The following is a 57,671-nucleotide window of genomic DNA, read 5'->3' on the forward strand; positions in this document are numbered from 1 at the left end:
AGCGGACGGCCGATCAGCATCGTCGGAGCCCCCGCCACTCGGGTCAGGAACACCGTCGCCGAGTGAGGTCCGCTCAGCTTCATCCGACGGCGCAGCTCCTCCGGCTCCACCGCCGAGCCGCGCTTCTTGACGGTCAGCACGCCGATCTCCCGCTCCCGCAGCAGCGCCTTCAGCCTCTTCATGTTGAAGGGCAGCCGATCGGTGATCTCGTACCCGGCGACGTACGGGGAGGAGTACGGCTCGTCGCTCGTGACGTACGCGATCGTCTCGTCCACCAGCCGCCCGCCGCACCGCTCGACGATGTCGGCGACCAGGTGCGCCCGGATCACCGCACCGTCCGGCTCGTACAGATAGCGCCCGACCGGGCCCACGGGCGGGGCGGGCAGGGGGGCCGGGGCGGTCAGGGCCGCCCCGGACGGCAGCAGCGTGGCCCGGAACGCGCCGGGCGCGACGCCCTCCCCGTACCAGAGCACGGCCTCCTTCACGTCCCCGCCGTCCGAGATCCACTCGGCCTCCGCCTCCGGGCCGATGGCCTCGTGCGGGATGCCCGGGGCGATCTTCAGCGCCGCCCGCGGGGCCTTCAGCGCGGCGGCCACCGCCCAGGACAGCGGCGGTGAGTACGCCTCCGGATCGAAGACGCGGCCCCGTCCGCCCCGGCGGGCCGGGTCCACGAACACCGCGTCGTAGGGGGCGGTGTCGATCTCCGTGACATCGGCGCACCGCACCTCGATCAGCTCCTCCAGGCCGAGTGCCGCGGCGTTGGCGCGGGCCACCTCGGCGGTCAACGGGTCGCGGTCCACGGCCAGGACGGAGATCCCGGCGCGGGCCAGGGCGATCGCGTCGCCGCCGATGCCGCAGCAGAGGTCGGCCACGCTCCGCACGCCGAGCCCGGCGAACCGGGCGGCGCGGTGGGCGGCGACCGAGGTGCGGGTGGCCTGTTCGACCCCGTTGGGCGTGAAGAACATCCGGTAGGCGTCCTCGGCCCCGAACTTGGCCACCGCCCGCTGCCGCAGCCGGGCCTGGCCCAGGGCCGCCGACACCAGCTCCGCCGGGTGCGTGCGGCGCAGCCGGGTCGCGGCGGCCAGTTCCTCGGCGGGGTCGTGGTCGCGCAGTTCGGCCAGCAGGTGCTCGCCCTCGGGGGTGCGCAGCGCCGCGAAGGCGGCGCGGGCGGGGTCGTCGTCCGGGGCGGAGGGGATCGTCGCGTTCACCCGGTCCATTGTGGCCGCTGCGCAGGGCGCCGTTTCCCGCGCGGCCGGGGGCCGCTGTGGGCCGGCCGGGGGACGGCGGCGGTCCGCTCGCGGTGTCGGGACCGGATGCGGGCGGGCGGCTGGCAGGATGCGGCGCCATGCAGCTAGTACGACAAAAAGAAAAATCAGCCATGAAGTGGCACAGGTCGGGCACCGTCGTGCTGGCGGCCCTGCTGGCCGCCGCCGTCGCCTCCGGGTGCGCGGCGGAGACGGGCGGCGGTGGCGCGGGAGCCTCCGGCGGACCCGCGAAGCCCGCCGCCGGCCAGCCGGGCGAGGCCGCGCCGAAGGCCGGGCCCGCCCGCGCCCTGGACACGTACGCCGAGGCGCTCGGGAAGAAGCAGGCGGCGCGGGCCGTCGCCGCGCGGAAGTGGGGGCTGGCCAAGACGCCGCTCGCGGCCCCGGAGCCGCCGGAGGCGAAGCCGCGCATCACCACCCGCAAGGGCTTCGAGGTCCGGGACGACGCCGGGCTGCCGCCCGTCTTCACCACCGTCCCGACCAAGGAGAAGATCGTCTTCCTGACGATGGACGACGGGGCGGAGAAGGACCCCGAGCTGCTGCGGATGATGACCGAACTGGACATCCCGTACAGCGCGTTCCTCAGCGACTACGTCACCAACGACGACTACGGCTACTTCAAGAAGATGCAGCGGCGCGGGGTGACCATCAGCAACCACACCCTCAACCACCGCTATCTGCCCGGACTCTCCCACGCCGAGCAGAAGCGGGAGATCTGCGGCCAGCAGGAGAAGATCCTCAAGCACTACGGGAAGCGGCCCACCCTCTTCCGCCCGCCCTACGGCAACTACAACCGCGACACCCTCGTCGTCGCCAAGTCCTGCGGGATCACCGCCGTGCCCCTGTGGTCCTCCGAAGCCTTCCCCGACCGCATGGAATGGCGCGAGTGGGACCGGGACCTGCACCCCGGAGACATCGTCCTCACCCACTTCCGGGGCGAGGAGGACTGGAAGGGCTCGATGCCCGACATGATCCGCCGGGTCATGAAGACCATCACCGACAAGGGGTACGCGGTGGCGAAGCTGGAGGACTACGTCTGACCCGCTCGCCCCCCGCACCCGGCCGCGAACGCGCGCTCAGCCCCCGCTGCGCGCGCATTCGCCGCTGTCGCCCCCGCTGCGGCAGGGCGGGGAGTCCCCCGCGGGGGACGGGGTGGCGGAGGGGGCGGGGGCGCGATCCGTCCACGGGTCCGGGCGCTCCTGCACCGCCGCGGCGAGCGCGGCGGCGCACAGGGCCACCGCCACGAGCACCTGCGCCCCGCCCGCCCAGCGCCACCGATTGCGCAGCAGGGCCACGGCGAGACCGGCGGGGATCACGGCCAGGGCGGCGAGGACGAGGGTCGGGCCCCAGGAGTCGACGAAACCGCGGGAGGGCCCGTGCGGCGGCGACAGGGTCGTCACCGCGACCACGAGGAGCGGCAGGGCGCCGAGCGTCAACTCGGCCAGCACCAGCACCAGGCCCAGCAGAGGGTCCGCGCAGCCCCCCGGAGCCGACGGCCGCGATGCGGTCCTCTCGTCCGGTCGTCCGGGCGGGCGGCTCTCGGGGCGCGTCATCTCCGTACCGTCCTACGGAACACGGGGCTCCACCCCGGCGTTGTCCGGACGGTGATCCGATGGAGCCCCGATCGAGACGGCGCGAGGGTGGTGAATTGGCACTCCGCTTGACCGAGTGCTAATCGCGGTCATAGTCTCGGGTCTGGCACTCCCCCCTGGAGAGTGCCAGCACCACCTTGCGCGACAGGGCAGGTCCGGCACCCGCGACGACGGATCGGTCTGGTCGCCGCCCACAGACTGTTAAACCCCGTGAGATCTCCGAAGGGGGAGACCGGATCGTGTCGACCACCAGCTCCAAGGTTGCGATCAAGCCGCTCGAGGACCGCATTGTGGTCCAGCCGCTCGACGCCGAGCAGACCACGGCTTCCGGCCTGGTCATTCCGGACACCGCGAAGGAGAAGCCCCAGGAGGGCGTCGTCCTCGCCGTGGGCCCGGGCCGCTTCGAGAACGGCGAGCGGCTTCCGCTCGACGTCAAGACCGGCGATGTCGTCCTGTACAGCAAGTACGGCGGCACCGAGGTGAAGTACAACGGCGAGGAGTACCTCGTCCTCTCGGCCCGCGACGTCCTCGCGATCGTCGAGAAGTAATTCACCCACGTTTGCCTGTGTTCTGCGCCCCTGGCCCCCTGCGTAACAACTAGCCGGGCGGCGAGGGGCGCAGTTCATTTTGAGAGGGATACAGCCCATGGCGAAGATTCTGAAGTTCGACGAGGACGCCCGTCGCGCCCTTGAGCGCGGCGTCAACAAGCTTGCCGACACGGTCAAGGTGACGATCGGCCCCAAGGGCCGCAACGTCGTCATCGACAAGAAGTTCGGCGCTCCCACCATCACCAACGACGGTGTCACCATCGCGCGCGAGGTCGAGCTCGACGACCCGTACGAGAACCTCGGTGCCCAGCTCGTCAAGGAGGTGGCGACCAAGACCAACGACGTAGCGGGCGACGGCACCACCACCGCGACCGTCCTGGCCCAGGCGCTCGTCCGCGAGGGCCTGCGCAACGTCGCCGCCGGCGCCTCCCCGGCCGCCCTGAAGAAGGGCATCGACGCCGCGGTCAAGGCCGTGTCCGAGGAGCTCCTCGCGACCGCCCGCCCGATCGACGACAAGGCCGATATCGCCGCCGTCGCCGCTCTCTCCGCCCAGGACCCGCAGGTCGGCGAGCTCATCGCGGACGCGATGGACAAGGTCGGCAAGGACGGTGTCATCACCGTCGAGGAGTCCAACACCTTCGGTCTGGACCTGGAGTTCACCGAGGGCATGGCCTTCGACAAGGGCTACCTCTCCCCGTACATGGTGACCGACCAGGAGCGTATGGAGGCCGTCCTCGACGACCCGTACATCCTGATCCACCAGGGCAAGATCGGCTCCATCCAGGAGCTGCTCCCGCTCCTGGAGAAGGTCATCCAGGCCGGCGCCTCCAAGCCGCTCCTGATCATCGCCGAGGACGTCGAGGGCGAGGCGCTCTCCACCCTCGTCGTCAACAAGATCCGTGGCACCTTCAACGCCGTCGCGGTGAAGGCCCCGGGCTTCGGCGACCGCCGCAAGGCCATGCTCGGTGACATCGCCACCCTCACCGGTGCGACCGTCATCGCCGAGGAGGTCGGCCTCAAGCTCGACGGCGCCGGTCTCGACGTGCTGGGCACCGCCCGCCGCGTCACCGTCTCCAAGGACGACACGACCATCGTCGACGGCGGGGGCAACTCCGAGGACGTCAAGGGCCGCGTCAACCAGATCAAGGCCGAGATCGAGTCCACGGACTCCGACTGGGACCGCGAGAAGCTCCAGGAGCGCCTCGCGAAGCTGGCCGGCGGCGTGTGCGTGATCCGGGTCGGCGCCGCCACCGAGGTGGAGCTCAAGGAGAAGAAGCACCGTCTCGAGGACGCCATCTCGGCGACCCGCGCCGCGGTCGAGGAAGGCATCGTCTCCGGCGGTGGCTCCGCCATCGTCCACGCCGTGAAGGTCCTGGACGGCAACCTCGGCAAGACCGGCGACGAGGCCACCGGTGTCTCGGTCGTCCGCCGCGCCGCCGTCGAGCCGCTGCGCTGGATCGCCGAGAACGCCGGCCTGGAGGGCTACGTCATCACCTCCAAGGTCTCCGAGCTCGACAAGGGCCAGGGCTTCAACGCCGCCACCGGCGAGTACGGCGACCTGGTCAAGGCCGGCGTCATCGACCCGGTCAAGGTCACCCGCTCCGCCCTGGAGAACGCCGCGTCCATCGCGTCGCTGCTGCTCACGACCGAGACCCTGGTCGTCGAGAAGCCGGCCGAGGAAGAGGCCGACGCCGGTCACGGCGGCCACGGCCACTCCCACTAGTACGGCCCACGCCGTCCGGTCCACCACGCGGTGAACCGGACGGCACGCCCGAGGCCCGGCACCCCCGTCGCGGGGGCGCCGGGCCTCGGTGCGTCGCGACCTGGACCTAGGCCATGCGCGCCAGGTCCTCCGGCGTCACCGGGTCCGCGAACGGCAGCCCGCTCGCGTACCGCGCCACCTCGTCCAGCGCGAAGTCCGCCATACGGTGGATCTCGTCGCCCAGCGACCCCGCCACATGCGGCGTCAGCAGCACGTTCGGCAGGTCGTACAGCGGCGAGTCGGCGGGCGGCACCTCCGGCTCCGTCACGTCCAGCACCGCGTTCAGCCGCCCCGACACCAGCTCGGGCAGCAGCGCCCCGCCGTCGATCAGCGACCCCCGCGAGGTGTTGATCAGCGTCGCCCCGTCCTCCATGGCGGCCAGTTGGGCGGCCCCGATCATGTGCCGGGTGGCGGGCAGCTGGGGCGCGTGGACGGAGACGATCCGGCTCCGCGAGCACAGCTCGTCCAGGCCCGCCTTCTCCGCGCCCAGCCGCGCCGCCGTCCCCGCGTCCACGTACGGGTCGTAGAGGAGCACGTCCAGATCGAACGGGCGCAGCAGCTCGATCACCCGGCGGCCGATCCGCGAGGCTCCCACGATGCCCACGCACCGCCGGTAGTTGCCGTGCCCCGCCAGCTCGGCGCGCCAGTCGTGCGGGGCGCGCAGCTCGCGGTAGCGGCGGGCGGCGGGCAGCACGTTCTTGCCCGCGAGGAGGATCGCGGCCAGCGTGTACTCCGCGACCGGCAGCGCGTTCGCCCCGGCCGCCGAGGTGACCCGCAGCCCCCGCTCCCAGCAGGCCCGCGTGATGTGGTGCTTGACGCTCCCGGCCGCGTGCACGACGGCGCGCAGCCGGGGGGCGGCGGCGAGGACGTCGGCGGTGAGCGGGGGCGCTCCCCAGCAGGTGATGAGCAGCTCCGCCCCGGCCAGCGCCCGGGCGACGTCGGGGTCCGGGTCGGTCAGCCGGTGGGCGACCAGGCCGGGGTCGGTCTCCACGAGCGCGGTGAGCCGCGCCCGCTGCCGGGCGCCGAACAGCTGCTCCGCGATACCGGGGCCCATGGCCAGGAGAGCGGTGGGGGCGGTCATGCGACGCTCCTCGATGTCATGTGACACTCCCTGCGGTGATCACGGTGCTCCCACGGGGCGTCATTTGACGCTCCCCGCGGTCAGACCGGCCTTCCAGTGCCGTTGGAGGGTGACGAAGGCGATGATCAGCGGGGTGACGGCGAGGAGGGAGCCGGTGACGACCATCGGGTAGAACGTCGGGTCGGCGTTGGCGTTGCTGTGCCAGTTGTAGAGGCCCAGGCTCAGCGGGTAGAGGTCCTTGTCCGACAGCATGACGAGCGGCAGGAAGAAGTTGTTCCAGATCGCGGTGAACTGGAACAGGAAGACCGTCACGAAGCCGGGCATCACCATGCGCAGCCCGACCGACCAGAAGGTCCGCAGCTCGCCGGCCCCGTCGATACGGGCCGCTTCCAGGACCTCGTCGGGGATGTAGCCCGCGCTGAAGATCCGGGACAGGTACACGCCGAACGGGTTGACCAGCGCCGGGATCAGCACCGCCCAGTAGGTGTTGACGGTGCCGGTCTCGACCGCGAGCAGGTACAGCGGCAGCGACAGGGCGGTGGAGGGCAGCAGCACACCCAGCAGCACCAGGGCGAACAGCTTCTCCTTGCCGCGGAAGCGGTACTTGTCGAAGGCGTACCCGGCGGCGACGCTGATCAGCGAACAGCCGAGCGCTCCGACGCCCGCGTACAGCAGGGAGTTGCCGTACCAGCGGAAGTAGACGCCGTCCTGGTAGGACGTCAGCTCGGAGAGGTTGTGCCCCAGGTCGAATCCCTCGAACGAGAAGACGTCCCCGCCCAGCAGGTTCCCGGCGTCCTTGGTGGCCGCGGTCAGCAGCCAGACCAGCGGGAACAGGGTGTAGACGGCGGCGATCAGCAGGACGGCGTTGACCGCGGACTTCGACAGCCATCGGCTGGAGGTCATGAGCGTGCCTCCTTCCGGCGGTTGGTGAGGCGCGTGACGACGAAGGAGAGGGCGGCGGCGACCAGGGCGATCAGGACGGACGCGGCGGCGGCGAGACCGTAGTCGTTGCGCTCGAAGGCGGCGCTGTAGGCGTACATGTTCGGGGTCCAGGTGCTGGTCACCGCCGAGCCCGAGCCGCGGCTGAGGATCAGGGGTTCGGTGAACAGCTGGAGCGAGCCGATGATCGTGAAGAGCAGGACCATCACCAGCGACGAGCGGATGAGGGGGAGTTTGATGGAGAAGGCGATCCGCCAGGCCCCCGCCCCGTCGACGGTCGCCGCCTCCAGCAGCGAGCGGTCCACGGCCTGGAGGGCCGCGTAGAAGATCACCACGTTGTAGCCCAGCCACTGCCACAGGGCGATGTTGACGATGGAGGGCAGCGTGCCCTCGGAGGAGAAGAAGTCGAAGCCGATGCCGCCGGCCTCCATGGCGGCGACGACCGGGCTGAGCTGCGGGGTGTAGAGGTAGATCCAGATCAGCGCGGCGATCAGGCCGGGGATGGCGTGCGGCAGGAACAGCGCCAGCTGGAAGAAGCGGCGGGCCCGTGCCAGCGCGGAGTCCAGCAGCAGCGCCAGCACGATCGCGCCGCCGCCCATCAGCGGGATGTAGAACACGCAGTAGCCGAGCAGCACCCAGAAGCCGTCGCGGAACGCCTGGTCGCCCAGGGCCGTCGCGTAGTTGCCGAGCCCGTCGAAGACGGTACGGGGACCGTCGAAGCCGAGGCCGGACTGCTTCTCGGTGAAGAGGCTGAGCCAGAGCGCGTAGCCGACCGGGACGATCATCGCCACGGTGAACAGGGCGAAGAAGGGGGTCAGGAGGGCGCCCGCGGCCAGGCGCGTACGGGCCCGGGTGCTCAGCGCCGTCGAGCGGCGTGGAGTGCGGGCGGTCTTCCGGGGCGTTCCGGTGCGCGGCCCCGGAACCCCGGGGCGGCGTTCGGTGTCCTGGGCGCTCATGAACCCTCCTCCACCCGCAGGCCGCGCTTGCGCAGATCGGCGACGGTCGCCTCGTGGGCCCGCCTGATCGCGCGCGGCAGCGTCGAGCCGCCGCCGACGACGTCGCCCAGCTCGTCGCCGAGCGCGGAGTTCGTCGCGCCGGGGCTCGGGCCCCACACCCAGTCGGGGCCGATGGACCGGCCGGCCTCCTCGAACAGCCCGTACAGGTCCTGGCCGCCGTAGAAGCCCGTGTCGAACGCCTTCTTCGCGATGGGCACCATGGCGGGGGCGGCGGGCAGGGCGCTCGACGTGCTCGCCCCGATCCGGGCGTTGATCGCGTCCTCGTGCGTCGACATCCACAGCGCGAACTCGACGGCCGCCGCTGTCTTGGTGCTGCCCTTGCTCACCGCGAACGTGGAGCCGCCGATCATCCCGCTGGCCGGCCGGTCCGCCTCGGGGCTCGGCAGCGGCAACGCCGCCCACTTGCCCTTCTGCTCGGGCACGATGCCCGCCAGCACGCCCGCGCCCCAGGACGCCCCGAGGTAGCCGACGGTGGTGCCCCGCTTGAGCGAGCTGGTCCACTCGGGGCTGAACGAGGAGGCGGTGGAGACCAGCCGGTCGTCGATCATGCCCTGCCAGTAGTCGGCGGTGCGCTCCGAAGCGGGGTCGGTGGTGTCGATCCGCCAGGCGTCCGTCCCGGCCCGGAACCACTGCGCGCCCGCCTGCCACGCCATGGCCTGGAAGAACGTCGGGTCGTCGGGGAAGAAGGTGGCGATCCTGGTCCGCGGGGAGGCCTTCTTCACCCGCTCCGCCGCGTCCCGGAAGCCGTCCCAGGTGGTGGGCGGTTCGATGGAGTGCTCGGTGAAGAAGTCCTTGCGGTAGTAGAAGACCTGGGGCGCGGCGTCGAAGGGGACGGCCCAGTTCTTCCCGCCGAGCGTCGTCATCTCGATCGTCTGCGGCAGGAACTTCTTCCTGACGTCCTCGGTCAGGTAGGAGCTGATGTCCTGGAGCGATCCCTGGCTGACGAACGCGGACAGCTGCGGGTACTCGATGGAGAGCAGATCGGGGGCGATGCCCGCCTTCACCGCGTTGGCGATCTTGGGGTAGCCGCCGAGACCGCCGGAGGGTATCTCCTCGAACTCCACCCGGATCGTGTCGTGGGTCGCGTTGAACGCGTCCACGACCTCCTGGGACCCCTTCGTCCACGCCCAGAAGGACACGGTCACCGGGTCGTCGGCGGTACCTCGGGCGCGGGAGTCGTCGGCGCCGCCGCACGCCGTGAGAACGGCGAGGGCGGTGGCGGCGCCGACCAGCGCGTGGACGGGACGGGACCATCTGCGGCTCACGGAATGGCTCCTGTACGAGCTGTGCGGCCGGAACTTCCGGCCGTGCCGCGATATTTCGACCCCTCATGAGCGAAGTCAAGAGCGAAAGATTGAATGATCGAATAATGATCGAAAGAGGAGGGTGGAAAACCGGCCCAACGCCCGGAAAGCGGACGCCTGGTCATGCTCCGGTGACCGGCTCGGGCGCGGGCCGCCCGCAGGAGCCGCGCACCCGAAGCGTCGGCAGCAGCGCCACATGGCGCCGCGGCGCCCGCCCGTCCCCGCCGCCCGGGTACCGGGACCCGGACAACCGCTCCACCAGCAGCTCCGCCGCCGCGCGCCCCACCTCCCGCTTGGGCGGCGCCACCGCGCTCAGCGGGGTGTCGGCGAGCGCGGCCACCTCGTCGTCGTACGTGATCAGCGCCAGGTCCTCGGGGACCCGCACCCCCAGCTCGGCCAGCCGGCGCACCAGCCGGATGGCCTCCTCGTCGTTGTGGACCAGCACCGCGCTCGCCCGCCCCTCGCGCACCGCGGACCGCACCGCCAGCGCCGACCGCTCGAAAAGGGCCGGATCACGGTCGGCGGAGACCGAGGCGACCGGCGGCTCCGTCCCGGCGAGGCCCAGCGCGGCCAGCGCCCGCGCGTACCCGGCACGCACCGCCTCGGCCGTCGGGCTGTCCGAGCGGGCGACCAGCATCGGCGCCCCGTGCCCCAGACGCACCAGGTGCCGCACGGCGAGCAGCACCCCGTGCGCATGGTCGGAGCCCACCCGGTCCAGCCCCTCCAGCGGGCTGCCGGGCGCCCCCTCCCGCTCCACCAGCACCTTCTCGCCGGGCAGCCCGGCTATCCACGCGCCGTACCGCCGGGGATGGTCCGGCTCCGTCCAGCTCGGCGCCAGCAGCAGCCCCTGCGCCCCGGCGGCCAGCAGCCCCGCCGCGTGCGCCGCGTCGTCCTCGGCGCGGTAGTCCGTGACCCGCAGGATCAGCCGCGCGCCGAGCCGGGCCGCCGCCTCGTGCGCGCCCCGGATGACCTCGGCGAAGTAGTAGGCGGCGGCCGGGGCCAGCATCCCGATCACGGGGCCGCCGCCCACCGGCGTACCGGCCGGGCCCCGGTCGGCGGGCCAGGACACCGAACCGTGCGCCCGCTCCAGCAGCCCCCGGGAGGCCAGCACCTCGACATCGCGCCGGGCGGTGACGGTGGCGACACCGAGCCGGTCCGCCAGGTCGGAGACCCGTACGGTGCCGCGCTCGCGCACCAGGTTCAGCAGCCGGTCATGACGTTCAGCAGCACCTTCGCGCACGGAGACAGCCCCCTGGAGCAGAATGATCGAACCCTGAGCAATGGGCGATCATTCGATCACAGGGCGGGCGGAGGCGGGAGCCCCGGAGCCCGTCCCGCAGCGCCCGCACCGGCTACTGGGGACCGTACTTGCGCCCCGTCCGCGACGTGACCCCGCCGAGCAGCCCGCGCGGGGCGACCTTCACCAGCCCCATCAGCGCCTTGTAGCGGGGGTCCGGGATCGACACCGTCTTCCCCCGGGCCAGATCCGTCAGCGCCGACGCCACCAGCTTGTCCGCGTCGAGCCACATCCAGTTCGGGATGTTGTCCGTGCCCATCCCGGCCCGCTCGTGGAACTCCGTCCGCACGAACCCCGGGCAGAGCACCATCAGCCGCACCCCCGACCCGGCCAGGTCCCGCGCCGCGCCCTGGGTGAACTGCACGACCCACGCCTTGGACGCCCCGTACGTACCGCGCGGCACGAACGCCGCGACCGACGCCACGTTGACGACCCCGCCCCGGCCCCGCTCCCGCATCCCGGCCACCGCCGCCGAGGTCAGCCGCAGCACCGCCTCGCAGTGCACCTTCAGCATCGTCAGCTCGTCGGCCATGGACACCTCCAGGAAGCGCCCCTTGTTGCCGAACCCGGCGTTGTTGACCAGCAGATCGACCGGGTGCGTGCGGTCCGCGAGCCGCTTCTCAACCGCTTCGATCCCCGCCTCCGTGGACAGGTCGGCGCTCAGCACCTCGGCCTCGATGCCGTGCCGGTCGTGCAGTTCGGTGGCCTGCTCGCGCAGCCGCGCGGTGTCCCGTGCCACCAGCACCAGGTTGTGCCCCTGGGCCGCGAGCCGCCGCGCGAACGCGGCCCCGATGCCCGCCGTCGCGCCCGTGATCAGTGCAGTCGTCATACGCCGCACGTTAGTGCCCCGCGTGTTCCGGCGGCGCACCCGCCCGCCGCCCCGGGCCGCCCTGCCGCGCGACGTACTCCCGGGCCCTGCGCAGCGCCTCGGGGTGCAGCGCCTCCCCGGCGGCCAGCAGCGCGGGCAGCAGGGTGCGTTCGGTCGTCACCGCCCGGAACTGCAGGGCGGCGGTGACCTCGTGGTCCGGCCGGTGCACGATCTCGATGGGGTCCCCGGAGCGGACGGCGCCCGGTTCGATCACCCGCAGATACGCGCCGGTGGCCGCCCGCTGGGTGAACCGCCGGACCCACCCCCGCTCCCCGAGGTGGTGGGCGAAGGTCCGGCACGGGATGCGGCCCGAGGTCACCTCCAGCACCAGGTCCGCGCCCACCCGCCAGCGCTCGCCGATCCGCGCGCCGCTGACGTCGAGGCCGAGGGTGGTGAAGTTCTCGCCGAACACCCCGTTGGGCAGCTTCCGGCCGTCCAGCTCCCGCTCCCAGGCGTCCAGCTCCTCCCGGGCGAAGGCGTACACCGCCTGGTCGCTGCCGCCGTGGTGGCGCAGATCGCAGACCGCGTCCCCGGCCACTCCGCTGCCGCCGCTGCCCCTGGGCCCGGGGTCGAGGACCTCGACCGGGCCCTCCACCGGTCGCTTGTCGATCCCGGTGACGCCCCCCGGGCCGTCGGTCCGGTCGGAGGGGCGAGGTTGCCCGATGTTCACGGTCAGCAGCTTCATGGGGTCACGCTAGCGGCGATCGACCCCAAAGGTCTCCCTGATAAATTCGCCCGCCCCCCAAGAACCTCTTATGCTGTCCGGGTGATCGAAGCTCGCCACCTCCGTGTCCTGCGCGCCGTGTCCGCCACCGGCTCGTTCTCCGCCGCAGCCCGCGAACTCGGCTGCACCCAGCCCGCCGTCAGCCAGCAGATGAAGGCCCTGGAGTCCTCCGCCGGCACCACGCTGCTGATCCGCACCGGACGCGAGATGCGCCTCACCCAGGCCGGAGAGGCGCTGGTGCGGCACGCCTCCGGCATCCTCGCGGGGCTGACCGCCGCCGAGGAGGAGGTCGCCGCCATCGCCGGACTCCGGGCCGGCCGGGTCCGGCTGGTCTCCTTCCCCAGCGGCAGCTCCACGCTGGTCCCCGGGGCACTGGCCGCCCTGCGCGCCGAGCACCCCGGCACCCGGGTCTCGCTCGTCGAGGCCGAGCCGCCGCGCTCGGTGGACCTGCTGCGCGAGGGCGACTGCGACATCGCCCTGGCGTTCCGTTACGGGAGTACCGGCGGCGAGTGGGACGACCTGGTGGTCCGGCCGCTGCTCACCGACCGGCTGATCGGCCTCGTGCCGGAGGGCCACCGGCTGGCGGAGGCGTCGAGCGTGTCCATCGGCGAGCTGGCCGACGAGGCGTGGATCGCGGGCTGCCCGCGCTGCCGGCGGCAGCTGGTCGAGGTGTGCGAGGAGTCCGGCTTCACCCCGCGCATCGACTTCGCCACGGACGACTACCCGGCGGTGATGGGTCTGGTCGGGGCCGGGCTCGGGGTGGCGGTACTGCCGGAGCTGGCCGTCGAGTCGGTACGCCCCAAGGGGGCCAGGGCCGTGCCGGTCGAGCCCGCGATCGAGCGGGAGATCGTCGCGCTGACCCTGCCGGACCTCGCCCGGGTCCCGGCGGTGGCGGCCACCCTGGACCAGCTGGCGCGCACGGCCGCCCGCTGAGGGGCCGCGGCGTCGCCCCGGGGCGGACGGTCCCGGGCCGCACGGAGCGGCGGCGCCCGCCGGGCCCGTGCGGCGGCCACGGGCGGTGAGGGGTCCGGCACCGCTGCGCCCGGCCGCGGGCCGGATGGCTGAAGATGCCGAAGAAACGTTTCTGCGTCCGGTTGCTGCATACGGGTGTCAGGTGGCGCCGGGGCCCTGTCCCGAGGCGGGCGCCGCGGTGATCAACCGGGTTCTGGCCCGGCCCATCAGTTCTTCGCGCTCGTCCTCCGTCAGGCCGCCCCACACTCCGTAGGGCTCCCGCACGGCCAGGGCGTGGGCCGCGCACTCGGCACGGACCGGGCAGCGCATGCAGACCTCCTTGGCGGAGGTCTCGCGGGCGCTCCGGGCCGCGCCGCGCTCGCCCTCGGGATGGAAGAACAGGGAGCTGTCCACGCCTCGGCAGGCGGCGAGCAGCTGCCAGTCCCACAGATCTGCGTTGGGTCCGGGAAGGCGGGAGAAATCTGCCATTGCTTGTCCCCTCGGAGCTGTGCTGCGTCGGAAGCGGCGTCCTCGACCGTCTGTGATCGACGGCCTCGGGTGATCGGACCGTCTGTGATCGGTGTGACCGAAGTCTCGACCGTACATCTACGGTGCTAGTAGATGTAAATATGACTGATTGCGAATCTAGCCACAGACACCCTTAAAAGGGAAGAAATGGTGCCGAATAGGGCATGCCAGGGAGTGAAGATTCGGTTGACGGGTGAATCACCCGCGCCGTTCTCCTCCGTGTACGGGCCTTCACGTAGAGTGCCGAACCCGGCCGCCCGACCCGTAACTCTTTCGAGTGACCGTCGTTAAGAGAGCGGATGCGGTTGACGGATATCCGGCTCGGGCACATGTCCGAGGGGGTCAACCGCACAGGTGACGACTTGTATCAGCCTGGAGGCTCAAGGTGACGCGCATCAGCTGCGGAGGACGGTCATGACATCCGTCCTCGTCTGCGACGACTCCCCGCTTGCCCGAGAAGCGCTCCGTCGCGCGGTGGCCACCGTGCCCGGCGTCGAGCGCGTGACGACCGCGGCCAACGGCGAGGAAGTCCTCCGCCGCTGGGGTGCCGATCGTTCGGATCTGATTCTGATGGACGTACGCATGCCCGGTCTGGGGGGTGTGGAGACCGTCCGTCGACTGCTCTCCGCCGACCCCGGCGCCCGGATCATCATGCTGACCGTCGCCGAGGACCTGGACGGGGTCGCGCTCGCGGTCGCCGCCGGGGCCCGCGGCTATCTGCACAAGGACGCCTCGCGCGCCGAGCTGCGGGCCACCGTCACCCAGGCGCTGGCCGACCCGACCTGGCGGCTCGCCCCGCGTCGGCTGCGGTCCGCCGAGATGGGGGCGGCCCCCACGCTCACCGCGCGGGAGATCCAGGTCCTCGAAGGCATGAGCCACGGCCGCTCCAACGCGGAGATCGGCCGGGAGCTGTTCCTCTCCGAGGACACGGTCAAGACCCACGCCCGGCGCCTGTTCAAGAAGCTCGGGGCCTCGGACCGCGCCCACGCGGTGGCCCTCGGATTCCGCTGGGGCCTGGTGCGCTGACGACGGCCCGGGCCGCGCCCCGTCCGCAGACGGCGGACGGGGTCACGGAGCGGGACACCGGCTCCACGCCCCGTATCCGCGCACCCCCGGCGGTGACATGTGACGCTTCCCGGCCGATGACGCATCCTTGAGTCGTGGAGTTCCTCAGGAACGATTCGGTCGAGCGGAAGGGGAGGGCGCAGGACATGACATCCGGCGCACCCGCTCATAACGCTTCGGTGCACAACTCGGGACGCGGTGGAGCGGACCGGGCGGCCTCAGGGCACCATGGTCCGATGCGCGACGACGAAACCACGGTGATCGGTGCCCTCGTGCACCGGGCCGTCGAGGGCGACGCGCAGGCCACCCATGATCTGCTGGCCCATGTCCACCCCCTCGCCCTGCGCTACTGCCGCTCCCGGCTGAACCGCCTTCCCGGTGACGCTCGCCACTTCGTGGAGGACCTGGCGCAGGAGGTCTGCGTCGCGGTGCTGATGGCGCTGCCGCGCTACAAGGACACCGGCAGGCCCTTCGAGGCCTTCGTCTTCGCCATCGCCGGACACAAGGTCGCCGACCTCCAGCGCGCCGCGATGCGCCACCCGGGATCGACCGCCGTCCCCTCCGACGAGATGCCGGAGCGGCCCGACGACTCCCTCGGCCCGGAGGAGCGCGCCCTGCTCAGCAGCGACGCCGCCTGGGCCAAGAAGCTCCTCGCCAACCTCCCGGAGAACCAGCGCGAGCTGCTGGTCCTGCGCGTCGCGGTCGGGCTGACCGCGGAGGAGACCGGTCAGATGCTCGGGATGTCCCCGGGCGCGGTCCGGGTCGCCCAGCACCGCGCCCTCAGCCGGCTCCGGGCGCTCGCCGAGCAGTAGACGCCCTCACCCGGTCCCGCCGGAGAGGCGCTGTAGGAAACTACAGATCAGCCAAGTGATCTTGATCGTGGAATGAGACGCCCGCAGAGCCCGTTAGCATGGACATCCGCACCGATCAAGGCCATTTGGGGAAGGTGTCATGACTGCAAACGTCGACGGAGTGCCCGAGAAATTCGCGACGCTCGGGTTGACCTACGACGACGTGCTGCTGCTGCCCGGCGCGTCCGAGGTCCTGCCCAACGCGGTGGACACCTCCACGCTCATCTCGCGCAACGTACGGGTGAACATCCCCCTGCTGTCGGCCGCCATGGACAAGGTGACCGAGGCCCGGATGGCCATCGCCATGGCCCGTCAGGGCGGCGTCGGCGTGCTGCACCGCAACCTCTCCATCGAGGACCAGGTCAACCAGGTCGACCTGGTCAAGCGGTCCGAGTCCGGGATGGTCACCGACCCGATCACCGTGCACCCCGACGCCACGCTCGGCGAGGCGGACGCGCTCTGCGCGAAGTTCCGCATCAGCGGCGTGCCGGTCACCGACGCCGCGGGCAAGCTGCTCGGCATCGTCACCAACCGCGACATGGCCTTCGAGTCGGACCGTACGCGCCAGGTGCGCGAGGTCATGACGCCGATGCCGCTCGTCACCGGCCGGGTCGGCATCTCCGGCGTCGAGGCCATGGAGCTGCTGCGCCGCCACAAGATCGAGAAGCTGCCCCTGGTCGACGACGCGGGCATCCTCAAGGGCCTCATCACGGTCAAGGACTTCAAGAAGGCCGAGCAGTACCCGAACGCGGCCAAGGACGCCGAGGGCCGGCTGCTCGTCGGCGCGGCCGTCGGCGCCAGCCCCGAGGCGCTGGAGCGCGCCCAGGCGCTCGCGTCCGCCGGGGTCGACTTCCTCATCGTCGACACCTCGCACGGGCACAACAGCAACGCCCTCGCCTGGATGGCGAAGATCAAGTCGAGCGTCGGCGTCGACGTCATCGGCGGCAACGTCGCCACCCGCGACGGCGCCCAGGCCCTGATCGACGCCGGAGTCGACGGCGTGAAGGTCGGCGTGGGGCCCGGCTCGATCTGTACCACCCGTGTGGTCGCCGGCATCGGCGTCCCGCAGGTCACCGCGATCTACGAGGCCGCGCTCGCCGCGCGCGCCGCGGGCGTCCCGGTGATCGGCGACGGCGGCCTCCAGTACAGCGGCGACATCGGCAAGGCGCTCGCCGCGGGCGCGGACAGCGTGATGCTGGGCAGCCTCCTCGCGGGCTGCGAGGAGTCCCCGGGCGAGCTGATGTTCATCAACGGCAAGCAGTTCAAGTCCTACCGGGGCATGGGCTCGCTGGGCGCCATGCAGTCCCGTGGTCAGGGCCGGTCCTACTCCAAGGACCGCTACTTCCAGGCCGAGGTGTCCTCGGACGACAAGCTCGTCCCCGAGGGCATCGAGGGCCAGGTTCCCTACCGCGGCCCGCTGGCCAACGTCCTCCACCAGCTCGTCGGCGGCCTCCGCCAGACCATGGGCTACGTCGGCGCCGCGTCCGTCGACCAGATGGAGAGCAAGGGCCGGTTCGTCCGGATCACCTCGGCGGGGCTCAAGGAGAGCCACCCGCACGACATCCAGATGACGGTGGAAGCACCGAACTACAGCAGGAAGTAACGCATCACCGCAGGTGAGGGGCGGACCGGAGTTCCCGGTACCGCCCCTCAGGCACGTGTCGGGGATACTGGTCAGCGCAGACGTAGAGGGAAAGGCCACACATCGTGACTGAGATCGAGATCGGGCGCGGCAAGCGCGGCCGCCGGGCTTACGCATTCGACGACATCGCTGTCGTTCCGAGCCGCCGCACCCGGGACCCGAAGGAGGTCTCGATCGCCTGGCAGATCGACGCCTACCGCTTCGAGCTGCCGTTCCTGGCCGCTCCCATGGACTCCGTGGTCTCCCCGCAGCACGCCATCCGGATCGGCGAGCTCGGTGGTCTGGGCGTGCTGAACCTGGAAGGCCTGTGGACCCGGCACGCCGACCCGCAGCCGCTGCTGGACGAGATCGCCGAGATGCCGGTCGAGTCCGCGACCCGCCGGCTCCAGGAGATCTACGCCGCCCCCATCCAGGAGGAGCTGATCGGGCAGCGCATCAAGGAGGTGCGCGACTCCGGCGTCGTCACCGCCGCCGCGCTCTCCCCACAGCGCACCGCCCAGTTCTCCAAGGCGGTCGTCGACGCGGGCGTCGACATCTTCGTCATCCGCGGTACGACGGTCTCCGCCGAGCATGTCTCGGGCGCGGCCGAGCCGCTGAACCTGAAGCAGTTCATCTACGAGCTGGACGTCCCGGTCATCGTCGGCGGCTGCGCCACGTACACCGCCGCCCTGCACCTGATGCGGACCGGCGCGGCCGGTGTCCTCGTCGGCTTCGGCGGCGGCGCGGCGCACACCACGCGCAACGTCTTCGGCATCCAGGTCCCGATGGCCACCGCCGTCGCGGACGTCGCCGGGGCCCGCCGCGACTACATGGACGAGTCCGGCGGCCGGTACGTGCACGTCATCGCCGACGGGGGCGTCGGCTGGTCCGGCGACCTGCCGAAGGCCATCGCCTGCGGTGCGGACGCCGTGATGATGGGCTCCCCGCTGGCCCGCGCCACCGACGCGCCGGGCCGCGGCCGGCACTGGGGCATGGAGGCCGTCCACGAGGACGTGCCGCGCGGCAAGCTGGTCGACCTCGGCTCGGTCGGGACGACGGAGGAGGTCCTCACCGGCCCCTCGCACACCCCGGACGGTTCGATGAACATCTTCGGCGCCCTGCGTCGCGCGATGGCCACCACCGGCTACAGCGACCTCAAGGAGTTCCAGCGCGTCGAGGTGACGGTGGCGGACTCGCAGCACCGCCGCTGACCTCCCGTACGTACGCGGAAGGGCCCGGACCGTCTCGCGGTCCGGGCCCTTGCGTTTCGTCCCGCGGGTGTCAGCCGGCCTTCTTGGCGCCACCGACGGCGGCGACCGCGCCGAGGGCGAGGAAGAGGTAGGTCATGAAGTCGGCCTCCTGCGACCAGGCCTCCGTCACGGTGTCGAAGTGGTCGCCGATGACCTCGGACAACGGGATCTGCGCCAGGTCGGAGAGGACCATCGAGATGCCCACGAGCTGCCCGAGGTAGACGGCCCCGATCGAGAGGACGGCCGCGGCGCCGATGACGGCGGGATGTGAGCCGCCGACCTTGCTCGACGCGAAGCCGACCAGGAAGCCGACGCCGACCGCCGCGTAGCCGACCTCGCGCTCGATCGAGCCCGCGATCGCGCCGTACAGGATGCCCGCGAGGATGGCCACGCCGAGCGCGACCGCCACACCGAGCAGGATGTTGTTCCGGGCCGGCGGAGCCGGGGTGAAGGGGGCGCCGCCGCCGAACGGCGTTCCCTGGCCGGGCTGCTGACCCGCGAACGGGTTGCCGGACGGGTCGCCGGGAGTCTGCTGGCCGTAGGGGTTGCCGGTCGGGTCGCCGGGAGTCTGCTGGCCGTAGGGGTTGCCGGTCGGGTCGCCGGGAGTCTGCTGGCCGTAGGGGTTGCCGGTCGGCGCGGCGGGAGTCTGCTGGCCGTACGGGTTGCCGGTCGGCGCGGCGGGCTGTCCCGGCCCGCCGGCGTACGGGTTGCCCTCGACGGGCTGACCGCCGTAGGGCTGCTGGGGCTGGTTCGGCGGCTGCACGGGCTGACTCACGGTGGGGCTCCCCCTGGGGCGGCTGCGCACGAGTGTGCGAGGTACGCACGTGTGTGCGCTCTGTGACGCCGCAGGGTAGCAGTACGCACCGGATTCGGTCACCGGCAATCCTTTTCGGCCTCTCTGGCCCGCCTCAGAGCCGGTGCGCGGCCCCCGCCGGAGTGGCCCCCCGGGTGTCCAGGAGCAGTTGGGCCTTGACCGCGAGGCCCTGGAGGTCGTAGGTGCGGTGCTGCTGGAGCAGTACGGTCAGGTCTGCCGCGGCCGCCGCCTCGTACAGCGAATCGGCGCGCGGGACGGGGCGTTCGCGCACCCGCCAGTCCAGGACGTGCGGGTCGTGGTAGCCGATCTGGGCGCCCATGTCCATGAGCCGGGTGGCGATCTCGCGGGCCGGGGCGGCCTCCTGGTCGGCGCTGTCCGGCTTGTAGGTGACGCCGAGCAGCAGGACGCGCGCGCCCCGGACGGACTTGCCGTGCTCGTTGAGGAGGGTGGCGCAGCGCTGGATGACGTAGCTGGGCATCCGGTCGTTGATCTCCTGCGCCAGCGAGACCATCCGCAGCGGGTGCCCGGGGGTGCGGGTGCTGTAGGGCAGGCAGCCCGGGTCCACCGGGACGCCGTGCCCGCCGACGCCGGGTCCCGGCCGGAAGGGCTGGAAGCCGAACGGCTTGGTCTCGGCGCACCGGATGACGTCCCAGAGGTCGACACCGAGGTCGTGGCAGAGCACCGCCATCTCGTTGACCAGGGCGATGTTGACGTGCCGGAAGTTGGTCTCCAGCACCTTCGTCATCTCCGCCTCGCGCGGTCCGCGCGCCCGCACGACCTTGTCGGTGAGCCGTCCGTAGAAGGCGGCGGCCGACTCGGTGCAGGCGGGGGTGAGGCCGCCGATGACCTTGGGCGTGTTGGCCAGGGTGTGGGTGCGGTTGCCGGGGTCGAGCCGGCCGGGGGAGCAGGCGAGGTGGAAGTCCCGTCCGGCGACGAGCCCGGAGCCCTCCTCCAGCAGGGGGCGCAGGACGTTCTCCGTGGTGCCGGGCGGCACGGCGGACTCCAGCAGCACGGTGGTGTGCGGGCGCAGCCGGGCGGCCAGCGCGCGGGCGGCGTCGCGGAGCGCGGTGAGGTCGATCCCCCGGTCGGGGCCGAGCGGGGTGGGGGAGCAGATCACGGCGGTGCGGACCCGGCCCAGCTCGGCGGCGTCGGTGGTGGGCCGGAAGCCGCCGGAGAGCATGCGGCGGATCTCGGACGCGGTGAGGGTGCCCTCGACGGGGCTGCGCCCGGCTCTGAGCTCCGCGTAGGGGCGTGGGTCGGGGTCGTAGCCGACGGTGTCGATCCCGGCGGTCACGGCGGCCCGGGCGAGGGGCAGGCCGAGGTGACCGAGTCCGATGACGGCGAGGTCTGCGGGCATACAGGAAGACCCCCTAAGTGCGGAGAGCGAAGATCGCAACTGCTGTGGACAGCGCAATGTCAGACTAGGCGTAAATATGACCTATATGTCGCATTGTGCGGCTCCGGTCGCCCGGGTGTTGTCCACAGGCGGTGGCTGAACTCGGGGAGCGCGGACAGAATCGAGGGGTGGACACGGGCGGCCGGCCCCTCGGCCGGGTGGCACTCCCGTGTCCGACCACCCCGATCCACCGGGAGGCAGCAGTGAGGACAGCGACACTGGGACCCGCCGAGCGCACCGCCGCGCTCGCCGCCATGGCCGAGCGCGAACTGGACGTGCTGGTCGTGGGGGCGGGCGTGGTCGGCGCGGGCACGGCGCTGGACGCGGCCACCAGAGGCCTGACGACCGGGCTGGTCGAGGCGCGCGACTGGGCGTCCGGCACATCGAGCAGGTCGAGCAAGCTGATCCACGGCGGCCTGCGCTATCTGGAGATGCTCGACTTCGCCCTGGTCCGGGAGGCCCTCAAGGAGCGCGGGCTGCTGTTGGAGCGGCTCGCCCCCCACCTGGTGAAGCCCGTGCCCTTCCTCTACCCCTTGCAGCACAAGGGCTGGGAGCGGCTCTACGCAGGCTCCGGCGTCGCGCTGTACGACGCGATGTCGGTCTCATCGGGCCATGGGCGAGGCCTCCCCGTCCACCGCCACCTCTCCCGCAAGCACGCCCTGCGGGTCGCCCCCGCGCTGAAGAAGGACGCCCTGGTCGGCGCCCTCCAGTACTACGACGCCCAGATGGACGACGCCCGCTTCGTCACCGAGCTGGTGCGCACCGCCGCGTCCTACGGGGCCCAGGTGGCGAACGCCGCCCGTGTGGTCGGCTTCCTCCGCGAGGGCGAGCGGGTCGTCGGCGCGCTCGTACGGGACGTCGAGAGCGGCACGGAGTACGAGATCCGGGCCAAGCAGGTGGTCAACGCCACCGGCGTGTGGACCGACGACACCCAGGGGCTCATCGGCGAGCGCGGACAGTTCCACGTCCGGGCCTCCAAGGGCATCCACCTGGTCGTCCCCAAGGACCGCATCCACTCCTCCACCGGACTCATCCTGCGCACGGAGAAGTCCGTCCTCTTCGTCATCCCCTGGGGCCGGCACTGGATCATCGGCACCACCGACACCGACTGGGACCTGGACAAGGCCCACCCGGCCGCCTCCAGCGCCGATATCGACTACCTCCTCCAGCACGTCAACTCCGTCCTCAACACCCCCCTGACCAGGGACGACGTCCAGGGCGTCTACGCCGGACTGCGACCGCTGCTGGCCGGCGAGTCGGACGCCACCAGCAAGCTGTCGCGCGAGCACACGGTGGCGCACCCCGCCCCCGGTCTGGTCGTCGTGGCGGGCGGCAAGTACACGACGTACCGGGTCATGGCCAAGGACGCGGTGGACGAGGCGGTCCACGGACTCGACCAGCGGGTCGCCGCGTGCGTCACCGAGGACACCCCGCTGCTGGGGGCCGAGGGCTACAAGGCCCTGTGGAACGCGCGCGCCCGGATCGCGGCCCGGACCGGACTCCATGTCGCCCGGGTGGAGCACCTGCTCAACCGGTACGGCTCAATGACCGAGGAAATCCTGGAACTGATCCTCGCCGACCCCACCCTGGGCGAACCCCTGCCCGCCGCCGACGACTACCTGCGCGCCGAGATCGTCTACGCGGCCTCCCACGAGGGCGCCCGCCATCTGGACGACGTGCTGACCCGGCGCACCCGGATCTCCATCGAGACCTTCGACCGGGGCACCCGCAGTGCCCGGCTCTGCGCGGAGCTGATGGCGCCGGTGCTGGGCTGGGACGAGGGGCGGATCGACCGGGAGGTCGAGCACTACGAGAAGCGGGTGGAGGCCGAACGCGAATCGCAGCGGCAGCCCGACGACCTCACGGCGGACGCGGCCCGGCTCGGCGCACCGGACATCGTGCCGATCTAGGCCCTGTCGTCGACTGCCTTTCGAGACACGCCCCAGGGTGCGCCCTCCCGGGCTCCGTGCGCCGCCGCACCGCGGTCACCGCCCGCCTCCACCGGGCCAGTTGGGCCCCGCCGGGCCGGCGGGGCCCGTCCGCGGCCCGGACCGGCCTGGACGGGAGGACCGGGTTGGTAGGAGGCTGTGAGGGCTTCCCTCTTCGCGCCCCGGGGCCTGTCGACGAACCGCCCTGGCGCGGCGGACCCCGGACCCGGCACCAGGACCGGTCCCGGGGTGAGGGACAATGAACGCTCTGCCAGGGCGGGTTGATCGCAGAGGGGACGCATGTCGGAGGCGGAGCAGGCACGGGAGCCCCAACGGGACAAGGACGGTCGTCTCCTCGCGGGGCGCTACCGGCTCGGTGAGGTGCTCGGCCGGGGCGGCATGGGTACGGTCTGGCGCGCCGACGACGAGACGCTCGGCCGCACGGTCGCGGTCAAGGAACTCCGGTTCCCCGGAGCGATCGACGAGGACGAGAAGCGCCGGCTGATCACGCGCACCCTGCGCGAGGCCAAGGCGATCGCGCGGATCCGCAACAACAGCGCGGTGACCGTCTACGACGTGGTCGACGAGGACGACCGCCCGTGGATCGTCATGGAACTGATCGAGGGCAAGTCGCTCGCCGAGGCGATCCGCGAGGACGGCACGCTGACGCCGAGGCGGGCCGCCGAGGTCGGGCTCGCCATCCTCGACGTGCTGCGCTCCGCGCACCGCGAGGGCATCCTGCACCGCGACGTGAAGCCGTCCAACGTGCTGATCGCCGAGGACGGGCGCGTCGTGCTCACGGACTTCGGCATCGCCCAGGTCGAGGGGGACCCGTCCGTCACCTCCACCGGCATGCTCGTCGGCGCCCCCTCGTACATCTCGCCGGAGCGGGCCCGTGGCCACAAGCCCGGTCCGCCCGCCGACCTGTGGTCCCTCGGCGGGCTGCTGTACGCGAGCGTCGAGGGCTGCCCGCCGTACGACAAGGGCTCGGCCATCGCCACCCTGACGGCCGTGATGACCGAACCGCTCGACCCGCCGAAGAACGCCGGCCCGCTCACCGAGGTCATCTACGGGCTGCTCGCCCGGGACCCCGACCAGCGTCTCGACGACGCCGGGGCGCGGGCGCTGCTCAACGACGTCATCAACGCCCCCGACTCTCCCGCTCCGGCACCCGCGGACTCCACACAGATCATGGCGCTGCCGCCGACGCCCGCGGCGGACCCGCTCGTCAGGAGGACGCCGAAGCAGCCCAAGGCCCCGAAACAGTCCCCGGGTTCGGGGGAGTCCGGCGAGGGCGCCCGCGACCGGCTGCGCGGAGCCCTGCGCTCCGTGCGCAACGCGAAGACCCCGGCGTCCGCCGCTGCGGGCGCCGCCGCCGCGTCGGCGAGCTCTCCGGCCGCCGCTGCCACCGGCTCGCCCGTCGCCCCGCCCAAGCCTCCGTCGCCGCCCGGGACTTCCGCCGCGGGGGCGAAGCCCGCGGGGTCCGCCGCCGCGGCGCCCGCCGGCGGCGCCTCCAGGACCGCGACGGCGGCGAGCGCTTCCGTACCCGGGCAGCGCCCGCCGTCCTCCCTCGCGTCCACGCGTGCCTCGATCACCGACGTGGTGCCCCGCCGCACCCTCGCGATCATCGCCGCCGTCGTCGCGCTGGCCATTCTCGGCACGGTCCTCGCGCTCACGCTCGGCGGCGGTGACGACGCGGACAAGGGCGGCGACACGGCCGCCTCGGCCGGGGCCTCGACCGGCGGCGCGGACGACAAGGGCGGCGACACCGGCGGCGGTTCGGCCGGCGAGAAGGGCGCCGGCCAGAAGGAGGGCCAGGGCGCGGACGACGGCCGGGCCTCCGCCGACCCGTCCGCCGACTCCGGCGCCGACGACGCGGACGACGCCGACGACTCCGGTTCCGACGGTGCCGGGGACGACGGGGCCGAGCCGGGCGACGCCCTGCCCGCCGGGTACGAGAAGGTCGTCGACACCCGGTTCAACTTCACCATGGCGATGCCCGAGGGCTTCAAGCGCACCGCCATCGCGGGCAGCAACTCCGGCGGCATCTACAACGACAAGCGGGGCAGTTTCCCCCGTGTCCAGGTCGACTTCAACAGCTCGCCCAAGGACGACGCGGCGGCCGCCTGGCGCGGTGCCGTCGCGAGCGTCAAGGTCCTCAGCGACGGTTACCAGCACGGCGGCATAAAGAAGGTCGAGTACAACGGCTATCCGACCGTCGCGGACTGGACGTTCGAACGCAACCACAACGGCGTCCGGGTCAAGGTGCTCAACCGGGGATTCAAGGTGGACGCCAAGCGCGGCTACTCGATCATGATCAGCTGCAAGGTGGACGAGTGGGAGGACGACGAGTGCCGGACGCTGCGCGAAACGGCGTACGCCACCTTCACCCCCACAGGCTGACCGTCCGGCCCGCCCGCCCGCCCCGGACGGCCGGGTGGAAACGTTTGTGCGGATCGGGTTGGCGCGACCCGGCCCGTCGGCCCGTGTTGCCACGTATCGTAAGAGGCCGGAGACCGTACGCAGTGGGAACAGCGGGTCAATTGTCCACCGAATGAACGTGACTGACGGATGAGTGCGCCTCCGGTGACCGGGGGGAAGAGCGCGCTGTGGGGAGGCGTCGTGGACGACTACGCGGGTCGGGTGCTTGCCGACCGCTACCGCCTTCCGCTGCCCCCGTCCGACGGGTACGAACTGGTCGAGACCCGGGCGTTCGACACCTATAGCGGACAGGAAGTCCTGATCCGCCAGGTGCCGTTGCCGGAGGTCGTGGACGCGGAGGTGCTCGACGCCGACGGCCGGCCCGCCGCCACCGGCCGCGCCACCGGGCGGGCGGTCCGCCGCAGCACGGACCCGGCGGTCCGGAGGGCGATCGAGGCCGCGCAGGCCGCCGCCCAGGTGCCCGACCACCCCCGGCTCGACCAGGTCTTCGACGTGTTCGCCGAAGCGGGCTCGCTGTGGATAGTGAGCGAGCTCGTCCCGGCCCGTCCGCTCGCCGCCCTCCTCGCCGAACGCCCCCTCAACCCCTACCGGGCGGCCGAGATCGGCTCCGACGTGCTCACCGCCCTGCGGGTGCTCCACGCGCACGGCTGGACCCACCGCAACATCACCGTGCGCACGGTCCTGGTCTGCGACGACGGCCGCGTCATGCTCACCGGTCTCGCGGCGGGCGCCGCCGAGGAGGCGCTCTGCGGATACGCCCCGGGCCCGGCGCCCGACACCGACCCGGTGGCCGGCCCCACCACGTACGGCATCCCGGCCGTCGAGGCCGCGCCGACGAGGGGGCTCGACGGGAGCTACGCGCTTCCGCCGGCGAGGACCGACACGGAGTACGCGCCGGCCGAGGGGTACGGGTCCGTCGACGACGGCGGCTACGCGGCCGTCGCGGAGTACGCGGTCGGCGAGCGGCACGCGGAGTACGCGGAGTACGCGGACGCGGATGTCGCGGATGTCGCGGATGTCGCGGAGTACCCCGACGAGGGCGACGACCCTTCGGGCCGGGCGGACCGGAGGCCCGCCGTTCCGTCGCTGCCGCGGGGGTACGCACCGCGCGGGGACGACGACCGCCACGAGGACCACGACCGCCACCAGGACCACGACGACCGGTCCGGCGACCGCCACGACGACCGGTACGACCCCCCGTCCGCCGGACCGGAGGCCGGGCCCCACGCGTCGCACGGCGGGCAGGAGATCGTCCCGCGCCCCGCGGCTCCCGCCGTCCCGTACACCGCCGTGCCGCCCCCCGCCGAGCCCGGCGCCGCGAGCGCCGCCCAGCTGCGGGCCGCGCGCGCCGGAGCCATCGCCGCCTACCGGGCGGGCGCCCGGGCCGCCGCCCGGGTCACCGAGGAGCGGCAGCAGACCGACCGCGCCCGGGCCGACCTCACCAAGGCGTCGCCGGAGGGCCGCGCGCCCGCCCCCGGCGCCGGCGGCGCCACCGGAGCCGGAGGTGACACGGACCCGGACGCCGACACCGGCATCCTCCCGCCGCAGCGCCCCGCGCCCGGCGCCCCGGCCCCGGGCTCCGTGGCACCCGGGCCGGCCTCCCCCTGGGGCATCCCCGCCGGGGACCCCTACGACGACGAGGACGAGGACGACGAGGACGACGGGCACGGGCCCCGGCCGCCGGTCCGCCGCGTCCACCTCGCCGGGACCTGGGACGACGGACCCGGCGCCCGGCCCGTCTCCGCGGGCGGCTCCGGCGAGGACGCGCTGCGCGCCGACTCCCGGCGGCCCGGCCCGCCGGCCCCCGCCCCCAAGCAGCTCGCGCGCACCGCCCCGGCCCGGGACGGACGGACGCCCTCCGGGGCCTGGGAGGAGGCCGTCGCGGGCGGCGACGAGCCCGCCGTCTACCGGGGCCCCGCCACCCCGCTCGCCGCCGAGCGCGCCCGCCAGGCCCGGATCGCCGTCGTCGGAGCCGTCACCGAGCGCTGGGCCCCCGAGCAGGCGGGCCCCGTCCACGAGAACTGGCAGCTCGCGCCCCCGATCGGCCCCTCCACCGACCTGTGGGCGCTCGGCGCACTCCTCTACCGCGCCGTGCAGGGCCACGCCCCCTACCCGGAGGAGAACGCGGCCGAGCTCGTCCAGATGGTGTGCGGGGAGCCGCCCGCCTTCGCGGAGGAGTGCGGACCGCTGCGGCCCGTCGTGGAGTCGCTGCTGCGCCAGGACCCCACGGAGCGACCGGACTTCGAGGAGCTGAGCGGCTGGCTGCGCTCGCTGGTGCGCTCGGCGCCGGAGCCGGAGGCGGGCGCCGACGTCGTCACCCTGCCCGCACCCGACGCCACCCGGCTCCCCGTCGTACGCCGCAGGGGCGAGCTGGTCCGCCGGCGCCGGGGCCGCTTCGGCGGCGGCTCGGCGCAGGGCAGGCACCGCCAGGGCAAGCGCCGGCAGCCGCAGCGCGGTGGCGGCGGGCAGCGGGACCGCGAGGAGTCCCTGCTGCCGCCCGAGCGGTCCGTGCGGATGCCCGTGGAGAGCTGGGAGGAGGAGCGCCCGGCCCGCCCGCCGCGCGCGCCCAAGGAGCCCCGGGTGCTGCGGGAGCCGCCGCGCCGGGGCGAGGGCTCCCCGCGCAAGCTGGGCCGGCTGCTGCTCGTCCTCATCCTGCTGCTGATGGTCGCCGCCATTGCCTTCGCCGTGCTGTTCATGCCCAAGCAGGAGCCCGGCAAGGACACCGGAGCACCCGCGCCCACCGGCTCCGCCGCTCCGCCCGCCGCCTCGGGGGAGCCCGGCCCGTCCGCCTCCGAGGACGGGTCCGCCGATCCCGGCTCCCAGCAACCGCAGACCAGCCGGTCGGCCGTGGCGCTCGCCTCCGGCTACGCGCTCCGCAAGGACGCGGAGGGCTTCGAGGTCGGCGTGCCGAAGGACTGGCAGCGCAGCCCCGCCAACGTGAACCGGCAGATCCGCTACGGCAGCGACGGGTTCACCCTGCTCGTGGTGCCCGGCCGGGACACGGTGAAGGCCGGGGGCGGCGATCCGCTGGACTACCAGCGGGACAAGGAGCCCGAACTCCAGCCGTTCCGCGACTCGACCTGGTCCTCCTCGTCCGGACTGCGCCGGGTCGACGTCGGCCGGCAGGCCATGGCCGAGGGGCAGTTCACCTGGCAGGAGAGCGGCGGGCGCGAGGTGTACGTCCGCAATCTCGCCATGATCGTCGACGGCAGGTACCACGTCATCCAGGTCATCGGGCCGGAGAGCGACCGCGACAAGGTCACCGAGATCTACGAGCAGGCCATCGCCTCGTACCGGGTCACCTGACCGCCGGTCACCCCCGGCCGCGCGCGCACCCACCCGTCCGCCTCCCCCGGGCGCGCACAAGCGCCCGTCCGGTCCGCCCGCCTGATCGCCCGTCATCGCCGCCGCCGCGCCCGGGGTGTTGTGCGGTGCCGACAACCATCACAGTGCGGTCTCGTGGGCGATCCCCGGTTCCGCCTCGGCGCCGCCCCTCCGTAATCTGGCCATTCGAGGAACGGGGCGGGGACTTCACGTGGATCGATCTCAGGGCACGGACGCGGGACTGGTGCTGGCGGGGCGCTACCGGCTGGGCGACGTCCTCGGCCGGGGTGGCATGGGCAAGGTCTGGCGCGCCCACGACGAGGTGCTGCACCGCACCGTCGCCGTCAAGGAGTTGACGGCCGGGCTGTACGTCGCCGAGGCCGACCGGCTCGTCCTGCACGCCAGGACGCAGAAGGAGGCGCGAGCGGCGGCGCGCATCACGCACCCCGGCGTCGTCACCGTCCACGACGTGATCGAGTACGACAACCGCCCCTGGATCGTCATGCAGTACGTCGACGGGCCCTCGCTCGCCGACTCCGCCAAGGAGAGCGGCGAGGTCGCCCCGCGCGAGGCCGCCCGGATCGGGCTGCACGTCCTGAGCGCCCTGCGCGCGGCGCACGCGGCCGGGGTGCTGCACCGCGACGTCAAGCCCGGCAACGTGCTGCTGGCGCGCGACGGCCAGGTGCTGCTGACGGACTTCGGGATCGCCGCGATCGAGGGCGACTCCACCATCACCCGTACCGGCGAACTGGTCGGCTCCATCGACTACCTCGCCCCCGAACGGGTACGCGGCGGCGATCCGGGACCCGCCTCCGACCTCTGGTCGTTGGGCGCCACGCTGTACACGGCGGTCGAGGGGACCTCCCCGTTCCGCCGTGCGTCCCCGATCTCCACCATGCAGGCCGTCGTCACCGAGGAGCCGCCCGCCCCGGTCAACGCCGGTCCGCTCGGGGCCGTGATCACCGCGCTGCTCCGCAAGGACCCGGACGAGCGGCCCACGGCCGCCCAGACCGAGCAGATGCTGCTGGACGCCATGGACGGCCGCGAACCCCGTGCCGCCCAGGCGCACGTCCCGACCCAGCGCTTCTCCGAGGACGCCCGGTACGCCCACCAGGACGCGGACGCCGACGGTTCCGACGGCGCCACCGCCCGGCTGCCCCGGGCGAGCCCTTCCACCACGCCGGCGCCCGCTCCCGTCCCGGAGCCCGCCGCCCCGTTCGCCGGCCCCGCCTCCTCCGCTCCGGTGACCCGGCGCGCCGGGTCCCGCTGGCGCACGGTGCTCGTCGTGGTCGTCGCCGCCGCCGTGCTGGGGGGCGTGGCCGGGCTGTTCGCGATGAAGTACGCGCAGGGCCCGGACGCCCCCGGGGGAACCGGCGGCAGCACGGCCGCCGGCGGCACACCGTCCGCGGAGCGGACCACCCCGGAGTCGGCCGGCCCCTCGGACGGGATGCCGGAGATACCCGACGGCTGGCGCCGGGTCGACGACCCGGCGGGGTTCAGCCTGGTCGTGCCGGAGGACTGGACGCGGCAGGTCCAGGACGGGCAGATCGACTACACGCCGGACGGCGGGGCCCACCGGATCCGCATCAGCGTCGACCCGGACCCGGACTTCGAGCATCCGTATCTGCACATGGAGAACATGGAGGAGCAGCTCTCCGAGCGGCTGCCGGGCTACCAGCGGATCGGGATGGAGAAGAACACCTTCCGTGACCGGCCGGGCGCGCTCTGGGAGTTCACCTGGAACGAGACCAGGGACCACCCGGGGCCCCGGCACGGGATCGACCAGATGTACTACGGGGGTCCCGGCGGACCCGAGTACGCGCTGTACCTGACCGCCCCGCAGGAGGGCTGGGAGGCCAGCCGCGAGAAGTTCGACATCATGCTGCGCAGCTGGAGCGCCCCGAAACCCCAGCAGTGACCGCTCGCCCGACGGGCGCGCGACGCTCCCGCCGGAGGGCGCACCCGGCCCGCTCCTCCCGGGCGGGCCATCGGGGCCGGGGATTCACTTCTCCCGGCGGCCCAGGGCCGGTCGGCCGGGGCGTGGTCGGCCGCATAGCCACTGATCAGCGGTTATGCCGCCAGCGATCACTGGCTCGTTCGAAGGGGGTGCCCGGCGGGGGTGGCGGGTCCTGTGAAAAACTGTTACCCACGGGTACCCAAAGGCTGCGGCGGGACATACTCTCGGCCTCATGACGGACTCGCAGGCCCCTGACGCCCCTCTCGGCACCAACCCCGTGGCGGTCGCCCCCGCCGGGGTGCGCAACGCCGCCGACGTGGTCACCCCCGAGGTGATCGCCCAGCTGACCCGGGGCGTCGTCGGATCGGGCCGCACGGCCAACCACACCCCCTTCACCGGGGAGAAGCTGGCCGACCTGCCCGAGTCCACCCCCGAGGACGTCGCCACCGCCTTCGACCGGGCCCGCGCCGCCCAGCCCGTCTGGGCCGCCCTCCCCGTACGGCAGCGCGCCGCCGTCCTGCTGCGCTTCCACGACCTCGTCCTCGGCCGCCAGGCCGAGGTCCTCGACCTCATCCAGCTGGAGACCGGCAAGGCCCGCCTGCACGCCCACGAGGAGGTGCAGGCCATCGCCATCGCCGCCCGCCACTACGGGCGCAAGGCCGCCGCCTACCTCAAGCCCCGCCGCCACACCGGTGTGGTCCCGGTCCTCACCAAGGTCACCGAGCTGCGGCAGCCGCGCGGCGTCGTCGGCCAGATCGCCCCCTGGAACTACCCGCTGGAGCTCTCCGTGGGCGACGCGCTGCCCGCGTTCGTCTCCGGCAACGCCGTCGTGATGAAGCCCGACACGGAGACCGCGCTCACCGCCCTGTGGGCCCGGGACCTGCTGATCGAGGCCGGGCTGCCCGCCGAGGTCTTCCAGGTCGTCCTCGGCGAGGGGCCCGTCGTGGGCCCCGAGGTCGTCAGCCGCGCCGACTACGTCTCCTTCACCGGCTCCACCCGCACCGGCCGCGAGGTCGCCGTCGGCGCCGCGTCCCGGCTGGTCGGCGTCTCCCTGGAGCTCGGCGGCAAGAACGCCATGCTCGTGCTGAAGGACGCCGACGTCGAGAAGGCCGCCGCCGGAGCCGTCCGCGCCTGCTTCGCCTCCGCCGGACAGCTCTGCATCTCCATCGAGCGGCTGTACGTCCACGAGTCGATCGCCGACGACTTCGTGGAGCGCTTCGCCACCCGGACGAAGGCCATGCGGCTCGGCAGCGCCCTCGCCTACGGGGCCGACATGGGCTCCCTCGTCGGCGAACGCCAGCTGGAGGCCGTCACGCGCCACGTGGACGAGGCCGTCGAGAAGGGTGCGACGCTCGTCGCCGGCGGCGTGGCCCGCCCCGACATCGGCCCCCTGTTCTACGAGCCGACCATCCTCGACGGGGTGGAGGCCCCGATGGCCGTCTGCACCGAGGAGACCTTCGGGCCGGTCGTCTCGATCTACCGCTTCCGTGACGAGGACGAGGTGATCGCGCTGGCCAACGCCACCCCGTACGGCCTCAACTCCAGCGTCTGGACCACCGACTCCCGGCGCGGCCACCGGGTCGCGGCCCGGCTGCGCACCGGCACCGTCAACATCAACGAGGGGTTCGCCCCCGCCTACGGCAGCGTCCAGGCCCCGATGGGCGGCATGAAGGACTCCGGCCTCGGCCGGCGGCACGGCTCCGAGGGCATCCTCAAGTACACCGAGGCCCAGACCGTCGCCCAGCAGCGGCTGATGCCGCTCGCGCCCTCCTTCGGGCTGGACGACGAGAAGTACGCCGCGCTCATGACCAGCAGCCTCAAGGCGATGAAGGCCTTCCGGCTGCGCTGAACGCCCCGAGGGCCGCGGCGACGTCCGCCCTTTTCGTACCGATTCCGTTTCGAGGAGTGCCATGTCCCAGGACAGCCATGCCCAGAACCGGGCCGTGAGCCCCGCGCCGACGGACCCTGTCCCGGCGAGCCCTGTGCCGGCCGAGGACGACGCCGCGTACGACTACGACGTCCTGGTCGTCGGATCGGGCTTCGGGGGCGCGGTGTCGGCGCTCCGGCTGACCGAGAAGGGGTACCGCGTCGGAGTCCTGGAGGCGGGCCGCCGCTTCACCCCCGGCACCCTCCCCAAGACCTCCTGGGACCTGAAGAACTACCTCTGGGCGCCCGCCCTCGGCCTCTTCGGCCTCCAGCGCATCCACCTCCTCGGCAACGTCATGGTGCTCGCCGGGGCCGGGGTCGGCGGCGGATCGCTCAACTACGCCAACACCCTGTACGTGCCGCCCGCCCCGTTCTTCGAGGACCGCCAGTGGGCCTCGATCACCGACTGGCAGGACGAGCTGAAGCCGTACTACGACCAGGCCCGCCGGATGCTCGGGGTCCGTCTCAACCCGACGATGACCCCGTCCGACATCCACCTCAAGGCCGTCGCGCAGGCCATGGGCGTCGGCGACACCTTCCACATGACCCCGGTCGGCGTCTTCTTCGGCGACGGCAAGGACGCCGACGGCACCGCGCGGGCCAAGGCCGGCTCCACCGTCCCCGATCCGTACTTCGGCGGCGCGGGCCCCGACCGCAAGGCCTGCACCGAGTGCGGCGAGTGCATGACGGGCTGCCGCCACGGCGCGAAGAACACCCTCAACGAGAACTACCTGTACCTCGCCGAGCGGGCCGGAGCGGTTATCCACCCGATGACCTCCGTCGTCGCCGTCACCGACGACCCCGAGGGCGGCTACCGCGTCCTCACGGTCCCCACCGACCGCCGCCGCCGGGCGAAGCCCACGAGGCTGCGCGCCCGCAAGGTCGTCGTCGCCGCCGGGACGTACGGCACCCAGACCCTCCTGCACACCATGAAGGACCGGGGACTGCTGCCCCGCCTCTCCGCGAAGCTCGGCGAGCTGACCCGGACCAACTCCGAGGGTCTGGTGGGCGCGCAGACCAGCGACCGCCGCTACCGCAGGAAGCACGGCACCGCCAAGGCCGACTTCACCCGGGGCGTCGCCATCACCTCGTCGATCCACCCCGACGACAACACCCACATCGAGCCCGTCCGCTACGGCCGGGGCTCCAACGCCATGGGCGCGCTGACGGTCCTCCAGGTCCCCTACGGGGCCCACCGGGTGCGCGGCTGGATCGCCAACATGGTCAAGCACCCCACCCTCGCCGCCCGTTCGCTCTCCAACCGCCGCTGGTCCGAGCGCACCATCATCGGCCTGGTCATGCAGTCGCTGGACAACTCCCTGACCACGTACCGCAAACCGGGCGGCGTCGGAAAGGGCCTGCTCACCGCCCGCCAGGGCCACGGCGCCCCCAACCCGACGCAGATCCCGGAGGCGACCCTCGGCGCGAGCCTGCTCGCCGAGGAGATCAACGGCTTCGCCGGGTCCAACGTCGGCGAGCTGATGGGCACCCCGCTCACCGCCCACTTCCTCGGCGGCTGCCCGATCGGCGCGAGCGCCGAGGAAGGCGTCATCGACCCGTACCACCGGCTCTACGGCCACCCCGGCATCAGCGTCGTCGACGGCTCCGCGGTCTCCGCCAACCTCGGCGTCAACCCCTCGCTGACCATCACGGCCCAGGCCGAACGCGCGATGTCCTTCTGGCCCAACAAGGGCGAGGCGGACCCGCGCCCGGAGCAGGGCGGGGCCTACGAGCGGCTCACCCCCGTCGAGCCGCTCGCGCCGACCGTGCCGAAGGAGGCGTTCGGCGCGCTGAAGCTGCCGTTCCTGGGCATCCCCGTGGTGCCGCCGAAGGGGACGGCGGAGGCCGGGGCGGACGTGAAGGGCGTCGGGAACACACCCGTACCCAATCCGTGATCTTCATCCGGGCAACTCTTCGGCGAGCTGCGCGGTCGAACCCGTACCGCGACAACTGCCACAGCGGCCCCCACAGCTCCTGCCGAGTTCCAGAGGTCCCCGATGACACCCTGTTCCCCGAGGTCCGCGCTGCACCGCGCGGCGGGCTCCCTCGCCGCCACGGGCCTGCTGGCCGCGGCCACGCTCGCCGGGACCGCCGCCCCGGCGCACGCCGCCGACCTCCCGGTGCTCGTCCTCGGCGGCCCCGCCGAGACCGCCCTGTACCCGTACCCGCGGAGCGGTGAACCGGAGCGGTCCACGGTCGGATTCACCGTCGACAACCCGGGCGGGGAGGAGGGGGACGAGGACGACGAGACGGAGTTCACCGTCACCTTCGACCTCAGCGGCCTCGCGGGCGTCGCCGACGCGGCGGTCGGGGAGAACGCGGACTGCGAGGTCACCGGAGCGAAGGCGGTCTGCACGGACCGCGGCATCCGGTCCGGTCTCCGGGGTATCGGCGACCTCCTGCTCACCGCCGCCGAGGGCAGCGAGGAGGGCGACACCGGCACGATCACGGTGACCGGGCGGTCGAAGGGCGCGACCTTCACCCCGTTCACCACCGAGGTCACCGTCGGCGGCCCCGACCTCGTGATGGAGGAGCTCCCCTTCAAGGAGCGGACGAAGCCGGGCGACAAGCAGCAGGCCCCGATCACGTTCACCAACCGGGGCACCCGCGACGCCGAGGGCGTCCTCCTCGGCCTGGTGTACTCCCGCGGCCTCGACATCCCCGAGCGCTACTCCAACTGCGCGTACACCGAGGACGACGCGGGCCCCCGGGGCTCCGGCCGGACCACCGTCCTCTGCTCCGTCCCGGGCTCCTTCGAGGTGGGCGCGACCTACACCCTGGAGACCCCGCTGACCATCGAGGCCACCACCCGCGCCTACCAGGACACGTTCGTCTACAGCATCCACGAGGACAGCGCCGACCGGCGCGGGGACCGGCGCGCGGGCGCCCCCTTCGAGCGCGGCGACGGCAGCGTCCTGCGGGCCGTTCCGGTGAAGGCCCCGAAGACGGGTGCGGCCGTCGCCCGGGGCGGAGACCTCGCCCCGTGGGACAACCAGCACGAGGCCGACTTCCGTACGGAGAACACGGCCGACTTCGTGGCGTACGGCGACCGGGTTTCCGGTGCCGAGGGTTCCACGGTCAAGGCCGACCTCGGCTTCCGCAACGAGGGCCCGGCCTGGATCGGACACCTCCGCTCGGGCGAGGCCGTCGCCACCCTCGACTTCACCGTCCCCCGGGGCGCGACCGTCACCGCGAAGCCCGGCCTCTGCCGCGCCGCTACCGCGGCCGGCGGACACCGCGAGGACCAGACGAGCCCCGCGCCGCGCTACCTCTGCCCCACTACGGCTGCGGTGCGGGACGACGGCGGCCTCGACCTGCCGTTCGAGCTGCGGATCGACGAGGCCCTGGTGGGCGCGGAGGGGGCGGTCACCGTCCGCGCCCCCTGGCTCCAGAACCCGAAGCTGCCGTTCGACCCCGAACCCGTCAACAACACCGCGTACCTGGTCCTCAACGGCGAGAGCGGCGGCTCCGGGCCCGGCGGCCCGACGGGCGGCTCCGGACAACCGCCCACCCCGGCCCCGGACCCGGCGGAGAGCCCGTCCGGCGCCCCCGGCCCCTCGGCCTCCGCCACGCCCGGCGGCTCGGCGGGTACGGCCGGGGGCTCCGGCGGCGGGGGCGGCCTCGCCGCGACGGGGTCGAGCGCGCTGATCGCCTCGGGCGCGGCGACCGCCGCGCTGGCGGCGGGCCTGGTGCTGTTCACGGCGGCACGGCGACGGGCCGCGCGGCACGACTGACCCGCGGCGGAGGCGCGGCGGAGAAGAGAGTCGTGGAGAGGGGGCGGAGGAGGGAACGGGCCTCCGCCCGGAGATGTTCCGATGCGGCCGACCCGGGCGTCCCCGGGTACGGCCGCATATGGGGTGACCGGGCCGCTGTCCCCTGCGGACCGGTCACATACGCCGGGTCGTGGTCCCACGACGCACCTGCGGTACGTCACACTCCCCGGCGGAGCCACGCGTGGTTTCCTGCCGACGCCGCCCCTGGTTGGCACGGACATCAGGCTCAACGAAGGCACCGCGCTCCCGGTCACGCGCCGTACGGGTGAGACGGGCCCCGAACGCAGATACGGCCCGTGCGAGGCGGGTGGAGAACCGTTCCGTCCGGGCGCCGCCCATCGCTCTCACACCCGGCCGCGGCACAGCTCCAGGAGCGTCATCGCCAGGGCGGTGCCCGGCTTGCCCAGCGCCTCCCTGTAGTGGCCGAGCACGGCCGTCTCCCGGGAGAGGTTGACCCGCCGGCCGCCGGAGGTGATCCGGGCCTCCTGGATCACCGACGAGACGGCCATCCGTTCCTGGACGAGGCCGATGATCCGGTCGTCGAGAGCGTCGATGCGCTCCCGTGCGCCGCCGATCAGGGCGGCTGCCTCGTCGGTGCGCGCGCCGGTGGCCGCGGTGGTGTCCGTGGTGCTGCTGCTCATGGTGGTGACTCCCGGTGGGGTGACGGCCCCCCGGAGCTACGGACCCGGACACGCGAGACGCCCCGGGCCTGTCGGCCCGGGGCGCCTGGAACGTTGCTTGTCAGTAGCTCAAGCAGCACGACCATGGCAGCCGGCGGGCCGGATGCCATAGGTAAAGACGAAGGTCGTGTGCTGACGCATGGGGACAGTATGGCCCCGGCCCGGCGGCCCCCACAAAACGGGGCCCGGATCCTGAGACGCCCCGCCCGCCGGTCCGCCGACGCCCCGCGAACCGATCTCGGGGCGTCGGCCCCCGCCCCCGGCCCGGCGGAGGGTCCGCGCACGGCCGGTAGAATCGGAAGAACCGACCCCCTTCACCACCGCCGGAAGGCCGCCCCGTGCCAGCAGCACCCCCCGCCGCCCCCGACGCCACGGCCGACGTGGTCCTCGTCGTCGACTTCGGCGCGCAGTACGCCCAGCTCATCGCCCGCCGAGTCCGTGAGGCCCGGGTCTACAGCGAGATCGTCCCGTCCACCATGCCGGTGGCCGAGATGCTGGCGAAGAACCCGCGCGCGATCATCCTCTCCGGCGGCCCCTCGTCGGTGTACGCGGAGGGCGCGCCGTCCCTGGACCGCGCGATCTTCGAGGCCGGGGTGCCGGTCTTCGGCATGTGCTACGGCTTCCAGCTGATGGCCACCGCGCTCGGCGGCACGGTCGACGACAACGGGGCCCGCGAGTACGGCCGTACCCCCCTGCACGTCACCAAGGCGGGCTCGACCCTCTTCGAGGGCACGCCCACCGAGCAGCCGGTGTGGATGTCGCACGGCGACGCCTGCTCGGCGGCCCCCGAGGGCTTCGCCGTCACCGCGTCCACCGACGTGGTCCCGGTCGCCGCCTTCGAGAACGACGAGAAGAAGCTCTACGGCGTCCAGTACCACCCGGAGGTCATGCACTCCACCCACGGCCAGCAGGTCCTGGAGCACTTCCTCTACCGCGGCGCGGGCATCGAGCCGAACTGGACCACCACCAACGTGGTCGAGGAGCAGATCGCCCTCATCCGCGAGCAGGTCGGCGACAAGCGCGCCATCTGCGGCCTCTCCGGCGGTGTGGACTCCGCGGTCGCCGCGGCCCTCGTCCAGAAGGCCATCGGCTCCCAGCTCACCTGCGTGTACGTGGACCACGGCCTCATGCGCAAGGGCGAGACCGAGCAGGTCGAGAAGGACTTCGTCGCCGCGACCGGCGCGAAGCTCAAGGTGGTCGACGCGGAGAAGCGCTTCCTCGACGCCCTGGCCGGTGTGTCCGACCCGGAGCAGAAGCGGAAGATCATCGGCCGCGAGTTCATCCGCGTCTTCGAGCAGGCCCAGCTGGAGATCCTCCAGGAGGAGGGCCCCGAGGTCGCCTTCCTCGTCCAGGGCACGCTCTACCCCGACGTGGTCGAGTCCGGCGGCGGCACCGGCACCGCCAACATCAAGTCCCACCACAACGTCGGCGGCCTCCCCGACGACATCGAGTTCGAGCTCGTCGAGCCGCTGCGCCAGCTGTTCAAGGACGAGGTCCGGATGGTCGGCCAGGAGCTGGGCCTCCCCGACGAGATCGTCCAGCGCCAGCCGTTCCCCGGCCCCGGCCTCGGCATCCGCATCGTCGGCGAGGTCACCAAGGAGCGCCTGGACCTGCTCCGCGACGCCGACGCCATCGCCCGTGAGGAGCTGACGGCGGCCGGGCTGGACCGCGACATCTGGCAGTGCCCCGTGGTCCTCCTCGCCGACGTCCGCTCGGTCGGCGTGCAGGGCGACGGCCGCACCTACGGTCACCCGATCGTGCTGCGCCCGGTCTCCTCCGAGGACGCCATGACGGCCGACTGGTCGCGCCTGCCGTACGAGACGCTGGCGAAGATCTCCACCCGCATCACCAACGAGGTCGCCGAGGTCAACCGCGTCGTCCTCGACGTGACGAGCAAGCCGCCGGGGACCATCGAGTGGGAGTGACCTTTCCCGCTCTCTGAGCTCCCACGTCAACGCCGATGCCGTCGCTCATTCGTTTGGGCGGCGGCATTGTCGTCGAGGTGGGTAGCGGACGATTCGGTGGAGCGTGATCGGGCGATCAGCCGGCGCCGTCCGGAGGAAATCCCTGGCACCGGCCTCGCCGCCCGTGCCAGGCTCCTCCACCATGTCCGCCGAAGAAGTCCGCGCCATCATCTCCGCCGCCGGCAATGACCGCCTCACCTGGAACACCCCGCTCTCCGAGGAGCACGCGGCCCGGCTCGTCGCCGCCTGCGCCCCCGCCCCCGGTTCCCGGATCGTCGACCTCGGATCCGGCTGGGGCGAACTGCTGATGCGCCTCGTCGACGCCGCGCCCGGGGCCACCGGGGACGGCGTCGAGACCGACCCGGCCGCCGTCGCGCGCGGCCGGCAGCTCGCCGGGGAACGGGGGCTCGGTGACCGGGTGCGGTTCCACGAGGTGTCCGCCGCCGAATGGACCGGGGGAGGCTACGACCTCGCCGTCTCCATCGGCTCCTCGCACGCCTGGCCGGGAACCACCCGTGAAGCCCTCACCGCCCTCGCCGCCACCGTGCGCCCCGGCGGACGCGTCCTGTTCGGCGAGGGGGTCTGGCTGACGGAGCCGACCCCGGCGGCGCTGGAGGGCCTCGGTGCGGAGCCCGGAGACTTCGGGTCGCTGCTGGAGCTGATCCGGCTGGCGGAGTCCGTCGGGCTGCGCGCCCTCCAGGTCACCTGCGCCGACGAGCGCGAGTGGGACCTCTTCGAGTCCGAGGGCCCGATCGGACGCGGACAGCGCTGGGCGCTGGAACACCCGGACCATCCGCTGCTCGCCGAGGTGACGGCCGAGATCGACGCCCGCCGCACCGGCTACTACGGCGGCTACCGCTCGTCCTTCACGCTCGCCTATCTGGTGCTCGGCACCTGATCGGGCGCGGGGGCGTCACGCCTCTGGCCACCTGGCCCACCCGGCGGTAACTTCCGGTCCCGTACGCCCAGGGAACCCGAGGAGCCGCCATGTCCGAGCCGGTCGCCGTGCCCGCCCCCGCCCCGATCCCCGTCGAGCAGCTCCAGTTCGCGATGCCGCCGGTGCACGCCTCGGCGGACGAGGAACGCGCGTACCGCAGGGAGCGGCTGGCGGGCGCGCTGCGGCTGTTCGGGCAGCTCGGGTACGAGGACGGGGTCTCCGGGCACATCACCGCCCGCGACCCCGAGCTGGCCGACTGCTTCTGGGTCAACCCGTTCGGCGCTCCCTTCGCCGACATCACCCCGCAGGACCTGATCCTCGTCAACGGCGACGGCCAGGTGGTCCGGGGCCGCTTCCACGTCAACCAGGCCGCGTTCGCCGTGCACGCGGCGGTGCACCGGGCCCGCCCGGACACCGTGGCCGTCGCCCACACCCACTCCACGCACGGACGGGCGCTCGCCGCGCTCGGGGAGCCGATCGAGCCGATCACCCAGGAGTCCTGCGCCTTCTTCGAGGACCACGCGCTGTACGACTCCTACTCCGGGGTCGTCGTGGACGAGGACGAGGGCCGGCGGATCGCCGCCGCGCTCGGGCCGCACAAGGCGGTGATCCTGCGCAACCACGGGCTGCTGACCGTCGGCGGCTCGGTGGACGCGGCGGCCTGGTGGTTCCTCACGATGGAGCGCGCCTGCCAGGTGCAGCTGCTGGCGCGGGCCGCCGGGAAACCCGTCCTCATCTCGCACCGGGACGCCGTCACCACCCGCGACCACCTCGGCGGCGACCTGGTGGCCTGGATCAACTACCAGCCCCTGTGGCAGCGGATCGCTCGAACGTTCTGACGACACCCGCCCCCGGTGCGCCCCGATGCGTGACCCGGTCGCCCGGTACGGCACAATTCGCAGATATCGCAAGTGAGTTGGCTTACCGGGGTGGGAAAGGGCGTAATCCTCCGTGGCGTTGGACGAATCCAGGACGAGCGGCACGCACAGCGGCGGCTGTACGTGCGGCGACTGCCCGCACGGAGCCCGTCGCGGACACCGGCGGGCCGTCGCCGCTTTCCTCGCCAAACGGGACGAACTGGCAGCAGGCAAGGGGCTTCCCGCCGGGGTGGCCCAGTCGCCCTCCGCGTCCCGGCAGTGGGTGTCCGACGAGCTGACCGGGTCCGCCCGCACCGTCGCCGAACGGGCCCGGGAAGCCGGTGACGCCTGGCTCCACGGGGTCTGGCGGGGCACGCTGTTCGCCGTCTGGGGTACGGCCGGGGCCCTCCTCGTCGGTGCGAGCCTCACCGCGATCGGGGCCGGCTGGTCCACCGCGCGCACCGCCGCCCTGATCGCCGCCCTCCTCACGGCCGGGCTGCTCACCGCCGCCGCCCGCTTCCACCGTGCCCGGGGCGGCCTCCTCGCTCCGCTGATCGGGGAGGACAACCGGCTCTCCACCTCACGGACGGTCGCCGCCTCCTGGGTGCTGCTGGCCGTCTTCGCCGTGCTGGTCCTCGCACTGCAACTGGCGGGGGCCTCCGACCCGGACGAGCGGGACGCGCTGATCGAGGGGCTCGACCTCGTGCGCTCCGCCGGGGTCGTGGCCGTGCTGGCGCTCGTGTGCGCGGTCGCGGTCGTCGTGCGCCGCGTGGTGACCGTACGGGTGCTGGGCCAGCGGCTCCAGAAGCTGCGGGCCGAACGGCCGCGCGCCGCCGACCTGCTGACCGACGACTCCGGGCGCGGATCCTTCACCGATGTGCAGTACGTGCTGGTCAGCGCGGTCGCCGTGCTGTTCGCAGCGGTGCGCCTGGCCCGCCGCCCCGAGCAGTTGCCCGACCTGCCGTGGGGACTCGCGCTGCTGGTGGCGGTCTCGGCCGCGACCTACTTCGCCGGGAAGTACGCGGAGGGCGGCCGGCCCGTCGTGCTGTCCGTCGTGCGGGCCCGGGAGGCCGGTGACCTGGACGCCCCGATCCGGACCGGCGACGACATCGAGATCCGGGGCGCCGGCTTCGTACCGCCCGGCGCGGGCACCCCCGACCGGCTGGCCCGGCTCGTCGTACGGATCGGCACGGTCCATGTCCACGTACCGCTGATCCCGGTCACCGGGGGCTTCGCCAACCCGACCGACACCGTCCTGACGGTGCCCGTCCCGGTCGAGGTCGAGCCGGGGACCGTGGACGTCCAGGTCGTCACCGCCGCCGGGGTGGAGACCAACCGCTGCCCGATCGACGTCACGGACTGACCGGCACCGGCCGGCCGCCTCCGGCCCCCCGGGGACGCATCCCCGCCGCCGCCCACCTCCCGGCCCTGGTGAGCGGCGTGCCCGGCGCGTGCGTATGGTCGAGGTGACGGGACTTCGGGAAGCGGGCAGCGGTGATGAACGGTTACGGCGGCGGATCGTACGGTCCGGGCGAGCGCAGGACACCGAGGGAGCAGGCGGGCACGTACGCCCTGCTGCCGCTGCGGATCTTCCTCGGCGTCACCTTCGTCTACGCGGGCCTCGACAAGCTCACGGACAGCGCGTTCCTGTCCGCGACCGGCAACGGCTCCATCGGCGAGATGATGCGCGGCGTGCGCGACTCCTCCGCGATCCCCGCCCTCGTCGACCTGGCGCTGAAAAGCCCCGTGGGCTTCGGCTACGCCATCGCGATCGGTGAACTCCTCGTCGGCCTCGGCACCCTCGTCGGCCTCTGGGCCCGGCTCGCGGCGCTCGGCGGCGCACTGATCTCGCTGAGCCTCTGGCTGACCGTGAGCTGGCAGGCCACCCCGTACTACTACGGCAACGACCTGCCCTATCTGATGGCGTGGCTGCCGCTGGTGCTCGCGGGCGCCTCCGTGTTCTCCGCCGACGCCTTCCTCGCCTCGCGCCGCCGCCGCAGCATGTAGGCGGCCCACGTCACCGTCGCGGCCAGCCACAGCCCCCCGAGGAACACCGGCAGGAAGAACGTCCACGGGACCTCCCACGCCCCGGCGGCGTCGGCCGCGTACCCGCCGGCCAGGCCCAGCATCGTCAGGCCCGCCACCGCGCGGCCGGGCCGGAACTCATGACGCAGCACGGGTGACCTCCACCTGTCCGATGCCGACTTCCAGCACCAGTTCGATCGTTCCGGCGGGCTGGGCGCCCGCGGGCGGCGGCAGCGTCCGCTGCTTCGCCTCGTCGCTGTTGATCCGCACCTGGACCCGCTGCCCCTCCTCCAGCCGGATCTCCCCGAGGCCCGCCTCGGCGCGCACCTTCACCGTCACCCCCTCCGGGACGACGACGGCCGCCCGCCCCGCCGCCACGTCGAGCCCCGTGCGCACCGTCTCCCCCCTGGGCACCTTCAGCCCGGACAGGTCCAGCCGGGCGTCGCCGGTGTTCAGCCGGTAGTGCGGCTCGACGGCGGACACCGAGGCCGGCCGCCACTGCTGACGCGCCCACGACGTGTCGATGTCCTTCGGCAGCACCGCCGCGCCCGCCAGCAGACCCGCCGTGACCATCGCCATCAGGACCGTGCCGAAACCGGTCCGCCCCAGCGACGAGGCGATCAGCAGACCGAGCCCGAAGACGGCGAGAGCGGCGACCAGGCCGATCTGGAGGGCGGTGCCCAGCGGCTGGTGCTCCCAGCTCAGCCCGGTGCCGAGGCCGCCCGCCACCAGCGCCGTGAGGAAGACCGGACCGCCGATGGAGCGTGGCCCGCGTGCCACGGGCGACGGCTGCGGCCTCAGGAACGGGGCGTCCGGCGTGGGGCGCCCGGCCTTCGCCCCGGCGCGCGCCGCGCCGGGGTCCGTGTCCGACGGACCCCACAGATAGCCGGAGCCGACCGGGCCCGTGGTCCCGTCCTTGACGATCGGGTCCCGCCACCACGACGGACCGCCCGGCGTCGGCGGGGCCTTCACCTCCGGCGGCGGGGTGCCGAGCCCCCCGGTGTGCGCGGGGCCGGGCGGGGCGGCCGGCGCGCCGGGCGGATGCGCCGGATCCTCCGGGGCCGCCGCCGTCCGCCGGTTCTGCGTCCACACGGAGAAGCCGACGACGGCGAGCGTCAGCAGCGCGGCGAACGCCAGCATGCCCCGGTTGTGCAGCATCGACAGGAACAGCCCGCAGCCGATCAGCGCCAGCAGCAGCGCGACCAGCGACGCCCCGTCGACCCGTCCCGAGAGCAGCTTGCGCGCCTCGTTCTCGTCGTCGCCGTCCGCCGGCAGCAGCAGCCACGCGAAGCCGTAGAAGATCAGACCGATGCCGCCGGTCGCCGACAGCACGCCGAGCACGATCCGGAAGATCACCGGATCCACGTCGCAGTACCGGCCGAGTCCGCCGCACACCCCGGCGACGACCTTCTGTCGCGGGGTGCGCCGCAGCGTCGGCTTCGGCGCTTCGGGGGGCGCGACGCCGGGGGCGGCGTCCGAGGGAGCGGTCATGCCTCCATGGTGACGGTCCGAACCGCCCGCCGGGACCCGCGCCGACCCTGGACGGTCCCTGATATTGCCCGCGTACGCCCCTGAAGGGCCGGGGCGCACGTGCCGGGCGGAGCGGGGGAGGGGAGCTGCCGTCAGGCGTGCGCTGGGGAAAGCCTCAGGGTCACTTCGGGGGCCGACCCTGATGCAGCTCCGCGCCCGCGCGTGTGACGATCGGGGTATGCCAGCCGCCACCGCCCGAGCCGCCAGCTCCCGCCCCGCCGACCCGGAGGAGCCCGCACCGCGCAAGCTCTACCGCAGCGCCGACGGCCGGCTGCTCGGCGGCGTCGCGCGTGGCCTCGCCGGGCACCTCGGGCTGCCCGTGGCCTGGGTGCGGTTCCTCTTCCTCGGGCTGTTCCTCACCGACGGCCTCGGCGCGGTGCTCTACGCGGTGTTCTGGATCGTCGTGCCGCTCGGGGTCGGCGGCGTCGACGCCCCGCGCTCCGTGTTCGAGACCTCGGCGGACGGCCGCCGCAAGCTCCGCAAACCGGACCGCGGCCAGTTCTTCGCGCTGGTCGCCCTGACCATCGGGGCGATCGCGTTCGTCGTCAACGTCGACATGGGCAGCGAGGCCGACCGCTACATCTGGCCCACCCTCCTGATCGGCGCGGGCTCCGTCCTGGTCTGGCGGCAGGCGGACAACGCCCGTCGCGCCCGCTGGATGGAGACCGGCCGCAACCGCAGGCTGCTGCACCTGGCCCGCGGCCTCGCCGGAGTCGCCCTCGTCGGCCTCGGCCTCGCCGTGTTCCTGGTGGTGCGCGGCTCGGCCGCCCAGCTCGGCAACGTGCTCACCGCCGCCATCGCCGTGCTCACCGGCATCGCCCTGCTCGCCGGCCCGTATCTGGTGCGGATGACCCAGGACCTCTCCGAGGAGCGCCTGATGCGCATCCGCGCCCAGGAACGGGCCGAGGTCGCCGCCCACGTCCACGACTCCGTGCTGCACACCCTCACCCTGATCCAGCGCAACGCCGACGACGGCGGCGAGGTCAGACGCCTGGCCCGCGCCCAGGAGCGCGAGCTGCGCAACTGGCTCTACAACCCCGAGGGCACCGGCAAGGACGAGGACGACGAGCCGGAGACCCTGGCGGAGGCGGTCAAGCGGGCCGCCGCCGAGGTCGAGGACAAGCACGGTGTCCCGCTGGAGGTCGTGGTGGTCGGCGACTGCCCCCTCGACGAGGGGCTGGCCGCGCAGATGCAGGCCGCGCGCGAGGCGATGGTCAACGCCGCCAAGTACGGTGGCGAGGGCGGGGCGGTCCAGGTCTTCGCCGAGGTCGAGGGCCGTACGGTCTTCGTCTCCGTACGGGACCGGGGTCCGGGGTTCGACCTGGACGAGGTTCCCGGGGACCGCATGGGCGTACGAGAATCAATCATCGGCCGGATGCAGCGCAACGGCGGGACCGCCCGGCTGCGTTCGGTGCCCGGCGGGGGCACCGAGGTCGAGCTGGAGATGGAGAGGGCGAGCGAATGACCGAGAACACCGAAGCCACCGGGGGCCCGGAGCGACGGGTACGGGTCGTGCTCGTCGACGACCACCGGATGTTCCGCACCGGGGTGCAGGCCGAGATCGGCCGCACCGAGGAGACCGGCGTCGAGGTGGTCGGCGAGGCGGCCGACGTCGACCAGGCGGTCACCGTGATCACGGCGACCCGCCCCGAGGTCGTCCTCCTCGACGTCCACCTCCCCGGCGGCGGCGGTGTCGAGGTGCTCCGCCGCTGCGCCCCCCTGATGGGTGCGGCGGAGAACCCGGTCCGTTTTCTCGCGCTGTCCGTGTCGGACGCCGCGGAGGACGTCATCGGCGTCATCCGGGGCGGCGCGCGCGGCTATGTCACCAAGACGATCACCGGCACCGACCTGGTGAACTCGGTCTTCCGGGTCCAGGAGGGCGACGCGGTCTTCTCGCCCCGCCTGGCCGGCTTCGTGCTGGACGCCTTCGCCTCCACGGACGCCCCGCCGGTCGACGAGGACCTGGACCGCCTCACCCAGCGCGAGCGCGAGGTGCTGCGGCTGATCGCCCGCGGGTACGCCTACAAGGAGATCGCCAAGCAGCTGTTCATCTCGGTGAAGACGGTCGAGTCGCACGTCTCGGCGGTCCTCAGGAAGCTCCAGCTCTCCAACCGGCACGAACTGACCCGGTGGGCGACGGCTCGACGGCTGGTCTGAGGCCTCGGCGCACCGGTCGCGCCGGGCCGGGCGCACCGGTCGGGGCGAGGCCGTGGCTCAGCCGCCGGACGGTTCGAGCGAGATGTTGACCTTCTCGCCGATCCGGCGGTAGCCGATGCCCGCGTAGACCCGTTCGACGTCGGCGTCGCCGGGCTCCAGCCAGACCGTCCGGCAGCCCTGGGCGAAGGCCCGTTCCGTCAGCCACGCGGAGAGCGCGGCGCCCACGCCCCGGCGGCGGTGCCGGGCGGCGACGGCGAGTCCGGCCAGTTCGCTCAGGCCGTCGATCGCGGCCGAGCAGCCGCCGACCCCGGCCGGCGCGCCGTCGAGGACGGCCAGTGCCGCGACCCCGTCGCCGGTGGCGGCCGCGCGCAACCAGTCGGTCGCCCCCGGCTCGGGCTCGCCCTCGCCGCCGAAGCCGTGGTGCTGGACGCGGGCGGCCTCGGTGAACTCCGCCTCGGTGACCGGTGTGCCGATGCGGAGTCCGTCGACCGGTTTCGGCGGCCGGAGGTCCTCGTGTCCGCAGGCGAGCAGCGGTGCGCGGTTCTCCACGCTGAAACCCGCTGCGATCAGGGCCGGTTCGACGGCCGGGGCCCAGGCGGGCAGGAACTCCAGGCGGGGAAGCCGTCGGTGGGCCCCGAAGGCGTCCACCAGGGCCGCCACCTCGTCCGCCGTGGGCTCCGCGTCCTGGTCGGGGATGGCGTAGTTGGCGTACTTCAGCTCCCACCCCGGGTTGTGCCGGACGGTGAACGGGCCCACCCGGTAGTGGTCGGGGGAGAGCAGCGCGAGCGCCCGGGCGTAGTCCTGGACGGCGGTCGCCATCGACGTCATACGGGAGTTCCTTCGGCGGGAGAGGGATCCGGCGCGGCGGACTATGCCACCCGGGTCGCCCCGGCGAAAGGCATGTCATCGACGGGCGCGATGCGGACCGGCGCTCCGGGGCGCGGGGCGTGGATCATCTGGCCGCCGCCGATGTAGAGGCCGACGTGGCTGATCCCGGAGTAGAAGAACACCAGGTCGCCCGGGGCCAGTTCGGAGCGGGCGATCCGGGGGCCGGCGTTGATCTGGGTGTAGGTGGTGCGCGGCAGGCTCACGCCCGCCGCCTTCCAGGCGGCCTGGGTCAGGCCCGAGCAGTCGAAGGCGTTCGGGCCCGTCGCGCCCCAGACGTACGGCTTGCCGATCGCGCCGCGGGCGAAGTCGACGGCCTGGGCGGCGCGGGAGCCGGGGGCCGCGACCGGACCGCCGGGGACGGCCGAGCGGTCGGCGCGGGCCGGGCCGCCGCCGTGCCGGGCGTCGGCGGAGCGTTCGTGGGCGGCGCGTTCGTCGGCGGTCAGGGTGTCCAGCAGCCTGCGGGCGTCGGCCAGCTTGGCGCGGATCGCCGTGCGGTGTTCGCGCAGCTCGGCGCGGCGGGCGGCGAGGCGTTCCGTCTCCTGGTCGGCGCGGGCCTTGACGCGGGTGAGCTGGGAGACCTGGCGCCGGATGCCGCTCAGGAGGCCGCTCTGCCGGTCGCCCGCCCGGTCGAGGTAGGAGGCGCGTCGCAGAAAGGCGTCGGGGTCGGAGGAGAGCGCCAGTTGCAGGGCCGGGTCCAGGGCGCCGCCGCGGTACTGCGCGGTGGCCAGCGAACCGAGTGCGTGCCGGGCGGTGTTGAGGCGGGCGGTGCGACGGGCGGCCTCGTCGGTGAGGGCGTCGACGGCGCGGGTGGCGGTGGCCGCCGCCTCCTTCGCCCCGTTGTACTTCTCGGTGGCGACCTCGGCGTCGTGGTAGAGCCGGTCGACCTCGGCCCTGACCTGCGCGGCGGTGGGGGCCGGTTCGGCGGGGGCCGCGCCCGCCCCCGTGACCGATCCCGCGGTGGCGGCCCCGGCGAGCGCCAGGCCGGCGGCGGTGCGGGCAGCCGGGCCGCCGAGCGGGCCCTGCTTCGGTTTTCGGTGGGCTGACCTGCGGTGCGCTGCCACGGGGGCGGCATCCTTCCTGTCGGCTGCCCGCCGGGGGATACCTGCGGGTCCGTGAAGGACGCTAATCCCGGTGCCGGGAAAAGAGTCGCCCTGACTGCAATTGCCCTGATGTGACGTTTCCTCGCTCACGGTTGATCATCGATACGCCCATATATCAGGGCAACACGGTCAATGCCGGAGAGGGCGCACAAGGAAGGTTTGCCTCACTGAAAGGTAAAACCTTGGCCATGGTTAGGCTCCGGAACCATGGACGTACTCATCAATGTCTTCGTCGCCCTGCACATCATCGGCATCGCCTCCCTGCTGGGCGGCTTCCTGACGCAGATGAAGGCCATGGGGGCGGGCACCGCCCGCTTCACCCCCGCCATGCTGCACGGTGCGCTGACCATGCTCGTCACCGGCATCGCCCTGGTCGGACTCAACCAGGCCGACGACCAGACCGTGAACAACGTCAAGATCGGCATCAAGCTCGCGCTGCTGGTCGTGATCCTCGCCCTCGTCTACGTCAAGCGGGACGACGAGACGGTGGACAAGGGCGCGTTCGCCGCGGTCGGCGGACTGACGGCCGCCAACATCTTCATCGCCACGGTCTGGACCTGAGCCTCCCCGGGGGCGGCCGCCGAAGGGTCGCCCCCGGCGCGCGTCACGCCGGGCGCACGCTTCCGTGGATCGGCATGGAGTAGATCGATTCCTCGCGCACGTTCGCGCCCGGCTTCGGGGCGTGGATCATCATCCCGTCGCCCTTGTAGATGCCGACGTGGCTGATGTCGTCGTAGAAGAAGACCAGGTCGCCGGGCCGCAGGTCGGACGTGGCGACCCGCGTCCCGATCTTCACCTGGTCCCAGGTCGTCCGGGGCAGGTCCACGCCGGCCTCCCGCCAGGCCGCCTGCGTCAGCCCCGAGCAGTCGTAACTGGACGGGCCCGAGGCGCCCCACACGTACGGCTTCCCGATCTGGGCGCGGGCGAAGGCCAGGACCTTCTCCGCCTTGGCGGCGTAACCGCTGCCCGCACCCGAGCCGGTGCCCGGGTCCGTTCCCGTACCGGAGCCGGAGCCCGGGCCCGAACCGCCGCCGGACTCCTTCGCCGCCTCCTCGCGGGCCTTCTCCTCGGCCGCCGCCCTCTCCTTCGCCTCGGCGGCCTGCCGGGCCGCCAGCCGCGCCGCCTTCTCCTTGGCCTCGGCCTCCTTCTCGCGCTCCAGTTCCGCCAGCCGCGCCTTCTCCTCGGCGGTCAGCCTCGACAGCAGGCCCCGGGCCTCGGTGAGCTTGCTCTGCACGTCCTTCTTGCTGGAGGCGAGGGCGGCCTGCGTCTCGGTGAGGGTCTCCAGGCTCTCGACCGCCTCCGCGCGCTGCTTCGCCGCCGAGGCCTGCTGTTTGCGGACCTCGTCGACGGCCTTCTGCTGCCGCTCCGTGGCCCGGTCCATCAGCCGGCTCTGGTCGAAGTACCCCTGCGGATTCTCCGCCAGGAGGAACGTCGCCATGGGCGCGATGCCGCCGTTGCGGTACTGGGCCGCCGCGTAGGAGCCCAGCGCCCGGCGCGCCTCGTTGATCTGCTCGGTCCGCTTCGCCACGTCCGAGAGCAGCGTGTCGACCTTGGCCCGCTGGGAGGCGGAGGCGGCCTTGGCCCGGTTGTACTCCTGGGTCGCGGCGCCCGCCTGCCGGTACAGGGCGTCGACCTTGTTCCGCACTTCCTCCACGGCGGGCTTCGGCTCCGCCGGGGCCGCCGTGGCGCTCTGCGTGGAGAGCAGCGTCACGGAGGCCAGCGCGGCCGTCGTGAGCCCGACGGCGGGGGTCGTGGTGCGCACCTTCGCGCGCGGCTTGCGATGCGATGCCAAGACCGGCATCTCCTTCCGTGGACCGCCTACCGGGTTAGCTGTCGGGTTCGGACGGAACGGAAGGCTGTCCTACGGTCCGGATGCCAGGGCACGGACCGATTCACCCCGGTGCTGCGTGTGGGTCCCCGGTTCCGGACTGCCAGGGCGGCAGGGCGGATTCGGCGGAGGCGCCCGTCAGGCGTGGTTCGCCTCAGGGAGGTACGGGCCACCTGACCGAGCACGCTAGCCAACCGGCCCCGCCGCTGGGAAGGACGATGAGCGATATGCCCGATACATTTTCGTGACCTTTCCGGATCCGGGGTCCGGCACCCCCTCCGACCGGGGACTCCTTCACGGAACGTCGACGTCCGCTCTCCGTCCGTACCCGTCGCGGGCGTGTCGGCGGCCGGTCCGCGGCGGCCCGGAAGCCGCTTCCCGCCGCTTCCCGCCTTCGGCGGAACGTTGTCAGTGCGGCCCTCTAAACTCGGGAGGCGATGAGCAGCCTCTTTGACGACAACTTCCTGACCGGCCTCCAGCCCGCGGAGGACGGCCCCCCGCCGCCCCCCGAGGACCACGCGCCCGAAGCGGTGCCGGAGGGACTCTTCGAGGGCGTCTACGACGCGCCCCCGCCGCCCCGCGACGGGTATTACCGGGACGGTCACCCGCGCCCGGCGATCGACTCCGCCGCCCTGCTCGACGGGCTGAACACCGAGCAGCGCGCCGCCGTCGTGCACGCCGGGTCCCCGCTGCTCATCGTCGCCGGGGCCGGCTCCGGCAAGACCCGGGTGCTCACCCACCGCATCGCCCACCTGCTGGCCGAGCGCGGGACGCACCCCGGGCAGATCCTCGCGATCACCTTCACCAACAAGGCCGCGGGCGAGATGAAGGAGCGCGTCGAGCAGCTCGTCGGCCCCCGGGCCAACGCCATGTGGGTCATGACCTTCCACAGCGCGTGCGTCCGCATCCTGCGCCGCGAGTCGAAGAAGCTCGGCTTCACCTCGTCGTTCTCGATCTACGACGCCGCCGACTCCAAGCGCCTCATGGCCCTGGTCTGCCGCGACCTCGACCTGGACCCGAAGCAGTTCCCGCCGAAGTCCTTCACCGCCAAGGTCTCCAACCTCAAGAACGAGCTCATCGACGAGGAGACCTTCGCCGGGCAGGCGGCCGACGGTTTCGAGAAGACCCTCGCCCAGGCGTACGCGCTCTACCAGGCCCGCCTCCGCGAGGCCAACGCCCTGGACTTCGACGACATCATCATGACGACGGTCCACCTCCTCCAGGCCTTCCCGGACGTCGCCGAGCACTACCGCCGCCGCTTCCGCCACGTCCTCGTCGACGAGTACCAGGACACCAACCACGCCCAGTACACGCTGGTGCGGGAGCTGGTCGGCCCGGCCGGGGAGAACGACGCCCCCGCCGAGCTGTGCGTGGTCGGCGACGCGGACCAGTCGATCTACGCCTTCCGGGGCGCGACCATCCGCAACATCCTCCAGTTCGAGGAGGACTACCCGAGCGCGACGACGATCCTCCTGGAGCAGAACTACCGCTCCACGCAGACGATCCTCTCCGCCGCCAACGCCGTCATCGAGCGCAACGAGAGCCGCCGCCCGAAGAACCTCTGGACCAACGCCGGCTCCGGCGCCCGCATCACCGGCTATGTCGCCGACACCGAGCACGACGAGGCGCAGTTCGTCGCCGACGAGATCGACCGGCTCACCGACGCGGGCGACGCCAAGGCGGGCGACGTCGCCGTCTTCTACCGCACCAACGCCCAGTCCCGTGTCTTCGAAGAGATCCTGATCCGCGTCGGCCTGCCCTACAAGGTCGTCGGCGGCGTGCGCTTCTACGAGCGCAAGGAGGTCCGGGACGTCCTGGCCTACCTCCGCGTCCTCGCCAACCCCGAGGACACCGTCCCGCTCCGCCGCATCCTCAACGTCCCCAAGCGCGGCATCGGCGACCGCGCCGAAGCCATGATCGACGCCCTGTCGATGCGGGAGAAGATCTCCTTCCCGCAGGCGCTGCGCCGCGTCGACGAGGCGTACGGCATGGCCGCCCGCTCCTCCAACGCCGTCAAGCGCTTCAACACGCTGATGGAGGAGCTGCGCACGATCGTCGAGTCCGGCGCCGGCCCCGCCGTCGTGCTGGAGGCCGTCCTGGAGCGCACGGGCTATCTCGCCGAGCTCCAGGCCTCCACCGACCCCCAGGACGAGACCCGCATCGAGAACCTCCAGGAACTCGCCGCCGTCGCCCTCGAATTCGAGCAGGAGCGCGGCGACGAGGAGGGGGCGGGCACGCTCGCGGAGTTCCTGGAGAAGGTCGCGCTCGTCGCCGACTCCGACCAGATCCCCGACGAGGACGAGGACGGCTCCGGGGTCATCACGCTGATGACGCTGCACACGGCGAAGGGGCTGGAGTTCCCGGTCGTCTTCCTCACGGGCATGGAGGACGGCGTCTTCCCGCACATGCGGGCCCTCGGTCAGACCAAGGAGCTGGAGGAGGAGCGCCGCCTCGCGTACGTCGGCATCACCCGCGCCCGCGAACGGCTCTATCTGACCCGGGCCGCGATGCGCAGTGCCTGGGGCCAGCCCTCGTACAACCCGCCCTCGCGGTTCCTGGAGGAGATCCCGGAAGCGCACCTGGACTGGCGGCGCAAGGGGCCGATGGCCGCCCCCGCCGGTCCCACCTCCGGCATCACGTCCTCGCTGTCCTCCTCGCGCTCCCGCTCCGGCCCCTCGGGGTTCGCGACCCGGCGCGGCGGCGCGGAGAAGCCCACGGTCACCCTGGTGGCCGGGGACCGGGTCACGCACGACCAGTTCGGGCTCGGCACGGTGACGGCCGTCGAGGGGTTCGGCGACCAGGCCAAGGCGACGGTCGACTTCGGCGACGAGCGCCCCAAGAAGCTGCTGCTGCGGTACGCGCCGGTCGAGAAGCTGTAGACGGGGGCCGGGCCGGGGACGGACAGACGGAAAGCGGGTGGTGGGGCCGAGGCCCTGCCACCCGCTTTCCGTGATGCCGTTCCGTGGCCGCCGTGTCAGGTCGGGTCGACGCCCTTGCTGCGCAGCCACGCCAGCGGGTCGATCGCCGAGCCGCCGCCGGGCCGGACCTCGAAGTGCAGGTGCGGGCCGGTGGAGTTGCCCGAGTTCCCGGAGTACGCGATGACGTCGCCGGCCTTCACCGGGCCCGAGCGGATCTTGGTGCTGCTGAGGTGGCAGTACCAGGTCTCGGTGCCGTCGGCGGCGGTCACGATCGCCATGACCCCGTAGGCGCTGTTGAGCTGCGTGCGCACGGTGCCGTCGGTCGCGGCCATCACCGGAGTGCCGTACGAGACGGGGAAGTCGATGCCCGAGTGCACGGACATCCAGTTGACGCCCGCCTGGCCGTAGTAGGCGCTGAGACCGTGCTGCTTGACCGGCAGGACGAACTTGGGGCGCAGCGCCTCGCGGCGGGCGGCCTCCTCCTCGCGCTTCTTCTTCTCCGCCGCCTGCCGCTCCCGCAGGTCGATGCGCTCCTGGGTGCGGCTCGCGCGCTCACGGAAGTCGTCGCTGCCCTCGGAGAGCTGTGCCAGCTGGCTGTCCAGCCGGCTGTTCGCGGCGACCGGCTTGACCGTGCTGGGGTCGGCCACCGCGAGCGACGTGGTCGTCTCCTCCGGCTTCTCCTCGCCGCCGGGCATCCCGCCGACCGAGGCGGCGGCGATGCCGGCCACGCTCATCACACAGGCGGAGGGCACCGCGACGGTCAGCAGGGCGGAACGCTTGGCGGGCGTACGCCGACGGGCCCGGCTGCGGGGGGCGGGGGGACGGACGGCGGTGCGGTTCACGGAGTGCGGGGCGGGGAAGCCGTCCCCGGGTTCCGGCTCCGGTGCGGCGTCCGCTGCGAGGGCGGCGAACTCGGCGGTGGAGTGGTGGCCGGCGTCCGGCTCCTCGGCCGTGCCGTCCGGTACGGCCGTCGCCGCGTCGGCCGGCTGCTGTTCGTACAGTGGGTGCGACGTCAGTTCGGGTTCGTACGCGGTGTCCCCGGGCGTGGCGCCGGAGTTCCACGCGGTCGCGTCGTAGGCGCCCGTGTCGTACGCCCCCGTGCCGTAGCCGGTGGTGGCGTACGCGCCGGTGTCGGCGTACGCGGCCGTGTCGTGCGAGCCGGTGTCGTTCAGGCCGGCGTCGAACGTGCCGGTGGTGAAGGCGGTCGTGGCGTACGTCCCGGTGTCGGCGGCGACGGCCGCCGTGCCGTACGCGCCGGCGGGGTACGCCCCGGTGTCGTAGGCGTCGGCGCCGTAGACGGTACCGGCCGGGTAGGAGCCGGTGTCGTAGGCGTCCGGCCCGTAGGACCCGGTGCCGTACGCCTCCGTGGTGTACGCGGTGTCCGCGCCGTACGGGGCGGTGGGGAAGCCCTCGGTGGGGAACGCGCCGGTGTCGGCGGTCGGCCACTGGCCGCTCGGGTTCGGATCGGCGACCTGTTGCCAGGCCCCGGAGGTGTCCCACTGCTGTGGGGCCTGCTCCTGGGCGGCGTAACCGTCGTAGGCGACCGTCTGCTGGGCGCCGGTGCCGGTGTTCCACGCGGCGGAGTCGTACGCGCCGCTCTGGTCGGGCTGTCCGGTCGCGTACGTCGTGTCGTAACCGGCGCCGTAGGTGGTGTCGCCGTATCCGGCGGCGGGGTGACCCGCGTCGTAACCGGTGCTGTGGCCCCCCGTCAGGGAGCCGAAGAGCGGGTCGGTGTCGAAGCTGCCGGTCGATCGGTCGTCGTACCCGACATGCCCGGCGTGGGGGTGCTGGTCGTTCACCAACTTCTCTCTCGCCTCGGCAGCAGGACTGTTCTGGGTCCCGGTCAGGGGAATCCCAGGGGGAAGCAGTGGCCGCGACTGTACCCGGCGGTATGTGAGGACGACAATCTTCGACAGGTTTTACGTTCGCAGGAAACGGGCAATCGAGCGTCTTTCGGCGGACGGCAGGCTCAGCCTTGGCCCTACGTTCGACTGATGTTCTATTTCAGGCCGCAGACGTCGTCCCGGTGGAGGATGCGGCGGGGGTGCTCGTGTCCTCCCCGGCCTCCGGCGCCTCCAGGGCATCACGGATGGCGGCGGCCACCGTCGGGTGCACGGGCAGCGCGAGGTGTCCGATGCCGGTGACGCGTACGTTCACCGCGTCGAGATCGGGATGATCGACGCAGGCGGTCGCGACGGGCACCATGAGCTGGTCCAACTCGCTCCAGAAGCTGACGAACCGGGTCCGGCAGCCGGGGGCGGGGGCGCGCAGCTCCTCGATCACGGAGGAGCCGCCGCGCATCTGACGCACGATGGGGTGAACGCCCGCCCCGGGGGCGACGGCGGTCCCCCCGTGCGGGGTTCCGAGCGTCACCAGCGTGCGCACCCGCCGGTCACCGCCGAGCCGTTGTACGTAGTACCGGGCGATCAGGCCGCCGAGGCTGTGCCCCACGATGTCGACCCGGCTGTGCCCGGTGCGCTCGCAGACGTCCTCCACATGCCGTCCGAGCAGTTCGGCGGCGGTGCGGACGTCGCGGGTCAGCGGCGAGTAGTTGAGGGCTTCCAGGTGGCGATGGCCGTGCCGGGTCAGTGCCCGCCGCAGGACGACGAACACGGAACGGTTGTCGATGAAGCCGTGCAGCAGGACGACCGGCGGCGCGACGGTGGGCGCGACCGGCAGGGCGGCGGCCCCGGGCGGAGCGGCCCCGGCGTGGTCCGGGCCCTCGGCGCCGGAGCTCGTCGGCCGGACCGGCGGGCGGGGTGCGGTGCGGCGCTCCGGGGTGAGCCCGAAGGGGTAGGCGGCCAGGTGTCCGGCGAGGACGGCCAGCTCCAGCGCGGTGGCGGCGAGCAGCCCGGACGGCGGCCGGGGGCCCGGTGGGCGAAGCAGGCGGGAGAGGGAGGGGAGGAGCTTCACGGCCGGCCTCCTGCCTGGCGTACGGGGGAGGCGGCTCCTCGTCCCCGCATGCCCTCATGGGGTGTCCCCCCGTGGGGTGCCCGCGCGGGAGGCGCGGGCCTGCGGGCCGCAAGGGCCGCACCACCGTGCCGTGCGGCTGGCGGCGCGGTGGTACGACGACCTCGTGGCGGCTCCCCTGGGGGTGTCCGATCGATCGCGACGGGTCGATGACGTCAGGCGAACATGTCCCACATGTGATTTCCCCCTCCCCGCCTGCCGCGAAACAGCGCCTTGCGGGATGCTGTGGATAACGTTCGTTCACATCCCCGGCCCTTCAGGCGCGGGAGACCAGGTGGAGGCAGTGATGGGTGTGACCGGTCCGATCCGTGTGGTGGTGGCCAAGCCGGGACTCGACGGCCACGACCGCGGGGCCAAAGTCATCGCGCGGGCGTTGCGGGACGCCGGTATGGAGGTGATCTACACGGGGCTCCACCAGACGCCCGAGCAGATCGTCGACACGGCGATCCAGGAGGACGCCGACGCGATCGGCCTCTCCATCCTCTCCGGGGCGCACAACACGCTGTTCGCCAAGGTGATCGAGCTGCTGAAGGCCCGGGAGGCGGAGGACATCAAGGTGTTCGGCGGCGGGATCATCCCGGAAGACGACATCGCACCGCTGAAGGAGCTGGGCGTCGCGGAGCTGTTCACCCCGGGGGCGACGACGACCGAGATCGTCACGTGGGTCAACGCCAACGTCCGCCAGGCCGCACAGGCCTGACCACCGCCCCGCGGCGGGCCCGCCGCACACGGGGCCCGCGCGGGCGACGGCGGTTCTGCCGCCGCCCCGGGGGCGCGGCGGCCCGTCGCCGCGCCCGCCCGTGCGCCTGCGCGTCGGTGAGCCCGTGGGCGCGGCCGTCCACGGGCGTGTCGCGGCGCTCCCGCACCCGCCCGCGTTCCCGCCCGCGTTCCCGCCGTCGCCCGCCACGGCTGCCTCCCCGCCACATCAGGACAGCAGTTCCGCCTCCATCGCGGCGCGCAGCCGCAGGGTGGAGACCAGGCGCTGGAAGGCTTCCGACCAGTAGCCGCCCGCCCCCGGCGACGCCCCCTCCTGCTCGTCCTGCGCGGCCGTCAGGACCTCCAGCCGGTCGGCCTCGGCCGGATCCAGGCAGCGTTCCGCGAGGCCCATCACTCCGCTGAAGCTCCAGGGATAGCTGCCGCCGTCCCGCGCGATGTCGAGGGCGTCGACCACCGCACGCCCGAGCGGCCCGGCCCAGGGCACCGTGCACACCCCGAGCAGCTGGAATGCCTCCGAGAGTCCGTGCGCGGCGATGAACTCGGCCACCCAGGATGCGCGTTCGGCCTGGTCCAGGATCGCGAGGAGCTTCGAGCGCTCGGCGATCGAGGCCGTCCCGGGCCCGTCCGCCGGGGGCGCCGAAGGATGCCCGAGCAGGGCCCGGGACCACCGCGGATTCCGCTGCCGCACGGCCGCCCGGCACCAGGCGGCGTGGAGTTCGCCCGCCCAGTCGTCGGCGACGGGCAGGGCCACGACCTCCTCGGCGGGACGCCCGCCGAACCGCTCCTCCCAGCTGCCGAGCGGGGTGGCCTCCACCAACTGGCCGAGCCACCACGACCGTTCGCCCCGGCCGGTCGGCGGGACCGCGGCGACACCGTCGCGC

Annotated in this window: 46 protein-coding genes and 1 riboswitch (2 of these 47 running past the window's edge); of the genes, 25 read left to right on the plus strand and 21 right to left on the minus strand. The window is 73.0% G+C overall.

Going from position 1 to position 57,671, the window contains the following annotated elements:
- Positions 1 to 1,217 carry the 5' portion of a THUMP-like domain-containing protein gene (locus tag DTB53_RS17415; RefSeq protein ID WP_012379438.1) on the minus strand. The gene continues 7 nt to the left of window position 1, outside the view, so 1,217 of the gene's 1,224 nt are visible here — the first part of the coding sequence; the start codon lies at positions 1,215 to 1,217; its stop codon lies off the left edge, out of view.
- Between the two features lie 161 nt (positions 1,218 to 1,378).
- On the opposite strand from DTB53_RS17415, the gene DTB53_RS17420 reads away from it, so the two are divergent.
- Complete coding sequence (locus DTB53_RS17420; RefSeq protein WP_012379437.1) at positions 1,379 to 2,302, plus strand: polysaccharide deacetylase family protein; 924 nt, start codon at positions 1,379 to 1,381, stop codon at positions 2,300 to 2,302.
- Between the two features lie 36 nt (positions 2,303 to 2,338).
- On the opposite strand, the gene DTB53_RS17425 is transcribed toward DTB53_RS17420, so the two are convergent.
- Positions 2,339 to 2,815, minus strand: coding sequence for a DUF6234 family protein (locus DTB53_RS17425; protein WP_012379436.1), 477 nt, complete (start codon positions 2,813 to 2,815; stop codon positions 2,339 to 2,341).
- 278 nt (positions 2,816 to 3,093) lie between these two features.
- On the opposite strand from DTB53_RS17425, the gene groES reads away from it, so the two are divergent.
- The gene (gene groES, locus DTB53_RS17430) at positions 3,094 to 3,402 is read left to right on the plus strand and encodes a co-chaperone GroES (RefSeq protein ID WP_003966899.1); all 309 of its coding nucleotides are present in this window, start codon (positions 3,094 to 3,096) and stop codon (positions 3,400 to 3,402) included.
- Between the two features lie 97 nt (positions 3,403 to 3,499).
- Positions 3,500 to 5,125 carry a chaperonin GroEL gene (gene groL / locus DTB53_RS17435; RefSeq protein ID WP_012379435.1) on the plus strand — a complete coding sequence of 542 codons (1,626 nt, stop codon included), beginning with the start codon at positions 3,500 to 3,502 and terminating at the stop codon, positions 5,123 to 5,125.
- Positions 5,126 to 5,231: 106 nt separating this feature from the next.
- On the opposite strand, the gene DTB53_RS17440 is transcribed toward groL, so the two are convergent.
- From DTB53_RS17440 to DTB53_RS17470, 7 genes are all read right to left on the minus strand, one after another.
- Positions 5,232 to 6,245, minus strand: coding sequence for a hydroxyacid dehydrogenase (locus DTB53_RS17440; RefSeq protein ID WP_003966897.1), 1,014 nt, complete (start codon positions 6,243 to 6,245; stop codon positions 5,232 to 5,234).
- A gap of 60 nt (positions 6,246 to 6,305) precedes the next feature.
- On the minus strand, positions 6,306 to 7,148 hold the full coding sequence (locus tag DTB53_RS17445) for a carbohydrate ABC transporter permease (protein WP_003966896.1): 843 nt from the start codon (positions 7,146 to 7,148) through the stop codon (positions 6,306 to 6,308).
- Positions 7,145 to 8,140 carry a carbohydrate ABC transporter permease gene (locus tag DTB53_RS17450; protein WP_003966895.1) on the minus strand — a complete coding sequence of 332 codons (996 nt, stop codon included), beginning with the start codon at positions 8,138 to 8,140 and terminating at the stop codon, positions 7,145 to 7,147. The genes DTB53_RS17445 and DTB53_RS17450 overlap by 4 nt, the downstream gene beginning before the upstream one ends.
- Positions 8,137 to 9,465, minus strand: coding sequence for an ABC transporter substrate-binding protein (locus tag DTB53_RS17455; RefSeq protein ID WP_012379433.1), 1,329 nt, complete (start codon positions 9,463 to 9,465; stop codon positions 8,137 to 8,139). The genes DTB53_RS17450 and DTB53_RS17455 overlap by 4 nt, the downstream gene beginning before the upstream one ends.
- Before the next feature lie 160 nt (positions 9,466 to 9,625).
- On the minus strand, positions 9,626 to 10,744 hold the full coding sequence (locus tag DTB53_RS17460) for a LacI family DNA-binding transcriptional regulator (RefSeq protein ID WP_012379432.1): 1,119 nt from the start codon (positions 10,742 to 10,744) through the stop codon (positions 9,626 to 9,628).
- Positions 10,745 to 10,856: 112 nt separating this feature from the next.
- Positions 10,857 to 11,630: an SDR family NAD(P)-dependent oxidoreductase gene (locus DTB53_RS17465; protein WP_003966892.1), complete on the minus strand. Its 774-nt coding sequence runs from the start codon at positions 11,628 to 11,630 to the stop codon at positions 10,857 to 10,859.
- A gap of 10 nt (positions 11,631 to 11,640) precedes the next feature.
- Positions 11,641 to 12,354: an MOSC domain-containing protein gene (locus DTB53_RS17470; protein WP_012379431.1), complete on the minus strand. Its 714-nt coding sequence runs from the start codon at positions 12,352 to 12,354 to the stop codon at positions 11,641 to 11,643.
- Positions 12,355 to 12,435: 81 nt separating this feature from the next.
- On the opposite strand from DTB53_RS17470, the gene DTB53_RS17475 reads away from it, so the two are divergent.
- The gene (locus tag DTB53_RS17475) at positions 12,436 to 13,326 is read left to right on the plus strand and encodes a LysR family transcriptional regulator (protein ID WP_012379430.1); all 891 of its coding nucleotides are present in this window, start codon (positions 12,436 to 12,438) and stop codon (positions 13,324 to 13,326) included.
- Positions 13,327 to 13,503: 177 nt separating this feature from the next.
- On the opposite strand, the gene DTB53_RS17480 is transcribed toward DTB53_RS17475, so the two are convergent.
- Positions 13,504 to 13,833 carry a WhiB family transcriptional regulator gene (locus DTB53_RS17480; RefSeq protein ID WP_012379429.1) on the minus strand — a complete coding sequence of 110 codons (330 nt, stop codon included), beginning with the start codon at positions 13,831 to 13,833 and terminating at the stop codon, positions 13,504 to 13,506.
- Positions 13,834 to 14,286: 453 nt separating this feature from the next.
- Here DTB53_RS17480 and DTB53_RS17485 point away from each other — a divergent pair, with 453 nt between their 5' ends.
- The 4 genes from DTB53_RS17485 (at position 14,287) to DTB53_RS17500 (ending at position 18,620) form a co-directional block, all read left to right on the plus strand.
- A complete protein-coding gene (locus DTB53_RS17485; protein ID WP_003948568.1) occupies positions 14,287 to 14,898 on the plus strand; it encodes a response regulator transcription factor in 612 nt (203 codons plus the stop codon).
- 275 nt (positions 14,899 to 15,173) lie between these two features.
- The gene (locus DTB53_RS17490) at positions 15,174 to 15,749 is read left to right on the plus strand and encodes a sigma-70 family RNA polymerase sigma factor (protein ID WP_003966888.1); all 576 of its coding nucleotides are present in this window, start codon (positions 15,174 to 15,176) and stop codon (positions 15,747 to 15,749) included.
- A 139-nt stretch (positions 15,750 to 15,888) separates the two neighbouring features.
- Positions 15,889 to 17,391 (plus strand): IMP dehydrogenase, encoded by a 1,503-nt coding sequence (gene guaB / locus DTB53_RS17495; protein ID WP_003966887.1) that lies wholly within the window; start codon positions 15,889 to 15,891, stop codon positions 17,389 to 17,391.
- Between the two features lie 104 nt (positions 17,392 to 17,495).
- Complete coding sequence (locus DTB53_RS17500; RefSeq protein ID WP_003966886.1) at positions 17,496 to 18,620, plus strand: GuaB3 family IMP dehydrogenase-related protein; 1,125 nt, start codon at positions 17,496 to 17,498, stop codon at positions 18,618 to 18,620.
- A gap of 70 nt (positions 18,621 to 18,690) precedes the next feature.
- On the opposite strand, the gene DTB53_RS17505 is transcribed toward DTB53_RS17500, so the two are convergent.
- Together DTB53_RS17505 and DTB53_RS17510 are read right to left on the minus strand one after the other, a co-directional pair.
- Positions 18,691 to 19,434, minus strand: coding sequence for a hypothetical protein (locus tag DTB53_RS17505; RefSeq protein WP_078562748.1), 744 nt, complete (start codon positions 19,432 to 19,434; stop codon positions 18,691 to 18,693).
- 133 nt (positions 19,435 to 19,567) lie between these two features.
- A complete protein-coding gene (locus DTB53_RS17510) occupies positions 19,568 to 20,830 on the minus strand; it encodes a nucleotide sugar dehydrogenase (protein WP_003966884.1) in 1,263 nt (420 codons plus the stop codon).
- Positions 20,831 to 21,072: 242 nt separating this feature from the next.
- On the opposite strand from DTB53_RS17510, the gene DTB53_RS17515 reads away from it, so the two are divergent.
- The 7 genes from DTB53_RS17515 (at position 21,073) to DTB53_RS17545 (ending at position 36,180) form a co-directional block, all read left to right on the plus strand.
- A complete protein-coding gene (locus DTB53_RS17515) occupies positions 21,073 to 22,779 on the plus strand; it encodes a glycerol-3-phosphate dehydrogenase/oxidase (RefSeq protein ID WP_012379427.1) in 1,707 nt (568 codons plus the stop codon).
- 318 nt (positions 22,780 to 23,097) lie between these two features.
- Positions 23,098 to 25,200 (plus strand): serine/threonine-protein kinase, encoded by a 2,103-nt coding sequence (locus DTB53_RS17520; RefSeq protein WP_012379426.1) that lies wholly within the window; start codon positions 23,098 to 23,100, stop codon positions 25,198 to 25,200.
- 219 nt (positions 25,201 to 25,419) lie between these two features.
- Entirely contained in the window at positions 25,420 to 28,545 is a 3,126-nt protein-coding gene (locus tag DTB53_RS17525) for a serine/threonine kinase C-terminal domain-containing protein (RefSeq protein ID WP_042498387.1), read from the plus strand.
- A 229-nt stretch (positions 28,546 to 28,774) separates the two neighbouring features.
- Complete coding sequence (locus DTB53_RS17530; RefSeq protein ID WP_012379424.1) at positions 28,775 to 30,481, plus strand: serine/threonine-protein kinase; 1,707 nt, start codon at positions 28,775 to 28,777, stop codon at positions 30,479 to 30,481.
- A gap of 271 nt (positions 30,482 to 30,752) precedes the next feature.
- A complete protein-coding gene (locus tag DTB53_RS17535; protein ID WP_003966879.1) occupies positions 30,753 to 32,369 on the plus strand; it encodes a succinic semialdehyde dehydrogenase in 1,617 nt (538 codons plus the stop codon).
- A 61-nt stretch (positions 32,370 to 32,430) separates the two neighbouring features.
- Entirely contained in the window at positions 32,431 to 34,341 is a 1,911-nt protein-coding gene (locus DTB53_RS17540) for a GMC oxidoreductase (protein WP_012379423.1), read from the plus strand.
- Positions 34,342 to 34,443: 102 nt separating this feature from the next.
- Positions 34,444 to 36,180 carry a hypothetical protein gene (locus DTB53_RS17545; protein WP_012379422.1) on the plus strand — a complete coding sequence of 579 codons (1,737 nt, stop codon included), beginning with the start codon at positions 34,444 to 34,446 and terminating at the stop codon, positions 36,178 to 36,180.
- Between the two features lie 383 nt (positions 36,181 to 36,563).
- Here the strand turns inward: DTB53_RS17545 and DTB53_RS17550 are convergent, their stop codons facing one another.
- Positions 36,564 to 36,860, minus strand: a complete 297-nt coding sequence (locus DTB53_RS17550) for a chorismate mutase (RefSeq protein ID WP_012379421.1) — start codon at positions 36,858 to 36,860, stop codon at positions 36,564 to 36,566.
- Positions 36,861 to 37,237: 377 nt separating this feature from the next.
- Between DTB53_RS17550 and guaA the strand changes: the two genes are divergently transcribed.
- The 5 genes from guaA (at position 37,238) to DTB53_RS17575 (ending at position 42,664) form a co-directional block, all read left to right on the plus strand.
- Positions 37,238 to 38,824, plus strand: a complete 1,587-nt coding sequence (guaA, locus tag DTB53_RS17555; protein ID WP_003966875.1) for a glutamine-hydrolyzing GMP synthase — start codon at positions 37,238 to 37,240, stop codon at positions 38,822 to 38,824.
- A 181-nt stretch (positions 38,825 to 39,005) separates the two neighbouring features.
- A complete protein-coding gene (locus tag DTB53_RS17560; protein WP_012379420.1) occupies positions 39,006 to 39,761 on the plus strand; it encodes an SAM-dependent methyltransferase in 756 nt (251 codons plus the stop codon).
- A gap of 89 nt (positions 39,762 to 39,850) precedes the next feature.
- Complete coding sequence (locus tag DTB53_RS17565) at positions 39,851 to 40,639, plus strand: class II aldolase/adducin family protein (protein ID WP_012379419.1); 789 nt, start codon at positions 39,851 to 39,853, stop codon at positions 40,637 to 40,639.
- 112 nt (positions 40,640 to 40,751) lie between these two features.
- Positions 40,752 to 42,020 carry a hypothetical protein gene (locus DTB53_RS17570; protein ID WP_042496353.1) on the plus strand — a complete coding sequence of 423 codons (1,269 nt, stop codon included), beginning with the start codon at positions 40,752 to 40,754 and terminating at the stop codon, positions 42,018 to 42,020.
- A 134-nt stretch (positions 42,021 to 42,154) separates the two neighbouring features.
- Positions 42,155 to 42,664 carry a DoxX family protein gene (locus tag DTB53_RS17575; RefSeq protein WP_030702502.1) on the plus strand — a complete coding sequence of 170 codons (510 nt, stop codon included), beginning with the start codon at positions 42,155 to 42,157 and terminating at the stop codon, positions 42,662 to 42,664.
- On the opposite strand, the gene DTB53_RS37430 is transcribed toward DTB53_RS17575, so the two are convergent.
- Complete coding sequence (locus DTB53_RS37430; protein WP_042496350.1) at positions 42,571 to 42,834, minus strand: hypothetical protein; 264 nt, start codon at positions 42,832 to 42,834, stop codon at positions 42,571 to 42,573. The two genes, DTB53_RS17575 and DTB53_RS37430, sit on opposite strands and share 94 nt — an antisense overlap.
- Positions 42,821 to 44,173: a PspC domain-containing protein gene (locus tag DTB53_RS17585; protein ID WP_012379416.1), complete on the minus strand. Its 1,353-nt coding sequence runs from the start codon at positions 44,171 to 44,173 to the stop codon at positions 42,821 to 42,823. The genes DTB53_RS37430 and DTB53_RS17585 overlap by 14 nt, the downstream gene beginning before the upstream one ends.
- 217 nt (positions 44,174 to 44,390) lie before the next feature.
- Between DTB53_RS17585 and DTB53_RS17590 the strand changes: the two genes are divergently transcribed.
- Positions 44,391 to 45,677 carry a PspC domain-containing protein gene (locus DTB53_RS17590; RefSeq protein WP_012379415.1) on the plus strand — a complete coding sequence of 429 codons (1,287 nt, stop codon included), beginning with the start codon at positions 44,391 to 44,393 and terminating at the stop codon, positions 45,675 to 45,677.
- On the plus strand, positions 45,674 to 46,369 hold the full coding sequence (locus DTB53_RS17595; protein ID WP_003966867.1) for a LuxR C-terminal-related transcriptional regulator: 696 nt from the start codon (positions 45,674 to 45,676) through the stop codon (positions 46,367 to 46,369). Before DTB53_RS17590 ends, DTB53_RS17595 begins: the two co-directional genes overlap by 4 nt.
- Before the next feature lie 57 nt (positions 46,370 to 46,426).
- Here DTB53_RS17595 and DTB53_RS17600 read toward each other — a convergent pair whose 3' ends face one another.
- Together DTB53_RS17600 and DTB53_RS17605 are read right to left on the minus strand one after the other, a co-directional pair.
- Entirely contained in the window at positions 46,427 to 47,197 is a 771-nt protein-coding gene (locus DTB53_RS17600; protein ID WP_012379414.1) for a GNAT family N-acetyltransferase, read from the minus strand.
- 41 nt (positions 47,198 to 47,238) lie between these two features.
- Entirely contained in the window at positions 47,239 to 48,318 is a 1,080-nt protein-coding gene (locus tag DTB53_RS17605) for a C40 family peptidase (protein WP_012379413.1), read from the minus strand.
- A gap of 246 nt (positions 48,319 to 48,564) precedes the next feature.
- Between DTB53_RS17605 and DTB53_RS17610 the strand changes: the two genes are divergently transcribed.
- Positions 48,565 to 48,918 carry a hypothetical protein gene (locus DTB53_RS17610; protein ID WP_003966864.1) on the plus strand — a complete coding sequence of 118 codons (354 nt, stop codon included), beginning with the start codon at positions 48,565 to 48,567 and terminating at the stop codon, positions 48,916 to 48,918.
- A gap of 43 nt (positions 48,919 to 48,961) precedes the next feature.
- Here DTB53_RS17610 and DTB53_RS17615 read toward each other — a convergent pair whose 3' ends face one another.
- Positions 48,962 to 50,158: a C40 family peptidase gene (locus tag DTB53_RS17615; protein ID WP_012379412.1), complete on the minus strand. Its 1,197-nt coding sequence runs from the start codon at positions 50,156 to 50,158 to the stop codon at positions 48,962 to 48,964.
- A riboswitch (cyclic di-AMP (ydaO/yuaA leader) is annotated at positions 50,157 to 50,323 on the minus strand. It overlaps the preceding gene by 2 nt.
- 299 nt (positions 50,324 to 50,622) lie before the next feature.
- Here DTB53_RS17615 and pcrA point away from each other — a divergent pair.
- Positions 50,623 to 53,064, plus strand: coding sequence for a DNA helicase PcrA (pcrA, locus tag DTB53_RS17620; protein WP_003966862.1), 2,442 nt, complete (start codon positions 50,623 to 50,625; stop codon positions 53,062 to 53,064).
- Positions 53,065 to 53,159: 95 nt separating this feature from the next.
- On the opposite strand, the gene DTB53_RS17625 is transcribed toward pcrA, so the two are convergent.
- Together DTB53_RS17625 and DTB53_RS17630 are read right to left on the minus strand one after the other, a co-directional pair.
- Positions 53,160 to 54,902 (minus strand): M23 family metallopeptidase, encoded by a 1,743-nt coding sequence (locus DTB53_RS17625; protein WP_042496347.1) that lies wholly within the window; start codon positions 54,900 to 54,902, stop codon positions 53,160 to 53,162.
- A 205-nt stretch (positions 54,903 to 55,107) separates the two neighbouring features.
- Positions 55,108 to 56,016 carry a lipase family alpha/beta hydrolase gene (locus DTB53_RS17630; protein ID WP_012379410.1) on the minus strand — a complete coding sequence of 303 codons (909 nt, stop codon included), beginning with the start codon at positions 56,014 to 56,016 and terminating at the stop codon, positions 55,108 to 55,110.
- Positions 56,017 to 56,359: 343 nt separating this feature from the next.
- Between DTB53_RS17630 and icmB the strand changes: the two genes are divergently transcribed.
- Positions 56,360 to 56,773 carry a coenzyme B12-dependent isobutyryl CoA mutase small subunit gene (gene icmB, locus DTB53_RS17635; protein WP_003966859.1) on the plus strand — a complete coding sequence of 138 codons (414 nt, stop codon included), beginning with the start codon at positions 56,360 to 56,362 and terminating at the stop codon, positions 56,771 to 56,773.
- Positions 56,774 to 56,998: 225 nt separating this feature from the next.
- On the opposite strand, the gene DTB53_RS17640 is transcribed toward icmB, so the two are convergent.
- Positions 56,999 to 57,671, minus strand: partial view of a DUF5691 domain-containing protein gene (locus DTB53_RS17640; RefSeq protein WP_012379409.1) — the 3' end only. It continues 1,031 nt past the right edge of the window; 673 of the gene's 1,704 nt are visible here — the last part of the coding sequence; its start codon lies off the right edge, out of view; it ends in the stop codon at positions 56,999 to 57,001.

Source organism: Streptomyces griseus (assembly GCF_900460065.1).
In the GTDB taxonomy this organism is placed as follows: domain Bacteria; phylum Actinomycetota; class Actinomycetes; order Streptomycetales; family Streptomycetaceae; genus Streptomyces; species Streptomyces griseus.

Excerpts from the sequence above, each read along its gene's own strand:
- DTB53_RS17420 (WP_012379437.1), top strand. The coding sequence starts at position 1,379 with ATGAAGTGGCACAGGTCGGGCACCGTCGTGCTGGCGGCCCTGCTGGCC.
- DTB53_RS17425 (WP_012379436.1), bottom strand. The coding sequence starts at position 2,815 with ATGACGCGCCCCGAGAGCCGCCCGCCCGGACGACCGGACGAGAGGACC.
- groL (WP_012379435.1), top strand. The coding sequence starts at position 3,500 with ATGGCGAAGATTCTGAAGTTCGACGAGGACGCCCGTCGCGCCCTTGAG.
- DTB53_RS17440 (WP_003966897.1), bottom strand. The coding sequence starts at position 6,245 with ATGACCGCCCCCACCGCTCTCCTGGCCATGGGCCCCGGTATCGCGGAG.
- DTB53_RS17445 (WP_003966896.1), bottom strand. The coding sequence starts at position 7,148 with ATGACCTCCAGCCGATGGCTGTCGAAGTCCGCGGTCAACGCCGTCCTG.
- DTB53_RS17450 (WP_003966895.1), bottom strand. The coding sequence starts at position 8,140 with ATGAGCGCCCAGGACACCGAACGCCGCCCCGGGGTTCCGGGGCCGCGC.
- DTB53_RS17465 (WP_003966892.1), bottom strand. The coding sequence starts at position 11,630 with ATGACGACTGCACTGATCACGGGCGCGACGGCGGGCATCGGGGCCGCG.
- DTB53_RS17470 (WP_012379431.1), bottom strand. The coding sequence starts at position 12,354 with ATGAAGCTGCTGACCGTGAACATCGGGCAACCTCGCCCCTCCGACCGG.
- DTB53_RS17480 (WP_012379429.1), bottom strand. The coding sequence starts at position 13,833 with ATGGCAGATTTCTCCCGCCTTCCCGGACCCAACGCAGATCTGTGGGAC.
- DTB53_RS17485 (WP_003948568.1), top strand. The coding sequence starts at position 14,287 with ATGACATCCGTCCTCGTCTGCGACGACTCCCCGCTTGCCCGAGAAGCG.
- DTB53_RS17490 (WP_003966888.1), top strand. The coding sequence starts at position 15,174 with ATGCGCGACGACGAAACCACGGTGATCGGTGCCCTCGTGCACCGGGCC.
- guaB (WP_003966887.1), top strand. The coding sequence starts at position 15,889 with ATGACTGCAAACGTCGACGGAGTGCCCGAGAAATTCGCGACGCTCGGG.
- DTB53_RS17510 (WP_003966884.1), bottom strand. The coding sequence starts at position 20,830 with ATGCCCGCAGACCTCGCCGTCATCGGACTCGGTCACCTCGGCCTGCCC.
- DTB53_RS17520 (WP_012379426.1), top strand. The coding sequence starts at position 23,098 with ATGTCGGAGGCGGAGCAGGCACGGGAGCCCCAACGGGACAAGGACGGT.
- DTB53_RS17535 (WP_003966879.1), top strand. The coding sequence starts at position 30,753 with ATGACGGACTCGCAGGCCCCTGACGCCCCTCTCGGCACCAACCCCGTG.
- DTB53_RS17540 (WP_012379423.1), top strand. The coding sequence starts at position 32,431 with ATGTCCCAGGACAGCCATGCCCAGAACCGGGCCGTGAGCCCCGCGCCG.
- DTB53_RS17545 (WP_012379422.1), top strand. The coding sequence starts at position 34,444 with ATGACACCCTGTTCCCCGAGGTCCGCGCTGCACCGCGCGGCGGGCTCC.
- DTB53_RS17550 (WP_012379421.1), bottom strand. The coding sequence starts at position 36,860 with ATGAGCAGCAGCACCACGGACACCACCGCGGCCACCGGCGCGCGCACC.
- DTB53_RS17560 (WP_012379420.1), top strand. The coding sequence starts at position 39,006 with ATGTCCGCCGAAGAAGTCCGCGCCATCATCTCCGCCGCCGGCAATGAC.
- DTB53_RS17565 (WP_012379419.1), top strand. The coding sequence starts at position 39,851 with ATGTCCGAGCCGGTCGCCGTGCCCGCCCCCGCCCCGATCCCCGTCGAG.
- DTB53_RS17575 (WP_030702502.1), top strand. The coding sequence starts at position 42,155 with ATGAACGGTTACGGCGGCGGATCGTACGGTCCGGGCGAGCGCAGGACA.
- DTB53_RS17585 (WP_012379416.1), bottom strand. The coding sequence starts at position 44,173 with ATGACCGCTCCCTCGGACGCCGCCCCCGGCGTCGCGCCCCCCGAAGCG.
- DTB53_RS17590 (WP_012379415.1), top strand. The coding sequence starts at position 44,391 with ATGCCAGCCGCCACCGCCCGAGCCGCCAGCTCCCGCCCCGCCGACCCG.
- DTB53_RS17595 (WP_003966867.1), top strand. The coding sequence starts at position 45,674 with ATGACCGAGAACACCGAAGCCACCGGGGGCCCGGAGCGACGGGTACGG.
- DTB53_RS17600 (WP_012379414.1), bottom strand. The coding sequence starts at position 47,197 with ATGACGTCGATGGCGACCGCCGTCCAGGACTACGCCCGGGCGCTCGCG.
- DTB53_RS17610 (WP_003966864.1), top strand. The coding sequence starts at position 48,565 with ATGGACGTACTCATCAATGTCTTCGTCGCCCTGCACATCATCGGCATC.
- DTB53_RS17615 (WP_012379412.1), bottom strand. The coding sequence starts at position 50,158 with ATGCCGGTCTTGGCATCGCATCGCAAGCCGCGCGCGAAGGTGCGCACC.
- pcrA (WP_003966862.1), top strand. The coding sequence starts at position 50,623 with ATGAGCAGCCTCTTTGACGACAACTTCCTGACCGGCCTCCAGCCCGCG.
- icmB (WP_003966859.1), top strand. The coding sequence starts at position 56,360 with ATGGGTGTGACCGGTCCGATCCGTGTGGTGGTGGCCAAGCCGGGACTC.